The organism is Leifsonia sp. RAF41 (assembly GCF_052114085.1).
In the GTDB taxonomy this organism is placed as follows: domain Bacteria; phylum Actinomycetota; class Actinomycetes; order Actinomycetales; family Microbacteriaceae; genus Leifsonia.
Genome location: NZ_JBFREB010000001.1, coordinates 2,203,797 through 2,260,095, shown reverse-complemented (window position 1 = coordinate 2,260,095; position 56,299 = coordinate 2,203,797). Strand labels below are relative to the sequence as shown.

Here is a 56,299-nt window from a genome sequence, read left to right as displayed (position 1 = left end):
ACGAGTCTTGACTCCGGCCGACGTCTGTGATCCATGCGGCGCTGCGGAGATGCGGCCCGACTTGTGTATTGACGCACCCCGACCGCCGGGGCCACTCTGGACGAGTGCGGCGGGGGAGCCCCTCGCCTCGCGAAAGCAGGCGCCGAGCTCGGGCGCGGCGCGCCTAGGGAAGCTGCTGACATGGCAGAGCCGACGCGGCGATTGGCCGTGGTCGGGGGACTCGGAGTCTCTCCGGCTGTGCGTCTCTCGCTGCCGTCTCGGCGACTCCTCGCGTTCCTCGCGGTCCACGGCACCGAGGTGCCCCGGTCTCTGGTGGCCGGGCGACTGTGGGCCGACGTCCCGGAGGCGCAGGCGCGCGCGAACGTGCGGCGCGCGATCTGGCAGACGCCGGCAGGGTGGGTTGCGGCCGGCGGGGATGAGCTGCGGCTGGATGCCGAGGTCGACCTCCCGGCGCTCCACACGGCGGCGTGCGCGGCGATCGACGGTGCTGCTCTCACCCTGGACGAGATCGAGCGGCTGTCCGTCGACCTGCTTCCGGGGTGGAACGAGGAGTGGGTGCTCAGCCCGCAGGAGTCCTTCCACCTGTTGCGGGTGCAGGCGCTCGAGGCCGCCTGCATCACCATGACGGCGCGCGGGATGCACGCGCTGGCGACGCAGGCGGGGACGGCGGCCCTCGCCGCGGACCCTCTGCGCGAATCGGCGGCGTTCGCCCTGATCCGGGCACACCTTCAGGAGGGCAACCGGCACGCCGCGGCCGTCCGATTCCGGACGTTCGCGCGCACGCTCGACGAGGAGCTCGGAGTGGAGCCGGACCCCCGGCTGGCGCGCCTGGTGCACACCGCGGTCACGGCGCGCTCGGCCTGACCTGCTCGTCGGGTCGCCCTCCCGCGGTGAATGCGCCTGTTTGACACGTGTGCTGCTGCGCGCGCAGGCGCAGACGTTACGAATGGGAGCAGTAGCGGGATCGACGGATGGCGTCGGGCGCCGGAGGATGCGTCAGCCGTGCCCCATCGGACGCCACACCGACGCAGGCGCGACGCGTACGCGACGCGCAGCCGACGCGCACCCCCGCGCCTACCGGACGCGGCAGGCCGCATTCGGGACGCGCCGAGCAACGCGCCCCGCACATCCCGCAACCGCTGTGCGCCACGCCCCAGGACGGCCCGTCTGGTCCCCTGGGATGACCGGGACCAGCGGGTCCGGGAGGAGCGTGCGTGATGACGATCATCAGGGACCAGGAGCAGTTCACGCTGGAGAGCCAGCCGTTCGCCGAGGCGACGAGCGGGTTCGCCGGCGAGAGCGTCGGGGAGTCGACGGAATCGACTGAGGCGACCGGGTCGACCGAGGCGACGGCGGAGGCCGCGGCCGAGGCCGCCTCACCGTGGTCCGAGTCGTTCGCGCCATTCTCCGAGTCCGAATCGCCACTGTCCGAACAGGAGGCGTTGCTCGAGAACGCGTTCGAGGCGCTGCGCGACGAGGCCTTCGACGAGTCGCTCTCGGAACTGCTGGCCGAAACGGAGGACGCGATCGGGCAGCGGTTCTCGGACGAGTCTCCCGGATCGTCGGGGGAGCGCGAGCGGATCGCCGCGGCGCACCTGGCGCCGACGCAGTATGCGGCCGAGCAGTATCTGGAGCGACTGAGCGAGGCGCTCGCCGGCCAGGACCTCGAATCGCTCAGCGAGGAGCAGCTCGACGAGCTGATGGATCGGGTCGAGCCCGAGCTCTCCGAAGTGTCGCCCGCGGGGGAAGAGTTCATCGGCAGCCTCATCAAGAAGGCGCGCAGCGCGGTCGGTTTCGTCAAGAACGCGGTCAAGAAGGTGGCCGGAGCGGCGGGCGGCCTGCTCACGGCTGGGCTGAAGGGACTCCTCAAGCTGGTCCGTCCGCTGCTGAAGCGGGTTCTGAGTTTCGCGATCGGCAGGCTTCCCGCTCCGCTGCAGGCCCCGGCCCGGCTGCTCTCGACCAAGCTGTTCGGCGAAGCCGAGGCTCTGGCGGAGGCCGAGGCGTTCGAGGCGGAAAGCGAAGGAGAGGCGTTCGCGATCTCGCCGGCGGTGTCCCACGACACGGAGGCGCTCGCCGAGTCGTTCGATGCGGCGCTCGCCGAGGCGCTGGTGAGCGGGGATGCGGGTGAGCAGTCCGAGACGGCGTTCGCGGGAGAAGGAGAGGGCGAAGGAGAGAGGGAGGCGGCGCAGGGCAGCGCCGAGCTGGAGGCTCTCGCCGAAGCGCGCGGTCGGCTCATCGACTCCCTCGCCGGAGCTACGAGTACGGATGAGGTCGCGCCGGCGGTCGAGCAGTTCATCCCCGCCCTGCTGGGCGCTTTGCGCGTTGGCATCCACCTCGTCGGGCGCCCCCGTGTCGTCGGCTTCCTCGCCAAGTACCTCGGCAGGCTCATCGGCAAATGGGTCGGCCCGCAGCTGTCGGGGCCGCTCTCCAACGCGATCGTCGACACCGGGTTGCGCCTCATCTCGCTGGAGCAGCAGGAACCGGAGCTGGAGTCGGAGGCCGTTCCCGCGATGCTCGCCGGAACCATCGAGGACACCATCCGGCAACTCGCCGAGACCTCCGAGTACGAACTGGAGGACGAGTCGCTGATGAAGGCCGCGACGGCGCGGGCGTTCGATCGCGCGGTCGGCACGAACTTCCCGCCGACCCTGCTGCGGCCGACGGTGCAGCGCGGTGCGCAGCTCGGCGGACGGTTCGTCACCCGCAAGGCGCGTTCGCTGCGTCCGTACCGCCGGTACAGCCGGTCTCCGGAGGTCGAGGTGACGGCCGCTGTCGCGGACGCGATCGATACGTTCGGTGGCGTCACGCTCGGCGCGAGCCTGCGGGCGCTCGGCCTGTCGCTCCCGGTGAAGGCGCGCCTCCACGTGTACCAGGCGACCGTCGGCACGTCGTTGCGACGCATCGCTGCGATCGAGCGGACGCGCAACGGCGTCCGCCTCTCCAGCTCGCAACTGCATCCCTTGACACCGAAGGCAGCCGGGCTGCTGCTGAAGGATCCGGCGATGGGCGTCGCAGTGCCCGCCGAGTTCCTCCGCAGCCGGGCCCGCGTCGCGGCTGGACAGCGGTTCTACTGGGTCGAGCCGCTCGACCAGACGGCACTGCCGACGGTGGGCGCCCGAGCGGCGACCGGAGCGATCGGCGCTTTCGGCGCATCCGGCGCGACACGAGCGTACGGATTCGCCGGCCGCGGCGCCGGCGCGGCATCCCAGGGCTGGGTCGTCGTCGATACGCGTTCGTCGCAGATCCGGGTCGGGATGTTCTTCGCCGAGTCCGAGACTCAGACGATCGCCGCCGCGATCCGGGAGGGACGTGCCGAGGCCGTCCTCCTGCCCGCTCTGACGAGGGCGTACGACCACCTCGCGCGCCGCTTCGCGCAGCGGACGGGGCGACTGCGGATCCGCGCTGAGCTGGAGCAGTCCGAGCTCGCCACCCGAGTTCCCCGAGTGCTCGACCGCATCCCGCCCGCCGTCGTCTCGGCGCTCAGCGGCGCCCTGCGTCGCTGGCTGCTGCCGTCGTTCGCACGCTGGGCGCGGGAGGGCAGCGCGGAGTTCGCGCGCGCGTCCGCCGATCCGAGGAACGGGGTCACCGTCACCGCGACCATCCGCTCTGCGCCGGGGCTCGACCTGCTGCGGCAGGCGGCCGCAGGCTCGCTCAGCGCCGCATCCCTCGCTTCGATCGCATCGGGACGCGCCTTCCGCGGCACCCCGACCGTGACCATCACGGCCAAGCCGGGGCGGCGCCGGCCATGATCACCGACGCAGCGACTCGGGCGGTCGCCGCCGATCTGGAACGGCAGAGCGCCCGCTGGCTGGCGGCCGCGAGCACGTTCCTCGACGCGGAGGAATTCGCCTCCGAACCGGCCTGGCGCTCGGTCGAGCTGTACATCGGCATGCCGCTGCGCCGTCACCTCAAGCTCATCGTCGACGAACTCATCGACATCGCGCGGGCCACCGTCGCCCTGACGCGGGCCGCCCGCCGGGACGCGTTGGCCATCCCGGAGGCCATGCGGGCCGTGCAGAACCTGCGCCGCCGCTACAGCCAGGTGGAGACGACGCTCGACTTCTTCGGCGATGCCGTGTCGACGCGCACCAGCCCGCAGCTGCGGGCGACCCTCCAGTCGCTCGACGCGCTGGCCGCGGCCGGGATGGAGGCGGTGCTCGGGCAGGCGGGACACCCGCCCATCCCGGTGCTCACCTACATCGACAAGGGGATGGGCGCCTCCATCCTGCGCGCGGACATCCGCCTCTGGGCGCCGGGTAGCATCAACCCGGTCGCGGCGATCAAGGTCGTACGGTTCCACGCGTACCTGCCGACGTCCCTCTTCCACGAGGTGGGGCACCAGGTCGCCGCGGTGACGGGCTGGGTGCCGGCGCTGCAGGCGTCGCTCGGCCGCGTCCTCGCGCCCGATCCGGAGCTGCGGACGATGTGGCTGCCGTGGGCGTCGGAGATCGCGGCCGACGTGTTCGCCTTCTGCCACACCGGGTACGCCTCGGTGGCGGCACTGTACGACGTGGTGGGTGACGCCCGCACCATCCTGCGCTGGCCGATCGGCGACCCCCACCCGGTCGGCTGGCTGCGCACCCTGCTCGGCTGCGCGCTGTGCCGTGGCGTCTACGGGCGGGGCCCGTGGGACGACTTGGAGGCGGCGGTCGTGACCGCCTTCCCGCTCCGGCGAGCCGATCCGACCGTGCGCGCCCTGCTCGACCGCTCCCGGAGGCGCATGCCCGCAATTGCAGCGGCGTGCCTGGCGACGGCTGTGCCCGGACTGGCCGGACGGCCGATCACGACGGCCGTCGACCCGCGACGAGTCGCACCGGCCGCGCTCGCCGAACTGGAGCGCAGCGCCGGACCCGCACTGTGGACGTCGCCCCACTGGCGGCGGACCGAGGGCATCCGCATCGTGGCCCTGACCGGGCTGCGCGAGGCGGAACGGCCCGACGAAGCCTCCGCGTGGATCGCGCGGGCCCGGGACTGGATGACAGCGACGCCCATGGCGGCGTGACGACACGAAGACGACAGAGAGATCGGAGATCAGAATGGCCCAGTCAGCTCCCCCGGGAGGATCCTCGGGGCGCACCAACACCACGCAGCGGCTGGAGGCGATGGAGCAGCTGATCGCGATCGAGACCGCTCGGCTCGCCGAGGAGCGCGAGGCCCTGCGCGAGCAGTACGACAAGCTGCGCAGCGAGCAGTCCCAGCTGCGCCGTGACTACGAGGACCGCCAGCGCGACCTCTACCTGGTCAGCGGGCTGGATGCGATCAGCACCGTGCTGGAGAACGGCTTCGAGCAGGTGATCGGCCAGCTGCAACCGCTGACCGAATTCCGGCCGCCGAACGGCGACGTGCCGCTCCCCATCCCCACCGCCTACCGGTTCGTGAAGCTGCAGGCGACGCAGGAGCGGATCGGCGCGGATACGTACCAGGTTCCGCTCGGCGAGTACGACGTCGGATTCCTCAACGACCCGCGCGGCCAGGACGAGACCACCGGCAGCGCGGGAACGACCGGCGCCGCCGGCTATACGCAGGAGGGAATGCCATCATGATCCCGCAGCTCGCCAACCGACTGCTGTCACCACCCACCGGCCCCGGAACGGTTCTCCCGATCGCCAATGCCGCCGACGCCGCGTCCGCGGTCCTCAAGGCAGACCCGCTCGACCTGGTGCTCTACATGGAGCAAGCCTGGGACAGCGCCGACGTGTGGGCGCCGAACGGCGTGCGGGCAGGCCCCGCCCGCTCCGCGCTGTTCGCCACCGGCCTGTTCGCCGGCTATCTGCCGGTGCCCGGTCCCGCCTGGGACCACTTCCTCGCCTCCTACACCCTCGAGAACACCCGGATGGTTCAGATCTTCGCGCGGGTGGTGAAGGAGTACCGCACGGGCGAGAGCCTCGGCGTGCCCTCGGTCGCGACCCAGCGGTGGCTCGACACGACCGAGGCGCTGCTGCTCGGCGCGTGGAACCCCGTCCCGCTATGGCTGAGCACGAGCGCGGTGCGGCCCGATGCCGAGTCGGTTCGGCGCAACGCGTACTGGCGGATGTTCGGGATGGACCTCTCGTTCGGGATGGACGACAACCGTCCCGCGAGCTTCGCCCGCGCCACCGCGGCGAACACGACGTTCGTGCGGCTGTTCGAGGAGCTGCTGTACGAGGTCTGGCAGGCCATGGTGAACCTGCGCAACGTCGCCGGCGTCAACTCCGCCGACAACGACCGCATCTTCGCGATCACGCAGGAGCTGAAGTACATCCTCCGCTCGCGGCGGCAGAACGCGGTGCTGGCCCGGGAGGAACTGGCGGCGGCGACCGTCCTCGGCTGGCTCCGGCTCACCCTCGATTCCAACACCTCCGTCGTCACGGATCTGAAGGCGCAGGCCACCAGTGGCGGCGACCGGCTGCGGCTCGTCGGCGAGCGGGTGGGCCTGGCGGCGCACTCCAAGTCGACCTCCCTGATCACGATGGCGGAGGACCTGTCGATCTTGATGCGGACCATCGAGGCCGACATCGTGACCGGCCCTGACTACGCGTGGGTGCTGTACGACACCGTCGCGCCCGGGCCGTCCCCGGTGCAGCCGCTCGGCTCGTACACGCGCCGGGTCATCACCGAGTGGTCGTCGGCGGCCGGGCGCGACCTCAAGGCGCGCAAGTCGCCGGTCGACACCCAGCAGCGGCGCCCGGCGGCGCTCGCACGCTGAACGGGAGGTGGACTCATGTCGCTGACGTACGGCGAGCAGCCGGTGCCGGGAGGATTCGAGTCGCCGTTCGAGGTGGCGCCGGGCGAGGCGTTCACGCTCACGGAGGGGTTCGGTGAGGAGGCGTTCGCGGAAGCAGAGGCGTTCGCGGAAGCAGAGGCGTTCGCGGAGGGGGAGTCGTTCGGTCGGGGCGAGGCGTTCGGCCTCGGCGAGGGCTTCACGCTGGAGGGCCCGGCGATGGAGAGCGAGACGTTCCCATCCGGTCTCGTGCTGGCGGAGACCACCGGCGCGATCGGGCCCGGGCAGGAGCATTGGGACCCCAACAACGCAGGCCTCCCGCTGCTGTCGACGGGCGCGTCGGTGCGCGCGCAGAAGGTCTCCGCGAACTTCTCCGTCGGCGAGCTCGTGCGCAGCGGTGGAAAATACGCCGATCCCGCACGCATCTCCCCGAAACTCGTCGATCTGCTGCAGCGCATCCGCGACCGCGCCGGGAAAGGCGTCCGAATCACCTCCGGCTACCGCTCGTGGAAGCGGAACGGCCTGGTCTACAAGGGCTACGGCAAGCCGCCGACGCTCAGCAGGCACTGCTCCGGCCAGGCGGCCGACATCGAGATCGCGGGTTACACGGGCATGCAGATCGCCAAGCTGGCCATCGATGTCTGGGGACCGACGATCGGTGTAGGGATCGGCGGGAACTACGCGCACGTCGACGTCCGCCCGACGTGGGGGCGGTGGACCTACCTGAAGGGCGACGCCAACAGGCGCGCGATCGCCGAGATCGATGCCTACCGGAAGGCGAAGAAGGCGGGGGGGCCGGTGCCCGTGCCGCCGCAGCACAAGGCCACCCAGCCGCCGATCCAGATCCCCATCATCATGGGGACGACCGGGGGAGGCTCACTCGTCGTACAGCGTTCGCCGCTGCTCGCCTCGCACCGCGGGACGCATCCCGACCTCGTCGTCGGCTGGAACGCGATGAACTCACCGACCGCCGTCGACATCGTCGTGCACCTGCACGGCTACTCGGCCAGCGGCGCGGCCATGCGGCTCGACACCGAGAAGGCTCCGCTCAGCGGCCTCGACCTCGGCAGCCGCACGCGCCCGACGGTGACCGTGCTGCCGCGCGGCGACTTCTTCGGCGGCGCCACCGGACGCGGCTACGACTTCCCGGCGCTCACCGGACCCGGTCGGCTCGATGCGCTGATCGCGTCGGCCCTGGCAGCGTTCACGGCGAAGACGGGGATCAGCGCTCCGCGCGGGCGGCTCATCCTGACGGCGCACTCCGGCGGGGGCAAGGCGATGCTCGCCATCCTGGGCAGCAGCGACCCCGACGAGGTCTTCGTCTTCGACGCGCTGTACCAGCCGTCGACAATGCTGTCGGCGTGGATGGAGCGGCGCATCGCCCAGCACCTCGCCTCGCCGTCGTCGCCGGCTCCGGCGATGCGTGTGATCTACCGGGCGGACGGCAAGCGGTCGACCCAACCGTCGAGCGAGGCGCTGGCGCGGCGGCTGGCCGCGCTTCCTGCGGCGGCCGGGCTGCGCGACCGGTTCCGCGTGGAGCGGACCACCGAAGTCCACATGACGATCCCGAAGCGGTACGGCGGCGCACTGCTCGGGGATGCCGGTACGAGCCTGACCGGAACCACCGCGTCCGGCGTGACGCAGGGAGAGGCGGAGGCGTTCACGGTCGGAGAGTCGTTCACCCTGCCGGAAGCATTGGCGTGGGACTCGTACGAGGGCGAGCTGCCGTGGACGGAGAGCGAAGGCGAGGGGTACGGCGAAGGCGAGACCCTCGACGAGGGTGAGGCCTTCGGCGAGGCGCAAGGGTTCGACGAGGGCGAAGGGTTCGACGAGGGCGAGGGGCTCGACGAGGGCGAACGGTTCGACGAGGGCGAAGGATTCGACCAGGCCGAAGGGTTCGACGAGGCTGAAGGATTTGACGAGGCCGAGCGATACGACGAAGGCGAGACCCTGGACGAGAGCGAGGTGTTCGGCGAGGCGCAGGGTTTCGATGAGGGCGAGGGGTTCGACGAGGGCGAAGGGTATGGCGAACTGCCGGAAGCTGAGGGCTTCGAACCGGAGGCGCGGGACATGGAGTCTTTCGACACCAAGGGCTTCGACACCGAGGCCTTCGAACCCGAGTCCTTCGACCCCGAGGACTCTGCCCAGCGTTTCTCTCTCGAGTCGCTGGACACCGAGGTCGTCTCGCCCGCGCACCTGGTCGCGGAGGAGTTCGAGGACGAGGAGGGCGAGGTCGTCTCTGGCGTCACCTTTCCGTCGGGCCTGACCCTGTCACGGGCCCCCGCATCCATTGCGGCCGACCCCGGCTACGCCGACCCCAACGGGACCGGCGTGCCACTCGTCGCGACACCCGCATCCTCGCTCCGACTCAAGCTGGCGCCGAACTTCGTGGTGCGCGAGCTCGCTTCCTCGGGCGGCAGGTCGTCGCCGTATTCGCGCATCTCGCCCGAGCTCGTGCGGGTGCTGCAGGCGATCCGCTCGCGGCTGGGCCGGGCGGTGTACGTCGACTCCGGCTACCGGCGCTGGGCGCAGGCGATGGCGGTCGCGGAGGCTCGCGGCGGTCACCCGCGCAACACCCGTCACGCTTCCGGGCAGGCCGCGGACATCCGCGTCGTCGGGCTCACCGGGACGCAGCTCGCGCAGGTCGCCGTCGATGCGGTCGACGACGATCTTGGCATCGGCATCGGAAGCAACTACATCCACGTGGATGTGCGCGGCACCTGGAAGCTGTGGAGTTATGTCCCCGGCGCGGCCGGTGCCGCCGCGACCCAGCTCGTCCTGGCGTCGCATCTCGCCAAGAAGGGCAAGAAGAAGCCTGCACCGCAACCGAAGCCGCAACCGAAGCCCATCATCCCCACGACCGACGCCCGCTTCTCGGTGGTCAAGCCCGCCTTCCTCGCGGCGACCGACGCCCCCACACGCGCGGCGGTCCTGCAGCGCGGGCTCGCCTTCGCCGCGACCCACGTGCGGCAGGCGCGGAAGACCGTCGGCAGCCCCAGCAGCCAGACATCCCTCTCGCGCGCCCGGATCGCTCCCGAGACCGGTGTGGGCAGGAAGGGCAGCGACTTCCCGTTCCTCGACCCCAACCCGTTCGGCGGAAACGTCACCGACGACCGCTTCGACCAGGCGTACCGGGCGTGGGCCGAGAACCCGTCGAACTCGGTGGAGCCGTGGATGCTGATGGCGATCTGGGTGCGGGAGGGACTCACCACCACGCAGATCGGCCCGAGCATCGGCGGGACCACCGTCGCCGACGCTCGTTCGATCTGGAGGTCGACGTATTACTACGTCAACATGGGCATCGACCACTACGTCGCGAAGCTCCCGAAGAAGCCGGGCCAGGACAACCTGCTCGACGCGGCGCCGGGGTCGGGAGTGCGGCACGACAAAGTCTTCCGCGACGCGGTCGCGGCGCACGTGAAGGCGGGCCGACTCCCTCGGGACATCACGGGCGAGATCGACGCGGAACTCGCGATGACCGGGTCGGGGGGTGCCTTCGCCGCCGCGCCGACATCCCGCTTCTTCGTGCTGTCGCTCATGCTGATGGATGCGTTCTGGCGGGAGGTGCGTGCGGACAACGCCGCGGCCCCTGGCATCGCCGCGACTTCGCCGACCGCACTGGATCTGGACGGGCTCACCTACCTGAACTGGAACATGCCGCCCGAGTCGTTCCGCAAGTTCCGCACCCGCGACATGAGCCAGAACCCCGATCCGGACGGCACGATCCCGTCGCTTCCCGTCTGGGCGTTCCACCGCGAGGTGAAGAAGAGCCAGTTCGGGCAGACCCGCGCCAACGCCATCCGGCTGCAGCACACCATCCCCGTGTTCAAGGAGGTGTACGAAGGGTGACTGACGCGGTCAGCCGGTCACCCAGTGCGTCGTGACGGCCTGCACGTGAGCGCCGTCGAGGTCGCCGAGCTTGATGCCGGCGAACCGCCGTGCGGCGTCCGAGGTCTGCACGCGTGCAGGAGGGTTCTCCGCGGTCAGCACCTCGACGATCGCCTCGGCGACGCCCTCGGCGGTCTGCGCGTTGGCGGGGTCGAACGCGGCCGCCGTGCGCGCCAGGTACGCCCGCATCGCCCCCTCGTACGGTGTGCCGTATGCGGCCGGCGACTCCTCGATCCCGACGTTTGCGACGAACTCCGTCGACACCGCGCCGGGCTCGATGACAGTCGCGCGCACGCCCACGGTGGCGGCGACCGGGGTGAGTGACTCCATGAACCCTTCGACGGCGAACTTCGCCGCGCAGTACGCCTCGTTGAACGGCTGCCCGACAACGCCGCCCACGCTCGAGACGGCGAGGATGCGTCCGCGGCTCTCGCGCAGCAGCGGCATGGCCGCCTTGGTCACCGCGACAACCCCGAAGAAGTTGACTTCCATGACCGCGCGAACGTCGTCGACGGGCTCCAGCTCCACCGTGCCGAGGTGGCCGGCTCCGGCGTTGTTGAGCACAGCGTCCAACCGGCCGTAGGTCGAGCGGATGTGCGCCAGACAGCGCTCGATGGCGTCGGGGTCGGTCACGTCGAGAGGTTGCACGTCGAGGTCGACTCCGGCGCTCTGCGCTGCGGCGCGCAGGGCGTCCGATTTCGCGAGATCGCGCATGGTGGCGACCACGGTGAAGCCCGTGCGGGCGGCGGCGATCGCGGTCGCCAGGCCGATGCCCGTGGACGTTCCGGTCACGAGAAGAATGGATTCCGTCATGCGCTCATCCTCCCACCGCGACCGCGTTCACGGGCCCGCATCGCCCTCACCAGCTCCGGCGCACCTCCGCCTTCGGGCCGGCGACCAGGCTCTGCGGCGGTACGTCGTCGGCGACGATCGCGCCGGCGGCGATGACCGAGTCCCGGCCGATGGTCACGCCGGGCAGGATCGTCGCCCCAGCACCGATCCACACGTTCTCCTCGACGTCGATCGGGCCGCCGGTCAGCCAGAGCTTGCGGTCCTCGGTGTCCACCGGGTGGCCGACCGTGATGAAGGTGACGCGGGGCGCGACCATGACGCGCTCGGCCAGGCGGATGCCCGCGTAGTCCAGGAACGTGCAGTTCTGGTTGATGAAGACGCGCTCCGCTAGCTCCAGGTTGCGTCCGTGGTCGGTGAAGAACGGGGGATAGATGGTGACCCGGGGCGCCAGCGGGCGACCGAGGATTTGCGTGAACAGCTCGGCCTTGCCGGCGTCGTCGTCGAACGGCAGCGCGTTCAGGCGCGACGTGAGGGCCGTCACCTCCAGCACGCGCTCCGACATAGCCTGGAACTCGGGACTGTGGATGCGCATCAGCAGATCGGACACCCTCCGATCCTGGCACGGGCGCTCGCCGCGCTACGGTTGGTGCGAACCGCTCATCGGGAGGAACCATGCCGTACGTCGTCGACTTCGTGAACGTGTCCACTGAGGGACTGGAGTCGTCCCCTGTGGCCGACGCCCTCGCCGGCCTGCGCGCCAACGAGGCCCGGTACTTCCGCAACAAGTACGAGCACGTCTTCACGGTCGGGACCGCAGGAGAGGAAGTCGAGGCGGTCGAGCGGGTGGCCCGGGTGCTGAAGGAGGAGCGCGACATCGTCATCGTCTCCCCGGCCCTCGAAGCGACCCGGTTCGAGGTCGACGGGGTCGACTGGACGTACGTCTTCTACGAGTCGGGCCTGTCGATCAACCTGCTGTACACCGTCGCTGACAGCGGCAAGCGGGCGGTCGGCTTCAAGCTGTCGGACGGGATGGACGTGCCCGACGAGCTGTCCGCCTTCAAGTTCGCGCGCCAGAAGTCGCGGCTCGCGGGGACCATCCGCGGTTCCTACTTCGTCGTCAAGGGCGAGTACTGACCTTTCGCGCGAACTTCAGCCGCCGGCGGGCGCGCAGCTCAGGGGTTGCGGTAGACGCCGTGATCGCCCACGCGACGCCATCGGCAGTACAGCTCGCCGTCGATGGTGATGAGTTCGAACGTGGCGCGACCGTCCGGCGACGAGAACGACCACGTCATCTCGTAGATGCCGGGGGCGCCCCGCATGGATTTCACGCGCAGCGCTGCAGGCCATCCGCCGGTCGGGTTAGCGGCGAACGTGTCGCATGCGGGCGCGAACGCGATGCGGACGACGTCGCGGAAGGCGCGCTGGTGCTCGGACTTGAGGCGCTTGTAGTCGGTGTCGAACGCGGGCGTGGTCTGGAACTTCACCGTTCGGTGGAGGCCTGGTCGGCGAGCGCGTCCAGGGCAGAGAGGAAGTCGTCGGTGGACTGGTGACTGGTCATGTCACCCGCGGAGATGTGGGCATCCACCTCACGTTCACGCTGCTGCCACCGTTCGGTCCAGAACCATGCCTGGTCTGCGGGCACGGCAATGGTCGGACGAAGCTCGATCACGCCGTCTTCTCGCTCGGTGATCTCCATCTGAGTGCCGGCCGCGTCCAGGCCGAGCCTGCGGCGCAGTTCGGAGGGGAGGGCGACGAGCCCGCGCCCCTGGAGGGCGACGTAACCGTGATAACTCATATAGCTACTTTACCGTATCGCAGCATATCGGGAATGCAGAATCACTATTTTGCTGCCGCGACCTCGCGGACGAAGTCCGCGACGATCGTGATGATGAGTTCCCGCACGCCCGCAGCGCCCAGCGGTGAACCTTTGGCGACCTTCATGCCGTGATCCGCGCCGGGCACCTCGACCACGCGGATGCGGTCGTCTCCCGCAACCTCGCCGCGAACGTCAGCGGCGCTCCCGAACGCGTCCCTCCCGCCCTGGAGCACCAGCACGGGGACGGTCGGCTCCCGCAGCTCGCCCAGCCGTGACTTGTCGGGGCGGCCGGGCGGGTGCAGCGGGAAGGCCAGGCACACCACCGCGGCGGCCCCTGTGGTCGCAGCGGTGCGGCAGGCGACGCGGGCGCCGGCGCTGCGACCGCCGACGATCAGCGGCAGGTCGCCCGCCAGGGCGCGGACGCGGGGCGCGGTCTCCGTCCACGCCACGTCCAGCGTCTCGGGACGCGCGGCGACGCGCTTGCCCGCGACGCGCCACGGCTGCTCGTAGCGCACCACGGTGATCCCCGACTCCGGCAGCCGCCCGGCGAGCACGGCCAGATCGACCGCGTCGATGCCTCCACCGGCTCCGTGGCCGACCCACAGCACGGCGGTGGGATCCGCGGCCTCGGCGACCGTCAGCCTCCCAGGCCCGACCGAGGTGGGGACGTCCTCCAGCATGCGGTCCACGCTAGCGGCTCAGGGCGCGCGGCGACGAAGATCGGCTGGGCTCTTGCTTCGGTGGACGCCCGGGCGGACCATGGATAGGGGAGCGGGCGTCACAGGTCGGATGGGGATGATCGTATGGTCGCGAACGCACAGTTGTGCGCGGTGTGCGGAGCACCGATCTCCGCGGAGCGGAGACTGGCGCCGACGGCGAGCGGGGCGTGGGCGGTGGTCTCAGTGCCGGTGGGTTGCACGAATCCGCTGTGCCCGAACTCGTCCACACGGGACCGGACGGCCCCGCCCGGCGGAGCGACGCTGGTGGCCTGAGCGGGGCCCACCCAGCAGGACCCTCACTCCAATCGGCGGTCCGCGCGGACCGTGGTGACACCGTCCACCGCCGCCAGCTGGGCGATCAGACGCTGAGTGTCGGCCGCCCTCCCGCGCACATGGACGCGGAGCTGCATCCCCTCGGTCCCGTCCGTACCCGTGCCGTGCCGGATGTCGTCGATGCTCGTCCGCGCGCCGGTGTCGGCGCACACATCGAAAAGGCGGGCGAGCGTGTCACCGTTTCTCGTCGCCTCCACCGTGAGGGTGGTTCCGGTGGTGCGGCGGAGCACCCGCTCGGCGGTGGGGAGCGTGCCGACCGTCACCAGATGCAGGGCGGCACCGGCGAGCGCGAGCACGGGCAGTCCGGCGCCGCAGGCCATTCCGATGGCCGCCGTCACCCAGATGGATGCTGCCGTGGTGAGCCCGACGACGTTTCCGCGGTTCACGAAGATCACACCGGCACCGAGGAAGCCGATCCCCGTGACGACCTGGGCGGCGATCCGGGATGGGTCGGTCACCGGGAAGCCGAGCGCGGCGAAGCCGTACGCCGAGACGAGCGTGAACAGGGCCGAGCCGAGGCCGACGAGGATGTGCGTGCGCAGCCCGGCGCTCTTCAGCCGCCGCTCGCGTTCCACGCCGATGACCGCGCTGAGCGCGAAAGCGAGGAGCAGCAGCAGGAGCTGCGTCACCAGTTCCGTCCCGCCCAGCCACAGCGTCATGCTCGGAGTCTAGGATTCGCGAGGGTCGCCCCGCACCGCTGACTTTCGGCGGGCGACGCGCTAAGCCTCGGCCCGCGTCGTCTCGCGGCCGCCGCGCGGCCGCACGAAGACCAGTAGGGCCAGGTGCACGACCGCCAGCGCCGTCGCGACGCCGACGGCGGTCAGCCAGCTGCTCGCCGTCGTTCCTCCGGTGAACAGCAGCCCGAGCACGGTCGTCGCGACGATCGCGCCGACGTAGCGCGAGGTCTGGAAGATGCCAGCGGCGACGCCGCTGTCCTCCGGCCGGGCCGACGAGTAGAGCGCCTGATTCATCCCGATGCTGACCACGCAGTAGGGGATGCCGAGGGTGGCCGTCAGCAGGAGCACCGCCCACGGCGCCGTCGTCACGGCACCGAACGCCAGCAGCCCGGCACCGATGACCAGGGCCACGGCGCCGGTGATGAGCGTCGGGCGCAACCCGACGGACTCGATCGCCCGCGCCGCGAGCGGAGTCACGACGATCGTGACGGCCGCGAGCGGGAACATCAGCAACCCGGCGACGCCGGCCGAGTACCCGCCGTACGTCTGCAGGTACTGAGGGAGCCCGAAGAACGCCGAGTAGTAGACCACGTTGAAGATCGCGAAGGTGAGGTACACCAGCAGGAGCCGGCGGTTCGCCGCGAGCAGGCGCAGGTCGAGAAAGGGGTGCGATGTCCGCAGCTCGCGCCACACGAACAGTCCGGCGGCGACAACGCACACCGGCAGCAACCACCACAGCGGCCGGGGGTGCAGGTCGAGCAGGAACACCAGCAGCGACGTCAGCGTGGCGATGAAGAGCACGATGCCGGGGATGTCCGACTCGGCCAGGGTGCGGCCCAGCGGGGTCCGTTCCCGTTCGGCGTCGCGCGGCGCGTACAGCCAGACGCCGACGAACGTGAGGATCGCCAGGGGAACGTTGACCCAGAAGATCGACTGCCAGCCGAGGAACGTGACGAGCGCGCCGCCGAGCACCGGCCCGATCGCGGCGCCGGACGTGTTGGCGATCTGGATGCGCCCGAGGAGTCGCGGGGTGCCGACGCCCGAACTCGCCGCCAGCGGCCGCAGCATCGCGATGGCCGAAGGGAACGCCGTCGCCGTTCCGATCGCGAGGGCGACCCGGCCGATGCATACGCCCACAAACGAACTCGAGAGCGGAGTCAGCGCACAGGCCAGCGCGACCACCACCATCCCGAACAGGAAGAGCCGGCGTGGGCCGAACCGGTCGGCGAGCCGGCCCATGAGCGGCTGCCCTGCGGCGGAAGCCAGGTAGAAGGACGTGATCACCCAGGTGACCGTGGTCACATCCACATCGAAGTCGCGCTGCAGCGACACCAGGGCCACCGCGATCATCGACGAGTTGAGCGGGTTGAGGAGCGTGCCGAGGCTGAGGGCGGCGACGGCCGGACCCGTGCGGGCGCGGGCGGGGTCAGCGGGAGGCGTCACTCCGTCCACGCTACTCGCCGGCGTGCGGCGCACTCGGCGTCAGTCGGCGAGGTCCTGCGTCGTGACCGGGATGGTCGAACGGTAGGGGTAGGCCGGCATCGAGGAGTACTCCTCCTCGTCCGCCAGCTCGTACACGTCGTAGGCGAGAGCGCCGGCGAACGTGGTGGCGACGCGGATCTCACCCGGCGGGCATCCGCCGATCAGAGGCACGACCACGACGCTGTCGAGGGTCCGGCCGTCCTCGTAGAGGAGGGCCGCTTTGATGGTTCGCGTAAGAGCGTCCATGACCGGACTTTACGGCTGTTCGGGAGAACCGTCCTTGACGGCGCGCGGCTGTTTGGAGAAAGTGATGTCAGCGGAGGGAGCCGAGTGGGAACCTTGATCTACGACGGTTCGGACGGATTCACGTTCGACGACCGGGTGCTCGTCCACCTGCAGGCGGTCATCCAGACGAAGCTGCGGCGACGGGAGGGCTTCCTGCTGATCTGGACGGATCGTACCGCCGGCCCGGTCGGTGTCCTCCGGTCGATCTGGCTCGACCCCGCGATCTCCGTGCAGTTCGTGTTCGCCGGGCAGGAGCTGCCGGACCTGAACCGCGACTGGCTCACCATCCTGGCCGAACGCGCGAACGGGAACTCCGGGTTGATGCTCGAGGACGCGTTGCGAGCGGAGATCCGCGAAGAGGTGCCGCCGGGCAGCTACCGGGCGAGCAGGGCCAAGCCGGGAAAGCGTCGCGAGGAGGAGTGACGTGGGACGACTCATCTACGGGAACGCCCCCCAGGAGTACGAGTTCGACGACCGGACCCTGTCGCACGTCAAGATCGCGATCGTGACGAAGCTGCGACGGCACGAGAGTTTCCTGCTCAACTGGCAGATCCCGGCCGAGCATGGCGGCGGCCGCATCAGCCTCTGGATCAGTCGCGAGGTGCCGTTGGCCTTCGTGTTCGACGACAGCACGCCGCCGAAGCTCAACGAACGGTGGATGGAGGTGCTGCTGCAGTCGAGTCAGCGCACCGGCGGCATGGCCATCGTCTCCGAGGCGGAAGCCGAGACGTTTCTCACCAAGGGATAGCTCTTGCGCACCTAGGGCAGCAGGGCGAGTTTGCCGCCCGGGTGTCCCTCGGCCAGGAACGCCAATGCGTCCTGAGCCTCGGAGAGCGGGTAGGTGCGCGCGATGGGAACCTGCAGGCGTCCGCTCCCGGCGAGTTCGAGAAGCTGCGCACGGACCGAGTCGCGGAACGCCTGACTCTCCGGCTGCGCACCGAACACGGCGTGGAAGCCCTCCTTCTGCGCGCGTTGCGCGGCGACGATCGTGACGATGCGAGCCCGGTCGGGTACCAGCTCGAGCGACACGTCCACGGCTTCGTCCGTCCCGACGGTGTCGAGCGCGGCCGCGATCGGGCCCTGAGCCGCCTCGGCGACGCGTTCCGCGAGTCCGTCGCCGTACGCCACGGGCAGGCCGCCGAAGCGGCGCACCCGGGCGAAACTGCCCTCGCTCGCCGTGCCGATGACCCGGGCACCGAGCTCCGCGGCCTGCTGCAGGATGCTGACCCCGACCGCACCGGACGCGCCGTGGACCAGGATGGTGTCGCCCGCCCGCACATCCGTCACGGACAGCATCTGCGCGGCGGTCGTGCCGGCCAGGAGCAGGTTGGCGGCCTCCTCGTCGGAGAGTCGTGGAGGCTTGGCGAACACGTCCTTCGCCGGAACGGTGACCTCGGTCGCGTAGCCGCCCTGGATGCGGAAGGCGACGACGGGATCGCCGACGCGTCCGCCACCCGACGCGAGCTCGGTGTCCGGACCGATCGCCGCGATGACCCCGGCCACCTCGTACCCGATCGGCACAGGCAGTTCGAGACCCTCGCGCGGAGCGGACACATGCTTGTAATCGGCCGGATTGACGCCGGCGGCCGTGACCCGGATGGTGACCTCACCGTGCGCCGGTCGGGGAACATCCACCTCCGCGAACTCCCACGTCTCCGGTGATCCCCACTCCGTCGCCATCCACTGTCGTGCCATGAGCGCAGTCAACCCCCGTCGGCTGTGTGTGGGCTCAGTTCGCGGAGACGCCGTCGGTGGCGCGTCCGCTGTGCCGGACGCGGCGGGAGCGGGTGGGGGCGAGACGCAGCATCTGCGCGGTGGAGCTGTCGTCCAGTTCCACGAGGTCGCTGCGCGACTTGATGAAGTCGCTGAACGAGCGGAACCCGAGCGCCTTCTCACTGAACGACGGGTCCATACGCTTCATCTGGCCCTTGACGGTCGAGCTGTGCAGCCAGGTCGAGTCGTCCTTCTCGTGGCCGAGCTGCATGGCGCGGGCGAGCAGGCGCGTCGCGACGACCTGCGAGTCCTCCGGCTGCTCATCGGTGACATCGGAGTCGACGTCGGAGTCGGCCTCCGGCTCGGCAGGGGCCGCCCGCTTGCGTCCGCCGCGCCGCCTGGCGGGTTTCTCCGGCTCCGCAGCGGTCTCGCCTGCTGCGGGCTCGGTGTCGGCGGGCGCCGAGCTCTCGCCATCCGGGCTGTCGACCGTCGCGGCCGCCTGAGCGCCTGCGGCCGTCGCGGGCGACTCCGTCTCCTCCTCGTCGGCACCGTCCGCATCCGCGGCCTCGTCGCGGGCGATCCCCGGCAGGTCGTCGTAGCTCACGAACTCGTCGCAGGCCGCAGCCAGCGACTTCGCCGTCGAACCGGCCACGCCGATCCCGATGACGTAGCGGTTCAATCGCTTCACCCGCTGGGCCAGCGGGATGTAGTCCGAGTCGCCCGCGACGATCACCACATGGGTGAGCTCCGGGAGGCGGAACAGGTCTTCGACGGAGTCGACGGCGAGCCGGATGTCGGCGCCATTCTTGGCGTAGGCGGCTGCGGGGAAGAGCTGCACCAGGTCGACGGCGCGGCCGACCAGCTGACCGCGGTACTCCGCGTTCACCGCCAGCGACCAGTCGGCGTACGCGCGCGTCAGCACCAGCGTTCCGAACGACGAGGCGAAGTCGATCACGGCGCCCAGGTCGACCCGGGCCTCGGCCAGCTTCTCGGCGAAGGATGCTTTGGGCGCTGTCGAGTACGACTTGGGCCGGTCGCGCATGAAGGAGCCGCGACCGTGCACCTGGTCGTAGCGCGAGATGATGATGTTGTCGAAGTCGATGTAGACCGCGACACGGCCGTCCCCAGGTTCACTCATGCTGCCACGATATCCCGGGCCGGCCCCGCCTCGACCCAACACGGTCAGCCGCGCGTGTACCGATCCGCCACGTCGAGGGCCGCATCGATGGCCGCCAGCCCGCGCCGCAGCTCGTCTTCGGTGATCACCAGCGGCGGCGCGATGTGCACGCGGTTGAAGTGCGTGAACGGCCAGACCCCGGCCGCCTTGCACGCCGCGGCGACCTCCGCCATCGGCGCCGCATCCGGTACGGCGGCGTTGAACGGGACCAGCGGCTCGCGGGTCTCGCGGTCGCGCACCAGCTCCAGCGCCCAGAACAGCCCGCTCCCGCGGACCTCGCCGAGCGACGGGTGCCGATCGAGCCACGACCGCACCTCGGGCTCGACGACGCGCGCACCCAGGTCGCGCACGCGCTCCAGGATGCCGTCGCGCTCGAACACGTCGAAGGTCGCGACACCTGCGGCACAGGCGAGCGGGTGCCCGGAGTAGGTCAGGCCGCCCTGGAACGCGACGTCGTCGAAGAACGACGCGATCGCGTCGGAGATCACCACACCGCCGAGCGGAACGTAGCCCGAGTTCACACCCTTCGCGAAGGTGATGAGATCCGGGACGACATCGAACGCGTCCACCGCGAACCACTCGCCCACGCGGCCGAAGCCGACCATGACCTCGTCGGCGATGTAGACGATGCCGTACCTGTCGCACAGCGCGCGCACACCGGCGAGGTAGCCGGGCGGGGGGACGAGCACCCCGTTGGTGCCCACGATGGTCTCGGCGATGATGGCCGCCACCGTCGCCGCGCCCTCCAGCACGATCACGTTCTCGAGGTGCTCGAGTGCGCGCTGCGTCTCCTCCTCGGGAGTGGTCGAGTGAAAGGCAGAGCGGTAGGCGTACGGACCGAAGAAGTGAGCGACGGACGGATCGCTCGGCTCGTTCGCCCAGCGGCGCGGGTCGCCGGTCAACGCGATCGCGGTCGACGTGCCGCCGTGGTACGAACGGTACATCGAGAGCACCTTCTGACGGCCGGTCACCCGTCGCGCCAGGCGGACGGCGTACTCGTTCGCGTCAGCGCCGCCGTTCGTGAAGAAGACCTTGTTCAGTGTCCCGGGCGCGACCTCGGCGATGCGTCGCGCCAGCTCACCGCGGACGTCGTTCGCCATGGACGGTTGCACCGTGGTGAGGCGGCCCGCCTGCTGCTGGATCGCGGCGACCAGATCGGGGTGCTGGTGTCCGAGGTTGAGGTTGACGAGCTGCGAGCTGAAGTCGAGGTAGGCGTTGCCGTCGTAGTCCCAGAAGGTCGAGCCCTCTCCCGCGGCGATCGGCAGCGGGTCGATCTTCGCCTGCGCGCTCCAGGAGTGGAAGACGTGCGTGCGGTCGTCGCTGCGCACCTGGGTCTCTGCGGCCCTGTCGCCGAACGCATGCTCGACCCCGCGCCGGTCGACGTATCCGGTGCGCGAAGGGTGCTCCGCAGCCTGGGCAGCGGTGGGGATGGTGTCCGTCATGGTGTCCTCGCCTGATCAGGAGTTGCCGGGGAACGCGAGCTCGATGCGGGAGTGCACCGGGTCCGGCCAGCGCGTCGTGACGACCTTGCTGCGCGTGTAGAAGTGGAACGACTCCGGGCCGTAGATGTGGGCGTCGCCGAACAGCGAGTTCTTCCAGCCGCCGAAGGAGTAGGCGCCGACCGGGACGGGAATCGGCACGTTGATGCCGACCATTCCGACCTCGACCTCGAACTCGAAGCGCCTCGCCGCACCGCCGTCGCGCGTGAAGAGGGCGACGCCGTTGCCGTACTGATTGGCGTTGATCAGCTCCACCGCCTCCTCGTACGACTCGACGCGTACCACCGAGAGGACGGGCCCGAAGATCTCGTCGTCGTAGGCCTTCATCCCCGGCTTCACGTTGTCGAGCAGGCTGACGCCGACGAAGAAGCCGTCGCCGTCGAAGGAGCGCTGCGTGCCGTCCGCGACGACCGTCGCCCCCTCGGCTGCGGCGCCGGTGACGTACGAGGCGACCTTGTCGCGGTGCTCCCGGGTGATCAGCGGGCCCATCTCGCTGGCGTCGTCCGTGCCCGGTCCGATGCGCAGCGCGTCGAGGCGCGAATGGATGGCCGGCACCAGCAGGTCGCCCACGTCGCCGACCGCGACCACGACGCTGACCGCCATGCAGCGCTCGCCGGCGGATCCGTATGCTGCCGAGACCGCGGCGTCCGCGGCGGCGTCGATGTCCGCATCCTCCAGAACGACCATGTGGTTCTTCGCGCCGCCCAGGGCCTGCACGCGCTTGCCCGTGGCGGCCGCCCGCTGGTAGATCGAGCGTGCGATCGGAGTGGAGCCGACGAAGCTGACCGCGGCGACATCGGGGGAGTCGAGGATCGTGTCCACCGCCTCCTTGTCGCCGTGCACCACATTCAGCACGCCGTCGGGAAGCCCCGCCTCGCGGAACAGCTTCGCCAGGAAGACGGACGCGCTCGGGTCCTTCTCGCTCGGCTTCAGGACGACCGTGTTGCCGCACGCGATCGCGCTCGCGACCATCCACAACGGCACCATGACCGGGAAGTTGAACGGGGTGATGCAGCCGACCACGCCGACCGGCTGCTTGACGCTGTGGACGTCGATGCCGGTGGAGACCTGCTCGCTGTACTCGCCCTTCAGCTTGTCGATGAGTCCAGCGGCGAACTCGACGTTCTCAAGCCCGCGGCCGATCTCGCCGGCGGCGTCGGAGAGCACCTTGCCGTGCTCGCTGGTGACGATCGCGGCCAGCTCGTCGCGGCGCTCGGTGAGCAGGTGGCGGAGACGGAAGAACACGTCGGCACGCTTGGTCAGGCTGGTCGCCCGCCAGGCGGGGAAGGCGGCCTTCGCCGCAGCGATCGCCGCGCGCGTCTGGTCGGCATCGGCCAGCGCGACCTCGTGCTGGCGCTCGCCGGTGGCCGGGTTGAACACGGGACCGGTGCGGTCAGGGCGTGCGGCCGTCTCGGCGGGGGCGTCCGCGCCGGCGATGAAGTGTCGGATCAGGGCCACGGGGGTCCTCCAGATGGATCGTGCCGGACGTTCTGCCCGGTGGTGACAGTAGGCTTGTCTCCCCATGATCACAGAGCGGAGGCACGATCAGCGATGCCAGATCGTCGGGACCCGGCAACGGGCCGAACAGTTCGTCCGGCGGCCGCGGTCCCACCGCGCGAGCCGCTGAACGCCGTGCTGCCCGGGGTGCTGCCCACGGTCCGCGAAGTGTTGCGGATGGAGCCGGTCGCCAGCGCCCTGCCGGAGGTGCTGACGGGCCGCGAACGGCTGGATGCGCCGGTCCGGTGGGTCCACGTGGCCGAGACGGCGGAGGCCGCCCGGCTCGGCTCCGGGGGAGAGCTGCTGCTGGCCACAGGAGTCGGATGGCCGTCCGACGATGCAGCCCTGCACCGGCTCGGCCGGGTGCTCGTCGAGGCCGACGTCGCCGGGCTCGTGCTCGAGCTCGGGCCACCCATGCCGGTCGCGCCGGTCGCCCTGGTCGACGAGTTCCGCGCCGCCGGGCTCCCATTCGCCGTACTCCACCGGGAGGCGCGCTTCGTCGCCATCACGGAGGCCGTGCACTCCCGCATCATCGCCGAGCAGATGGCGGCATTGCGGGCGCGGGACGACATCCACGCGCTCTTCACCGACCTCAGCCTGCGCGGAAGTCCCGCCGATTTCATCGTCGAGCAGGCCGCGCGGGTGCTGGGCTCGCCGGTCGTGCTGGAGGACACCAGCCACCGCGTCGTCGCGGCCGCCGGGCTCGACGCCGGACACCGAGCGGGCCAAGAGGTGGAGCTCGCCGGGTGGGAGCAGCGCTCGCGGGCGGCGCACCGCTCTGCTGACGGCAGCTGGACGATCGTGCCGGTCGAGGCGCGCGGGATGCGGTGGGGGCACCTCGTCGCGCTGCCCGGAGAGCCGCATCCCGCCGGCCGCTCCAACGTGCTCGAGCAGGCGGCCGTCGCGCTCGCGCTCAGCCGGCTTTCGGACCGCGACGAGGACGAGTGGACGCGGCGCAGCCACGACGCGCTGCTGTCCGCCCTGCTCGGCCGCCGGTTCGCGGGGGAGGGCGGCGTCACTGCGCGATTCGAGGCGGCGGGGTTCCCCCTGTCCGGGCGGGATGTGGCGGGCGCGGCGATCCGGCTGCGGTCGGGCACGCTTCCGGTCTCGGCGGCGCCGCGGGTGGTGGAGGCGGCGCGCACGGCAGGCGCGGACGCCGTCGCGGGGCGGCATCCCGAGCAGCCGGGCACGCTGGTCGTCGCGCTCTCCGCACGGCCGGGGCGACGGTTCGGCGACCCGCTGTTCGAGGCGATCGCCGAGGCCGCCGGTGCGGCGCGGCTCGACGACCCGGCGGCGGTGGTGGCGGTCGGATCGGACGCGCGCGGCATCACCGGGCTGCTGTCGTCGCTGGAGGAGGCGGTCGAGCTGGCGGCCGGCTCCGGCGGCCAGGGCGACGCCCGGCTGGGGCGGCGCACGCTCATCCAGCGGGTGCGGCACCGTCCGCTGCTCCGGCTGGTGAACGCCTTCGGGAGCGATCCGCGGATGCTGGAGCACACCGAGCAGATGCTGCGCCCGCTGATCGAGTACGACCTCGCGGCGGGCGGCGACCTGGTGGAGGTGCTCCGCGCCTACCTCAGCCACCCCGGCAATCGCACGCGCGCGGCGGCCGCCAGCCACCTGTCGCGCTCGGTCTTCTACCAGCGGATCGCGCTCATCGAGGAGCTGCTCGGCATGGACCTGGACGATGGCGAGACCGTCGCGGCGCTCCACGCCGCCGTCCTGGCCCGCGGGCGCACCTCCGGCTGACGCGCATCCATGGGTCGTCCGTGGATGCGTCCCGCCTCAGGAGTCGAAGCCGAGGCCGACCGCGTCCAACGTGCGCAAGAAGGCGTTGCGCCGACCGGCGCGGTGGTCCGACTGGTCGAGCGACCAGCGCGTCAGGTTGATGCCGATGGATGCGGCGGGCTCCGGGGGGAACGGGATCGGCCGCGTCCGGACCATCTCGAGTTCGGTGCGCTCCGTCGTGCGGCCGGCCAGCAGATCCAGCATCACCTTCGCGCCGAAGTGCGTCGCCGCCACGCCGAGCCCGGTGTAGCCGGCCGCGTACGCGACCCGGCCCTGGCGCGCCGAGCCGAAGAACGCGCAGAACCGGCTGCAGGTGTCGATCGCGCCGGCCCAGCGGTTCGTGAAGGTGAGACCCTCCAGTTGCGGGAACGTCGTGAAGAAGTGACTCGCCAGGCGGCCGAACGTCTCCGGCCGGTCCTCGTACGCTGAGCGCACGCGCCCGCCGTAGTGGTAGATCGCGTCATAACCGCCGAACAGGATGCGGTCGTCCGCTGTCAGCCGGTAGTAGTGGAACTGGTTGGCCGAGTCGCCGATGCCCTGCCGTCCCTCCCACCCGATCGCCGCCCGCTGGGATGCGCTGAGCGGCTCGGACATGAGCACGTAGTCGTAGACGGGGACGGTCGCGAGCCGGTTGCGCCGCAGCAGGCTGGGGAACACGTTCGTCGCGAGGGCGGTGTGCTTCGACCGGAGGGTGCCGGTCGGTGTCTCCAGCACGGTGCCGTCGCCGATGCTCTGGACCGGGGTGCGCTCGAAGATCTCCACCCCCGCGTCGACGCAGGCCCGGGCCAAGGCCCTGGCGAGCTTCACCGGGTGCACCAGGGCCGAATCCCGCCGCCGGAGCAGCCCCGCCTCGTAGGTGGGCGAGTTCACGAGCGCGCGCACGGCGTCGCGGTCGAGCAGGGTCGCATCCGGACCCTCCGCTTCGCGCAGGCCCTCGACCTGGTACTCCTCGGTGGCGACATCCAGGGCGCCGTTGCGCTCGAACTCGGCGTCCAGCCCGAGCTCGGAGACGATCGCCTCGATCTCGTCGAGGTTGCTCATCCCGAGCCGCTCGAGCTCATCGAACTCGCCGGGCCAGCGGGTACGGCCGTTGTCCTCGCCGTGCGTGAGGCTCGCCTCGCAGAACCCGCCGTTGCGGCCGGAGGCCGCCCAGCCGACACGCCGGGCTTCCAGCAGGACGACACGCGCGGACGGATCCTCGCGCTTCGCCAGCAGCGCCGTCCACAGTCCGGTGTAGCCGCCGCCGACGACGGCCAGGTCGCAACTCACGTCGCCGCGGAGCCGCGGGTAGTGGTCGCCGGGCGCGTCCTCCGTCCAGAACACCGCCTGCCTGCTGGGCGCGAGGGCGTGCCGCACGACCGAGTCGGCTGGTCGCTGGCGCTCGAACACAGTGCTGGTCCGGGAGGGGCTCACGCCGCCATTCTGCCGGACCGACCGTCGAGGGTTCGTCGCAAAAACGCGGCGGAGCCGTGCAATCCGTCCGGCCCCACGAGGACTCCGGCGGCGAATCCTGTGGATGCGGAGGACAGACGAGGAAGTATCGTTGGCCGCGCAGCAGGAAGGGAGGCGGCCGTGAGCAACGGAGCGGGTCGCGTGACCATCGCAGGGCTGGCCGACCGGCTGGGGCTCTCGAAGGCGTCGGTGTCGTACGCGCTCAATGGACGGCCCGGGGTGAGCGACGAGACCCGGGAGCGGGTGCTCGCGCTGGCGGAGCAGCTGGGATGGCACCCCAGCTCGTCGGCGCGCGCCCTGTCGAGGGCGCGGTCCGACACGATCGGCATCGTGCTGCGCCGCGATCCTGGCCTGCTCGGGGCGGAGCCGTACTACATGAGTCTGCTGGCAGGGGTCGAGAGCGAGCTGTCGGAGACCGGGCAGTCGCTGCTACTGCGGATGGTCGGGGCGGACGCCGGCCAGGAGGTCGCCGCCTACCGGCGCTGGAGCGCGGAAGCCCGCGTCGACGGCGTCATGCTGTTCGACCTCACCTTCGACGACCCCCGGCCGGCGCTGCTCGACGAGCTCGGGCTGGCGTTCGTGCTGCACGGCAATCGCGAGTCCATCGCGCCCGGGAAGGTGCTGCTGTATGACGCGCGCGCGGATGCCGGTCTGCTGGTCGAGCACCTCGCATCCCTCGGTCACCGTCGGGCGCTGCACATCGCCGGTCCGGCCGAGTTCGAGCACGAGCAGGACCGGCGGAACGCGGTCGATCGGCACGGCCGGGAGCACGGAATGGAATTCGTGTTCGCCGTCTCGGACTACTCCATGGAAGCGGGGGAGCGGATCGCCGCGGAGCTGGTGGGCGACGACCCGTCGATCACGGCGGTGCTGACCTCGAACGACCTCCTGGCCCTGGGCGCGCAGACCGCCCTGACCCACGCCGGGCGGGACGATGTCGCGATCGTCAGCTGGGACGACTCGCTGCTGTGCCGCCTCGGCACGCGGCCGGTCACGGCACTCGACCGCTACCCCGAGGAGCAGGGACGGCGCTCCACCCGCCTGCTGCTCGACCAGCTCGCCGGGACGCCCGCCTTCGACCGGCGCGCCCGGCCGAGCCGTCTCGTTCCGCGTGCCACCAGCCTGCGCGTCCCCGAACCCGCCGCTCGCTGACCGCCCCACCCGGCTCGCCGGGAGAGATTTGCGCCAAGTCGCGGTTCTGAGACGCTCATAACCGCGATTTGCGCCAAATCGCGGCCCCCGGACCGAGTCCGAAGCGTGACCTGGAACGGTCAGAACCGGGGGACGAGTCGGTATACCCTCGGACGAGGCGAAGTCAAGGATTGACACCTGAACCGGTTAAGTTAGGCTTCCCCTGGCGCCCCGCCGCTCGGTCCTCGCACCGGGACCGGCAGCGCCCCCATCAAGAGACGAAGGAGTCACAATGAGGAAACGCGCCATTTCCGTCGCGGCGGTCGCCGCAGCGGTAGCGCTCGTGGTCACGGGCTGCAGCAGCTCGGGATCCGGATCGTCGTCGAGCGGATCGACGCTGACGTACTGGGCCAGCAACCAGGGAACCAGCCTCGACAACGACAAGCAGGTCCTCACCCCGGTGCTGGACGAGTTCACCAAGCAGACCGGCGTCAAGGTCAAGCTCGAGGTCATCGGCTGGAACGACCTGCAGACCCGCATCCAGACCGCGGTCACGTCGGGCCAGGGCCCTGACGTGCTCAACATCGGCAACACCTGGGCCGCCTCGCTGCAGGCGACCGGCGCGTTCCTGCCGTACGACGACGCCAACATGAAGGCGATCGGCGGAAGCGACAAGTTCGTCAAGACGGCCCTCGAGACCGGTGGTGCTCCGGGCAAGCCCGTCACGAGCGTCCCGCTCTACGGTCTCGCCTACGGCCTGTACTACAACAAGGCGATGTTCACCGCCGCCGGGCTGCAGCCGCCCGCGACGTGGGAGGACCTGGTCGCCGACGCGAAGAAGCTCACCAACGGCACCCAGTACGGCTTCTCGCTCGCAGCGGGCAGCTACACGGAGAACGTCCACTTCGCGTTCATCAACTCGGCGCAGAACGGCGGCGAGTGGTTCGACAGCAAGGGCAACCCGACGTTCGTCAGCCAGGCGAACATCGACGGCATCAAGCGCTACCTCGACCTGATGCAGTCCGACAAGGTCGTCGCCACCTCGAACGCGCAGTACGACAACGGTGTCCAGGCGGTGAACGACTTCGCTACCGGCAAGGTCGCGATGATCCTCAGCCAGAACAACGCCGACGCGTCGATCGTGTCCAACGGCATGAAGAACGACCAGTACGGCGTGGTGCCCTTCCCGGCTCCGGCCGATGGCAAGAAGATCGCCAGCTTCGTCGCCGGCATCAACCTGTCGATCTTCAAGAACACGAAGAACAAGGATGCAGCGCTCAAGTTCGTCAAGTACATGACGAGCGAGGACGTCCAGTCGAAGCTCGGCAAGCCGTACGCCAGCCTGCCGGTTCTGAACGGTGCGAAGCCGACCTTCACGGACAACGCCGAAGAGGCCGCGACGTTCCAGAAGATCTACAACGACATGACGAAGCCGCTTCCCCTGGTGGCGGCCGAGGACCAGTTCGAGAACACCGTCGGTAAGGCGATGAACGACATGTTCGCCAAGATCGCCACCGGTGGAACGGTCTCGGACTCCGACATCAAGACCGCCCTGACCAACGCTCAGGACCAGGTCAAGCAGTCGATGGGCGGCTGACCCAGCCTGACCCGCGCTGCCGGGCGGGGCGTCGGGGCCGCAGCGATGCGGCCCGGCGTCCCGCCCGGCGGACATAGCCACACCCTCAAGGAGACCCATGTCGACGACGACAGACGTCCGCGGCCCGTCACGCACCGTGCCGGTTGACGCCCCACCGCCCAAGCCGAAGAAGCGCCCCCGCCCCAAGGGTTGGTGGCTGCCGTTCATCCTCCTCGGCCCGGCCATCATCTTCGAGCTGCTCATCCACGTCGTGCCGATGCTCACCGGCATCTGGATCAGCTTCCTCCAGCTCACCAAGTTCTACATCGCCAACTGGGGCGAGGCGCCGTTCGTCGGGCTGAAGAACTACGCCGTCGCCCTCGACTTCAGCGGCTCGGTCGGCGCAGGCCTGCTCCGGTCGTTCTTCGTGACCGTCGGCTTCACCATCCTGGTCGTCGGGCTCTCCTGGGCGCTCGGGATGGCCGCCGCGGTCGCCCTGCAGGGCCGGTTCCATGGGCGCGCGTTCTTCCGCACCCTGTTCCTCGTGCCTTACGCGCTGCCGCTGTACGCAGGCATCATCACCTGGAAGTTCATGTTCCAGAAGGACACGGGAGCGATCAACCACTTCCTGTTCGACAACCTCGGCCTCCCCGGCGACAAGCCGTTCTGGCTGATCGGCGGCAACGCCTTCTGGTCGATCGTCATCGTCGCGATCTGGCGTCTCTGGCCATTCGCCTTCCTGATGCTGATGGCCGGGCTCCAGTCGATCCCCGCCGAGGTCTACGAGGCCTCCGCCGTCGACGGCGCCAAGCCTCTGCGGCAGTGGCGGGCGATCACCCTGCCGATGCTGCGTCCCGTGAACTCGGTCCTGCTCCTGGTCATGTTCCTGTGGACGTTCAACGACTTCAACACACCGTTCGTCCTGTTCGGGAGTACCGCCCAACCACCGGGCGGAGACCTGATCTCGTTCCACATCTACAACGCCTCGTTCCTGACCTGGAACTTCGGCTCGGGTGCCGCGATGAGCGTCCTCCTGCTGCTGTTCCTGCTGCTCGTGACCGGCGCCTACCTTCTCGTCGTGAACCGGAGGAACCGCGATGCGTGAAACACGCTCATCCCATGTTTTCCGTTGGGTCGTCATCGCCTTCCTGACCGTCTTCACGGTCGTACCGCTCTACGTGATGGTCACGTCGTCGGTGAAGCCGCTGTCCGAAGTCCAGGCCGCCTTCACCTGGTGGCCGCAGAACATCACCTTCCAGCCGTTCATCGACATGTGGACGACCGTGCCGCTGGCGTCGTACTTCGTGAACAGCCTCATCGTGTCGAGTGCGGCGACGCTGATCTCGCTGGTGATCGCCGTCTTCGCCGCCTATGCGGTGTCGCGCTACCGGTTCAAGGGCCGCAACGTCTTCACCACCACGGTCCTGTCGACGCAGATGTTCCCCGGCGTGCTGTTCCTCCTGCCGCTGTTCCTCATCTTCGTGAACATCAACCAGGCGACCGGCATCCAGCTGGTCGGCACGCGCTGGGGCCTCATCATCACGTACTTCACGTTCGTGCTGCCGTTCTCCATCTGGATGCTCGCCGGCTACTTCGACGGCATCCCGCGCGACCTCGACGAGGCGGCGAAGGTGGATGGATCGGGCCCGATGGGTGCGCTCTGGCACGTCGTCCTCCCCGCGGCCCGTCCGGGTCTGATCGCTGTGGCGATCTACTCGTTCATGACCAGTTGGGGCGAGGTGCTGTTCGCCTCCGTGATGACGACGGACGAGAACAGGACCCTCGCGGTCGGCTTGCAGCTCTACTCGACGCAGACGAACGTGTACTGGAACCAGATCATGGCGGCGTCGCTGGTCGTGTCGCTCCCGATCGTGGTGGCGTTCCTGCTGCTGCAGCGCAACTTCGTCGCCGGGCTGACGGCCGGCGCGGTCAAGTAACCCGCAGCTCCGCCACGTGGCCGCCCGTTCCGCGCGGCTGCGTCACCTCGTTCTGCGCACCATCCCCTGAAAGGCATCATGGATCGCCCCTCCCCGGTCTTGACGGTCGACGACGCCCCCGTGGTGTGGCTCGGCGCCAACTTCTGGTCGCGTACCGGCGGCCCGCTCATGTGGACCCGCTACGACCCCGTTGTCGTGCGGGAGGAGTTGCGCGTGCTCGCCGAGCACGGGCTCAACATGACGCGGTCCTTCTTCTACTGGCCCGACTTCCACCCGACACCGGACTCGCTCGATGAGCAGTGCGTGGCGAACTTCGCCGACTTCCTGGACGCGCACACCGAGGTCGGCATGACCACGGTGCCGACGTTCCTCGTGGGCCACATGTCGGGGGAGAACTGGGACCCGGTGTGGCGCGACGGCCGCGATCTGTACAGCGACGTGTGGTTCGTCGGGCGACAGGCCTGGTACGTCCGCGAGCTCACCTCGCGGTTCGCCGCGCATCCTGCCGTCGCCGGCTGGCTGCTCACCAACGAGGTGCCGATCTACGGCGGCGAGGCGCCGCGTCCCATCGTCGACGCGTGGGCGTCGCTGCTGGTGAACGCGGTGCGCGCGGGCGGCGGGACGCAGCCGGTCGCAGTCGGCGACGGCGCGTGGGGCATCGAGACGACCGGTCACGACAACGGTTTCTCGGTGCGTGACCTGGCGGAGTTCACCGACTTCATCGGGCCGCACGTGTACCGGATGGAGACCGACCAGATCCGCCAGCACCTCAAGGCCGCGTTCATCGCCGAGCTCTCCGCGACGCACGGCCTGCCGGTGATCATGGAGGAGTTCGGTCTGACCAGCGACTTCGTCTCGGACGAGGGCGCAGCCTCCTACTACCGTCAGCTGCTGTACTCGACTCTGCTGGCCGGGGCCACGGGCTGGATCGCGTGGAACAACACCGACTACGACGACCTCGCCGACCAGCGGCCGTACTCGCACCATCCGTTCGAGATGCACTTCGGCATCACCGACCGCCACGGTTCGCCGAAGCCGCCGCTGGTCGAGCTGGCGCGGTTCGCGTCGGATCTGGCCGCAATCGACCTCCCGTCGGTCCGGCGGGCCGCGGTGGATGCGGCGCTCGTCGTGCCGTCGCACCTCGCCGAGGACTACCCGTTCACCAACGAGGACGAGCGGGCCCACATCGTGGCGACGGGGGAGCAGGCGTACGTCGCGGCGCACGAAGCGCACATCCCCGTCGCGGTGGTGCGTGAAAAGGAGGACGGCGGTCTGCCGACCGGGTACGGCCTGTACCTTCTGCCGTCGGTCAAGCAGCTGTGCGCGACCTCCTGGCAACGGCTCGTTCAGCTCGCGCAGGAGGGTGCGACCGTCTATGCGTCGTACTCGCACGGCCCGAGCGGCGTGCAGCGCGGCCCGTGGTGGGCGCACACCGAGGAGCTGTTCGGGGTGCGGATGGACAGCGCGTACGGTCTCGCCGAGCAGGTGACGGACGAGACGGTCGTGCTGCGGTTCACCTCCGATTTCGGGTCGATCCCTGCCGGCACGGAGCTGTCGTTCGTCGCGGCGGGCAACGAGAACGGACGGACATACCTCCCGATTCGCGCGACATCGGGGCGCGTCGTCGCGGTGGACGCGCACGGTCGGCCCGCGATCGTGGTGCAGGAGCACGGTGCAGGACGCGCGGTGCTGTCGACGTATCCGCTCGAGTACTTCGCGTCGGCCCAGGGCCGGGTGAACCCGGAGCAGACCTGGCGTCTGTACGACGCGCTCGCCGACGTGGCCGACGTGGAGCGGGACGTGCGCCTCGATGACCCGCTCGTCTTCACGGACGCGCTCGTCCACGCGGACGGCCGCCGCTTCGTGTTCTTCGTCTCGCAGCACGAGACGTCGGTCACCGTCACCCCGTCCGTCGCCGGTGGCGACCTCACCACCCTCGATGGCGCCCCATCCTCGTCGGTCGACCTCGCCCCCTACGGCGTGGCCGTCCGCCTCCTCACCCAAGACTGACCCCGCCCCGGCCCGGCCCGGCGCGCTAGCGCCGGCTGGGGTCAGAGGTGGGCGGATAGGTACTCGACCAGGATTTTGGCGTGGTTGAGTTCGGGGTCGCGGGCGCCGACGAGGAGAGTCAGGCGAGAGTGTTCGTGGGTCAGGGCGCGGAGCTCGGTGAGAGCGGGGTTCGTGTCCAGTTCGCGCTCGTAGCGGGCGCGGAACTCGTCGAAGACCTCGCCCTCGATCGCCGGGTCCTCGTGGAACCAGCGGCGCAGCTCGGTGGACGGGGCCACCTCCTTCAGCCACAGGTCGATGTCGGCGCGGGCTTTGCTCACGCCGCGCGGCCACAGTCGGTCGACCAGCACGCGGAAGCCGTCGTCCGGTGCGGGCGGGTCGTAGATGCGTTTGACGCTGATCACGGGAAGCTCCTCTGCCGTGGCTTAGGTGATGGTGCCGGGGCCGGTCAGCCGGCCGCCAGCAGGGCGTCGGTCTCGGCGCGGGTCGGCGCGGTGGCCGGGCCCGGGCGCGTGACCGCGATGGCGGCGGCGGCGTTCGCACGACGCGCCGCCGCGAGCGGATCCGCGCCGCGGGTGAGGGCGGAGGCGAGCACGCCGCCGAAGGCGTCGCCGGCGCCGGTGGTGTCGACCGCTGTCACCGGGAACGCCGGCAGGTGCGCCGGCGCCGGGTCGCCGGTCGCCACCCAGCAACCGGACGCGCCGTCTCGCACGACGGCGACGGCTCCCGTGTCGCTGCTTTCGCGCAGCATCCCCCGCAGGGCGCCGGCGGCGGGGGCGGGATGCGCATGGGCGCGCAGGATGCGGGCCTCGCGAGCGTTGGCGCTGAGCACGTCGGTGCGACGGAGGACGGCTTCAAGCAGGTCCTGATCGAGCGACCCCACCAGGGGCGACGGATCGAACACCACCCGGGTCTCCGGGCGCAGCTCGGTCAGCCAGCCTGCGACGGCGGGGCCGGCCACCGGGTGCGCGAGGCTGTAGCCGGACGCGTAGACGACGTCACCCGGTCGCGGCTGAACGGCGTCGAGGTCGGCGCGCGTCAGCATCCCCTCGGCGCCGGGGGCCGTCACGAAGGTCCGCTCGGCCTCGCCGTCGACCAGCACGACGCAGTAGCCGTTGTCCGCCGTCTCGAGTGGTGGGTTGGCTACGGAGATGCCCTCGCGCCACAGTGCTTCGGCGACGACTTCGCCGAAGGGCCCGCTGCCCGAGCGTCCGGCGAAGACGACCTCCGTGCCGTCCCGGGCTGCCGCGGCCATCACGTTGAAACCGCCGCCCGCGGCCATGCCGGCCGCGGAGGCCAGGACGTCCCCGCCGCGCTCGGGGAGGGCGTCCACGCGCAGGAGCAGGTCGACCACGACCGTCCCGGTGAAGATGAGCCTGCCCTCAGCCATGTCGTCTCCGCACGCGCAGCAGCCCGTCGACGAGAGGTTCCAGGTCGAGCGCGTTGACCCGGCGAACCGTGTCTAGTGCGGTCCGCGGCCACTGTGCGGCACCCGTCGCACCGAGGACCGCGCCGGTCATCGCCGCGATGGTGTCCGTGTCGCCGCCGAGTCCGGCCGCGCGGCATAACGTGTCCCACGCGGCGTCCGGTTCGGGATGGACGGGATCGCCTCCCGCGACCGTCACAGCGACGAGAGCGAGCGCGGTGACCACCGACTCCTGTGCGGCGACCGAGGTGCCGACCACCCGAGCGAGGAAGTCGTCCTGCTCGCGCGGCGCGAACTCCACGAGCGCAGGGATGGCCCACTCCAGCCGTGCGGCGATGTCGCCCCCCGCGACCCAGTGTCCGCGGCGCGCGCCCTCGCGAGCGGCGGCGACCGCCACATCCAGCGCTTCCGGCGTTTCCGCCCCGTCGATGCCCGCGCTGACGGCGGCCCCGACGGCGGCGGCGCTCGCGATGCCCAGGCCGGTGTTGTGGGTCAGTGCGCTCACGGAGACGACGGCGTCGACGAATGCGCCGAGGGGTTCGACGGGCACGGCGATGCCGACCGGAGCGATCCGCATCGCTGCCCCGTTGGTGGCGCCGAAGCGGCCCGCCTCTTCCGGCGGCATGCCGTCTTGGAGGCGTTGCAGGGCTGCCCGCGTGCTGGGTCCGAGCAGGTCGAGCGAACCTCGCGCCTCCATCGTGTGCTCCCAGGCGAGCAGTGCCGCGGCGAACGCGCCGGGTTGGACGACGCCGTCGCCGTCGATGATCAGCCGCGCGAGCATTACCGCCTGCTCGGTGTCGTCGGTGACGGAGCCGGCCGGCATTCCCGCCGCGATCTGCTGGTGCGGCCCTGCACCGACGAGGCTACGGATCCGTCCGTGGTCTGCTGCGATGCGCTCGCGCGACAGGGATTGCGTCGGCATTCCGAGAGCGTCGCCGAGGGCCAGTCCCTGCAACGCGGCGAGGGCCCGGGCGCGCGTGCTGTCTCTCACAGCGGCGCCAGAAGGGCGGCGCGCAATCGGTCGCTGAGGTCCGGCGGGACTTCGGTGCGGACGCCTAACGCCTGGATGGCCCTGCTGTAGAAATTGCGTGCGGCGGCCGCGAGGGTGATGTCGACGATCTCGCGGTCCGTGAAGCCGTGGGCGCGCAGCCGCGCGGCGTCGTCCTCGGTCATGGCGGCGGAGTCGGTGCTCAGCCGCTCCGCGTACTCCATCATCGCGACCTCCGCGTCGCTGAGGGGCGCGTCGTGGTAGTCCCGGGCGATCCGCTCCAGGTCGTCCTCGTCGAAGTAGTGGAGAGATTTCCGGCCGTGGGCGAGCCGGCAGTGCTCGGAGCCCAGCGCCTGCGCGGCGGCGAGCGTGACCAGTTCGTAGCGGCGCTTGCCGAGCACCGGGACGACCGACCGCACGAGATCTTCGAAGGCTCGGTATGCCTCCGGATTCACACTCATCACGCGTGTGTATTCGGGCACATAGCCCAGGTCGTCGAGGTCTTCCGCGTACATCGCGGCGGCCTCGCCTGTCGCCTCGGACGGTTCGGGGGTGCGGATGATGGACACGGCTGCCTCCTCGCGTGCGGTCGGTCCCATTCTCACGCGCGCACGGTGCGGGGGCTAGGTGCGCCCTCAGTGGGCGAAGGCCGCCTCTACCGGCGCGTCAGCGGGCTTCCTCATGAAGAACGACCCGGCGACCGCGAACAGGGAGATGATCGCTCCGGCTACGAACGCGGCGCGGATGCCTCCGGCCTGCGCGGCGTCCGCCGAGGCTCCGCCCGAGGCGAGCGCCGTGGATTGGAGCGTCAGCACCGCGATCAGGAGCGCAGTGCCCGCGGCCCCTCCGACCTGTTGGATCGTGCCCAGGATCGCGCTGCCATGCGAGTACAGGTGCGGCGGCACCGCCCCGAGACCCGCCGTGAACAGCGGCGTGAACATCATCGCGAGGCCCAGGCTCATCACCACGTACGCCCCGACGATGAGGCCGACCGGAGTGTGCTCCGTCACCATCGTGAGCGACCAGAGCACGAGGCTGACCAGGATCGACCCCGGCACGACCAGCACCCGCGGGTCGTAACGGTCGTAGAGCCGCCCGACGAACGGTGCCGCGAGTCCCATGATCAGCCCGCCCGGAAGCAGGATCAGACCCGTGGCGAGAGTGTCGAGGTGCAGCACGTGCTGGAGGTACAGCGGCATGACGATGATCACGCCGAACATGGACGCCGTCGTGATCGCCATCAGCACGATCGACACGGTGAAGATGGGGTATCGGAACGTCCGGAGATCGAGGAGCGCCCTGTCTTTCCGCTGCAGGATGAGCTGGCGCGTGATGAAGGCCGAGAGCCCCAGGACGCCGACGATGAGCGACCCCCACAACATCAGTGGACTCGCCGAGGCGGCCCCCGATTCGCCGGAGAGCGTCAGGCCGTAGACCAGACCGCCGAAGCCGAAAGCGGACAGAATGACGGACAGGACGTCGATCCGCACCTTCTTGGTTTCGGTGACGTTCTCGACGAAGCGCATCCCGATCAGCAGCATGATGAGCGCGATCGGCAGGACGATGAGGAAGATCCACCGCCAGGACAGGAAGTTGAGGATGAGCCCGGAGATCGTCGGCCCGATCGCCGGTGCGACCGAGATGACGATCGAGACGTTGCCCATCGTGCGGCCGCGCAACGCGGGCGGCACCAGCGTCATCAGCGTGGTCATCAGCAGCGGGATCATGATCGCCGTACCGGACGCCTGCACCACGCGTGCCGCGACCAGCACCATGAAGCCGGGCGCGAGCGCTGCGGTCAGTGTGCCGAGGGAGAACAACGACATCGCGGCGATGAACATCTGCCGCGTCGTGTAGCGCTGCAGCAGGATGCCGGTGATCGGGATGACCACCGCCATCGTCAGCATGAAGGCGGTCGACAGCCACTGGGCCGCCAGCGCATCGATGTGCAGGTCGTCCATCAGCTTGGGGATGGCGACGGTCATGATCGTCTCGTTGAGGATCACGACGAATGTGGCCGCGAGCAGCAGCCAGATGACGCGCTGATCGCGCGGCGCGATACGTGCGCCGGCACTCGCGGGCGCGCTCGGTCGGTCGAGCCGGCCGGCGTCGACGGAAGGCGCTGGTGAGGTCTTCTCAGTCACCGGTCCAACCTACCGACCGCCACCGACATGCGGGGTGTCGCGATCGTGAACTGTGGAGAAGTTCGCTCTCCGCAGAACGGGGGAATAAACCGAGGCGAATCCCCGGTGCATGCGGTCGCATCTCCAGGACTCGCCGGGATCACTGGCCGAGGGAAGCGATCGCTCGCACGGCATCCCCGACCGCAGGCGCGACGGCCGCCAGCTGGGCGGGTGTCACCTCCGGTCCCCACGAGAACCGTACGGCCGTTCGGGCCAGGTCCTCCGGGTAGCCGAGGGCGAGCAGCACGTGGGAGGCGTCCTCGCTCCCGGCCGCGCAGGCCGAGCCGCTCGACGAGACGACGCCGCGACGCTCCAGTTCCAGCAGCACCGACTCCCCGTTCGTCCCCGGGAAGACGAAGGATGCGGTGCCCGGAAGGCGCGAGGTGGCGTGTCCGGTGAGCGAGGCGTCGGGCACCTCCTGCAGCACGGCCGCGACGAACGTGTCGCGAGCGGCCGTGGCCGCCTCCACTCGCTCCGGCAGACCCTCCGCCGCCAACCGTGCGGCAGCGGCCAGCGCCACGGCGCCGGCCACGTTCTCCGTGCCGGATCGTCGCCCGCGCTCCTGCCCGCCGCCGTGGATGAGCGGCTCGACCGGGATGCGCCCCCGCATGTACAGCGCACCGACGCCCTTGGGCGCGCCGATCTTGTGTCCCGACACGCTGAGCGCATCCACCCCCAGTGTGTGCACGTCGAGCGGCAACCAGCCCGCCGCTTGCACCGCATCCGTATGAAGAGGGATGCCGTGCTCGTGCGCGAGTGCCGCCAACTCCGCGATGGGCTGGACGGTCCCGACCTCGTTGTTCGCGAGCATCACCGAGGCGAGCGTGGTGTCCGGCCGCAGGGCCGCGGCGAAGTCGGAGGCCGCGATCAGCCCGTCCCGGCCGACCGGCACGAACGTGACCGAGAACCCGTGCATCCGCACCAGATAGTCGACCGACTCCAGGACCGCCTCATGCTCGATCGGCGTCGTGACGATGTGCCGGCCGCGCGGGTTCGCGAGCGCGATGCCCTTGATGGCGAGGTTGTCCGCCTCCGTCCCACCCGAGGTGAACGTGATCTCGGAGGCCCGGCAGCCGAGCCAGGATGCCACCCCCGCGCGCGCGTCCGCGAGCGCGCGTGCGGCCGATTCGCCGACCGCATGGTGGCTCGACGGGTTGCCGAACTCGCCGGTCAGGTACGGCCACATCGCCTCCAGCACCTCCCGGCGGACCGGCGAGGTGGCGGCGGCGTCGAGGTAGATCACTCGACCACCACGTCCAGTCCCAGGTCGAGCGAGCGGACGCTGTGGGTGAGCGCACCCGACGAGATCACGTCGACGCCGGTCTCGGCGATGTCGCGGACGGTCGCCAGGCTGACGTTGCCGCTCGCCTCCACGAGGGCACGGCCTCCGACGAGGGCGACGCCTTCGCGGAGCTGGTCGAGGGTGAAGTTGTCGAGCATGATCGTGTCGACGCCGGCGGCGAGCACGGGCTCGATCTGGTCGAGCCGGTCGACCTCCACCTCCAGGTGCGTGGTGTGCGAGAGCTGTTCCCGCACGCGCACCAGGGCGTCGGTCACCGAGAGACCCGTCTGAGCCGTGAGCACCGCGAGGTGGTTGTCCTTGGCCATGACCGCGTCCGACAGCGAGTACCGGTGGTTGTGGCCGCCGCCCGCGCGGACGGCGTGCCGTTCGAACGCGCGGAGCCCCGGCGTGGTCTTGCGTGTGTCCACGATGCGGGCGGAAGTGTGGGCGACTTCCGCGACGAAGGCGGCCGTCAGGGTGGCGATGCCGCTCATCCGCTGCGTGAAGTTCAGGGCGACGCGCTCGCCTTGCAGCACCGAGCGCGCCGCGCCAGAGACGGTCGCCAGTGCGTCACCGGCCTCGAACGTCGCACCGTCGGCGACGTGCAGAGTGACCTCGACGTCCGGATCGGTGAGGGTCATCGCCGCAGCGAACACCTCGCCGCCGGCGAACGTGCCGGCCTCTCGCGCGACGAGTCGTGCCGTGGCGGTGGCCGCCTCCGGGATGAGCAGTTGGCTGGTCACATCCCCCCAGGGCGCGTCTTCGACGAGGGCCGCCTGGACGACGGTGTGGATGATCTGGCGGGTCAGCATGCTGTAGAAACCTCGAGTCGCGTCGACAGAGTGTGAACGAGGGTGCGGGGGAGCGTGGCAGTGTGAACCGGGTGGCCGTCGCCCGCGAGCGGGAAGTCCGACCGGAAGTGCGCACCCCGCGACTCCTGGCGGGAGAGTGCCGCCGCGACGACGAGACGGCCGAGCGTGAGCAGGTTCGCATCCTCTCCCGGTGCCGGGTCCGCGGCCGCTGCGAGCTCTGCCGCCGCCGCCGTCAGGCGCGCGCCGTCGCGGTGCACGCCGGCCGCCTCCCACAGCAGCGCTCCGAGCCGCGCACGGTCGAACGGTTGCGATGCGGGATGCGCGGACACCTCGGCCTGCGCCGTCGCCACCGCCGCGTCCTGCACCCAGGCCGGTACGTCCATCCACGGCTCGTCGATCGCGTCCGCCGCGCGGTGCGCGAAGACCAGCCCCTCCAGCAGCGAGTTCGATGCCAGCCGGTTGCCGCCGTGCGCGCCGGTGCAGGCGACCTCGCCGACGGCGAAGAGACCGGGCACGCTGGTCCGCCCCGCGGTGTCGGTCGCGACCCCGCCCATGGCATAGTGAGCGGCCGGCGTCACCGGGATGGGGTGGCGTCCCCAGTCGTAGCCGGCGGCGCGCGTGGCGGCGTCGATGGTCGGGAAGCGCCGCGCGAGGAATTCCGCACCCAGCGCCGTCGCGTCGAGCAGCACCGGACGCCCGCCCTGCGCCGCCATCTCGACTGCGATCCCTCGGGCCACCACGTCGCGCGGGGCGAGCTCGGCGTCCGGGTGCACGTCCGTCATGAAGCGCTCGCCGGCGGCGTTCCGCAAGACGGCGCCCTCTCCGCGTACGGCCTCGGAGATGAGGAAGGCGCCCGCGCCGGACGGCGCACCTCGGTGCGCGGAGTACAGCGCCGTCGGGTGGAACTGGGTGAACTCGAGGTCCGCGAGCACGGCCCCGGCACGCCAGGCGGCGGCCACGCCGTCGCCGGTGGCGACCGCCGGGTTGGTGGTGTGCGCATACAGCCGTCCCCATCCACCGGTCGCCAGCACGACGGTGTCGGCGTCGAGGACGATCGGGCTGCCGCCCACCTCCAGAGCGACGCCCCCGGCCCGGCCGTCGCGGACGATCACGTCGCGCAGGAAGGCCCCCTCGACCACCGGAATGCCTGCGGTCGTCAGAGCCGCCACCAACGCCCGCTCCAGCTCCGCGCCGGTCGCATCGCCCCCGGCATGCAGGACGCGCGCAGCGGAGTGCGCCGCCTCCAGCCCCCGGGCGAGAACCTCGCCGTCGCGGTCGAACGCGGCGCCCAGCGCGATCAGCTCGCGCACGCGGTCCGGCCCGTCGGCGCACAGCGCATCCACCGCCTCCCGGACGTTCAGCCCGGCACCGGCCCGCAGAGTGTCGGCGATGTGCGCCGCCACGCTGTCGTCGGGGAACAGCGCAGCCGCGATCCCGCCCTGCGCGTACCGGGTGCTGCCGTCGCTGAGGGACCCCTTGGTCACGACCGTGACGGTGTGCCCGAGCGCGCGGGCGCGGAGCGCGGCGGTGAGCCCCGCGATCCCGCTCCCGACGACGACGACCCGGCTCATGTCACGCCGCCATCGTGGTGTCGGGTCGCGCAGCGAGCATGCGCTCGAGCGCCACGCGCGCGGGAGCGGCGACCGACTCGGACACCGTCACCTGATTGAGCACCTCGCCGCGGACCAGGCCCTCCAGCACCCAGGCGAGGTAGCCGGGATGGATGCGGTACATCGTCGAGCACGGGCAGACGACCGCGTCGAGGCAGAAGATGGTGTGCTGCGGGAACTGCGCCGCCAGTCGCTGCACCAGGTTGATCTCGGTGCCGATCGCGAACGTGGAGCCCGCAGGCGCCGCCTGGATGGCCTTCACGATGTAGTCGGTCGAGCCGTACTCGTCGGCCGCGTCCACCACATCCATCGGGCACTCGGGGTGGACGATGACCCGGACGCCCGGGAACTCGGCGCGCGCGTGCTCGATCTGCCCGACCGTGAAGCGCTTGTGCACCGAGCAGAAGCCGTGCCAGAGGATCACCTGGGCGTCCTCGAGGGTTTGGGCGTCCGTCCCGCCCCACGGCTTGCGCGGGTTCCAGAGCGGCATCTGCTCGAGCGGCACGCCCATCGCCTTCGCCGTGTTGCGGCCGAGGTGCTGGTCCGGGAAGAAGAGGACACGCTGTCCGCGCTCGAACGCCCACTGCAGCACCGTGGAGGCATTGGACGAGGTGCAGACGATGCCGCCGTGCTCGCCGCAGAACGCCTTCAGCGCCGCGGACGAGTTCATGTAGGTGACCGGGATGACCGGCACCCGGCCGTCGGCGTCCGGCTCGGTGCCGTACAGCTCCTCCAGCTGCTCCCAGCACTCCTGCACGGAGTCGAGGTCGGCCATGTCGGCCATCGAGCAGCCCGCGGCCAGGTTCGGCAGGATGACGCGCTGATCGGGCCGGGACACGATGTCCGCCGTCTCGGCCATGAAGTGCACGCCGCAGAACACGATCGCCTCGGCCGCAGGTCTAGCCTTCGCCGCGTTCGCGAGCTGGAACGAGTCGCCCACGAAGTCGGCGTACTGCACCACCTCGTCACGCTGATAGAAGTGGCCCATCACCGCGACGCGGTCCCCGAGGGTCTCCTTGGCGGCGCGGATGCGGTCGCCGAGCTCCACGGCCGACGCGGTGCGGTACTCCTCGGGCAGCTCGCCCTGCCGCGGCGCGTTCGCGGGGATCGGGTCGCCCAGCGAGGCGCCGGGCCCGTAGGAGGGGAGCAGGGAGTCGAACTCCCACGGCGCCTCCACGAGGTCGGGCGTGCAGGTCTCGCCGTCGACCTGGCCCGACGCGATGAGCCGGATGGTGGTGTCGACCGAGGCGATGGGTACAGCGGCGGTAGTCACGATGCGCTTCTTCCTTCGAAGGGATGCTGTTGGCGGGGGAGCGGCCCCGCGTCGGCGAGGTCGATCTGGTCGTTGTAGCGGTACAGCCGCGGCGGCCGGTGCGGGGTGCCGGTGAGGTATTCGTCGGTCGCGACGACGGCTCCGGAGGCCTCGATCGTGCGGCGGAAGTTGGCCGGGTCGAGGGCGCGGCCGAGCACGGCTTCGTGCACGCCGCGCAGCTGGGCCAGCGTGAAGCGCTCGCCGAGGAAGGCGTGGGCGATGCGCGAATACTCCATCTTCGTGCGGAGCCGCCAGAGGGCGTACTCGACGATCACGTTGTGGTCGAACGCCAGCTCGGGCAGGTCGTCGGCGGGGAACCAGCGGACGTTCTCGCCCACGCTCGCGCGCTCGGCCTCCTCGCTGCGCACCAGGGCCCAGTAGACGACCGAGACGACGCGGTCGGCGCCGGGGGAGCGGTCGACGTCGCCGAACGCGTAGAGCTGTTCGAGGTAGCTCGGGGTCAGGCCGGTGGTGTCGTTCAGTGAGCGGGCGGCGGCGTAGGCGAGGTCTTCGCCGACGCGCAGCGGGCCGCCGGGGAGCGCCCAGCGCCCCTCGAACGGCTCCCGGATGCGGCGCACCAGCGGCAGCCACACCTGCGGCACGCCCCCGGTCTCGTCGTCGCTGCGCAGGGCGAAGATGACCGTCGACACGGCGAGGATCGCGCTCGCCCGCTCATGTCGTTCCGTCATGCTCTGCTCCCGGATCGGGTAAGAGTCACACTGACTCTAACGTTCCTATCATCTTAGTGTCATCTCGACCAGAACCACAAACGCACGTCCGCCCGCAGAGATTTGCGCCAAATGTCGGTTATGGCGCGCTCATAACCGCGACTTGGCGCAAATCTCCGCGTACGCAGGAAGGCGCGGGAGCGGATATGCTGGCCGGACATCCAACTGAATACTGGGCCAACGAGGTCGATGCGGGAGAGTCGCGTGCGTGCGCGCGGCACCGAAGGAGCAATCCTCCCCGACAATCTCTCAGGTACGCGTACCGCATCGAACTGGCCACTCTGAAAAGCAGGACGGCGCCCGCCGCCCTCGCCCACGGTGAAAGCCGCATCCTGCACGGACGCGGTGAAACTCTCAGGCCGGATGACAGAGGGGGAGTTCTTCCCGGAAGCGGCGACGCTTCCGCAGCCCCCGGCCGACGGCCGGCGAATCGGAGAACTCATGACCTCGCAGCAGAGCCCGTCCACGGACGACGAGCGCACCTCCCCGCTCCACGACGCGCATGCCGCGGCCGGCGCATCCTTCACCGACTTCGCCGGATGGCAGATGCCCGTCCGCTACTCGTCAGACTTGGCGGAGCACCACGCCGTCCGCACCGCCGCTGGTCTCTTCGACCTCTCCCACATGGCCGAGATCGTGCTGATCGGGCCGGAGGCGGGGCAGTCGCTCGACTACGCGCTCGCCGGCAAGCTCTCGGCGCTCAACATCGACCAGGCCAAGTACAGCCTCCTGCTGTCCCGCTCCGGCGGCATCATCGACGACCTGGTGGTGTACCGCACCGGCGACGACCGCTACATGATCGTCGCGAACGCGTCGAACCGGGATGCGGTGGCGCAGGAGCTGCGCGACCGCACATCCCCGTTCGATGTGGAGGTCTTCGACGAGTCCGACGACATCGCCCTGATCGCCGTGCAGGGTCCGGCCGCGCTCTCCATCCTGCTAGCGACGCCGGGTCTGGCAGCCGACGCCGGCGCGCTCGACGGTGAAGACTTCGGCGAGCGTCTCTCTGGGCTGAAGTACTACTGGTCGCTCCCGGCCGCCTTCGAGACGCATCCCGTGCTCATCGCCCGCACCGGCTACACCGGCGAGGACGGCTTCGAGCTCTACTTGGCGCCCGACAACGCGCGAGCACTGTGGGATGCGCTCACCGAAGCCGGCACCGAGCAGGGCCTGGTGCCCGCCGGTCTCGCCAGCCGCGACACGCTCCGCCTGGAGGCCGGGATGCCGCTGTACGGCCACGAGCTCGGCCGCGACACGCTGCCCGCGCAGGCCGGCCTCGGCCGTGTCGTCAACCTCGCGAAGGACACCGACTTCATCGGCCGCGCCGCGAGCGAAGAGGGCCCCCACCCGGACGCCCGCGTGCTCGTCGGCCTGACCGGCGAGGGCAAGCGCGCCGCGCGGGCCGGCTACCCGGTGTTCGCGAAAGACGTCGCCGATGGCGAGGACGCCGAGATCGGTGTCGTCACCTCCGGTGCGCTCTCGCCGACACTCGGGGTGCCGATCGCCATGGCCTACGTCGCGCCGCAGTTCGCTCGAGAGAACACCGTGCTCCACGTGGATGTGCGCGGCACCCGCCTCCCGTTCACCGTCACCGCCCTCCCCTTCTACAGCAGAAAGAAGCGCTAGCCATGGCCGCAGAACGAGACCTGAAGTACACGCCGGAGCACGAGTGGCTCCTGATCGAGGGCGACGTCGCGACCGTGGGCATCACCTCCTACGCCGCTGAGAAGCTGGGCGACGTGGTGTTCGTCGAGCTGCCCGAGGAGGGCAGCGACGTCACCTCCGGTCGAGTGGTGGGCGAGATCGAGTCGACGAAGTCGGTCGGCGAGCTGTTCGCTCCGGTCGACGGCACCGTGGCCGAGGCGAACTCCGCCGTGGTCGACGCGCCCGAACTGGTCAATTCCGACCCGTTCGGCCAGGGCTGGCTGGTGAAGGTCCGCTTCACCGAGCTGCCCGACAACCTCCTCAGCTACGACGAGTACGCCGCCCTCACCGGCGAGTAAGGTTCTTCACTCTTCATGACCGACCTCTTCCCTGCGCGTCACATCGGCACTGACGACGACGCGCAGCGCACCATGCTGTCCGCGATCGGCGCCGCTGCCTCCCGCGAGTGGGCCTCCGTCCAGGAGCTCGTCTCCGCCGCCGTCCCCGACTCCATCAGGGTGGACGGCGCGCGCACATCCGTCCTGCCCGCGCCGCTCGGCGAACGTGCCGCGCTGCGCGAGCTGCGTGCGCTGGCCGCCCGCAACACCGTGAACCGCAGCCTCATCGGCCTCGGCTACTACGGAACCATCACCCCGGCGGTCATCAAACGGAACGTGCTCGAGAACCCGGGCTGGTACACCGCCTACACGCCGTACCAGCCGGAGATCTCGCAGGGCCGGCTGGAGGCGCTGATCAACTTCCAGACCATGGTCTCCGACCTGACCGGGCTCGACACGGCCAACGCGTCCATGCTCGACGAGGCGACGGCCGTCGTCGAGGGGATGCTGCTGGCGCGCCGTGCCTCCAAGGCGAAGTCGGCTCGGTTCGTGGTCGACGCCGACACGTTCCCGCAGACGATCGCACTGCTCCGCAACCGCGCCGAGGCGGTCGGTGTCGAGCTGGTCGTGCTCGACCTGGCGAGCCTGGCGGCGGATGCGCCCGAGCTGTCGGACGCGTTCGGCCTCTTCGTGCAGTACCCCGGGGCCTCTGGGCGGGTCTGGGATCCGTCCGGCGCCATCCGTACCGCCAAGGAGGCCGGCGCCGTCGTCGTCGCCGCAGCCGACCTGCTCGCACTGACGCAGCTGCGCGCTCCCGGCGAGCTCGGAGCCGACGTCGCCGTCGGCACGAGCCAGCGCTTCGGCGTGCCCATGGGCTTCGGCGGTCCGCACGCCGGCTACATGGCCGTCCGCGCGGGCCTCGAGCGTCAGCTCCCCGGCCGTCTCGTCGGCGTCTCGCAGGATGCCGTGGGCAAGCCTGCCTACCGGCTCACGCTGCAGACGCGCGAGCAGCACATCCGCCGCGAGAAGGCCACCTCCAACATCTGCACCGCTCAGGTGCTGCTCGCCGTCATGGCCGCGATGTACGCGGTCTACCACGGCCCGTCCGGACTGCGCGCGATCGGTCGTCAGGTGCACCTGACGACGGCCGCCGTCGCCGAGGCGCTGCGGGCGTCGGGCGTCGAGGTCGTGTCGCGGTCGTTCTTCGACACGCTCCAGGTCGAGGTCGATGACGCCGCGACGGTCGTCGCGCGCGCCCACGACCACGGGATGCTGCTGCACGCGACGGATGCAGGCCTGGTCTCGCTGAGCCTGGACGAGGAGTCGGCCGCCGACCTGCGCGATGGCGACTTCCCCCTGGCCGACCTCATCCGCGTGCTCGGGGGCACCGTCGACGGTGACGACGTTGCGCTCGATCTGCCGTCGGAGTCCTCCTTCGACGCCGGACTCGCGCGCGAGTCGGCGTACCTGACGCACCCGGTCTTCAACACGCACCACTCCGAGACGGCGATGATGCGCTACCTGCGCCTGCTGCAGGACCGCGACTACGCCCTCGACCGCGGGATGATCCCGCTCGGCTCCTGCACGATGAAGCTGAACGCGGCGACCGAGATGGAGGCCGTCACCTGGCCCGAGTTCGCGGCCCTGCATCCCTTCGCCCCGGCCTCCGATGTCGCCGGCTCGCTCGAACTGATCGACCAGCTGGAGCAGTGGCTGGCCGACGTCACGGGCTACGACACCGTGTCCCTGCAGCCGAACGCGGGCAGCCAGGGCGAGCTCGCCGGACTGCTCGCGATCCGCGGCTACCACCGCTCGCGCGGCGATCTGGCGCGGACGGTGTGCCTCATCCCGCAGTCGGCCCACGGCACCAACGCCGCCTCGGCCGTGCTGGCCGGGATGAGCGTCGTCGTCGTTGCGACCGATGAGCTCGGCAACGTCGACCTCGACGACCTGCGCGCGAAGATCGCGCAGCACTCCGAGACTCTGGCCGCGCTCATGATCACCTACCCGTCGACCCACGGCGTCTACGAGCACGAGGTCGTCGCGATCACCCAGGCGGTCCACGACGCGGGCGGCCAGGTATACGTCGACGGTGCCAACCTCAACGCTCTGCTCGGGTACGCCCGGTTCGGCGACTTCGGGGGCGACGTCAGCCACCTCAACCTGCACAAGACGTTCTGCATCCCGCACGGCGGGGGAGGCCCCGGTGTCGGCCCGGTCGCTGCGAAGGCGCACCTGGCTCCGTTCCTGCCCGGGCATCCGCTGGCTCAGGATGCGACGCATCCGCTCGCGGGCGGCGGACGGGTGGAGCACGGCGGCGCGCCGGTCTCGGCAGCGCCGTACGGCAGCCCGAGCATCTTGCCGATCAGCTGGGCGTACGTCCGGATGATGGGCGCCGAGGGGCTGAAGGATGCGACGGGCGCGGCCGTGCTCGCCGCGAACTACGTCGCCGCACGGCTGCGCGAGCACTTCCCGGTGCTCTACGCGGGTGAGGACGGCCTGGTCGCGCACGAGTGCATCCTCGACGTCCGCCCGCTCACTGAGCGCACCGGCGTGACGGTCGACGATGTCGCCAAACGGCTCATCGACTTCGGCTTCCATGCGCCGACGATGTCGTTCCCGGTCGCCGGCACCCTCATGGTGGAGCCCACCGAGAGCGAGGACCTCGCCGAACTCGACCGTTTCGTGGCCGCGATGATCGCGATCCGCGAGGAGGCCGACGCCGTGGCGGCGGGGGACTGGCCGTCGGACGACAACCCGTTGCGCAACGCGCCACACACCGCCGAGTCGGTCGTCTCCTCCGACTGGAGCCACCCGTACTCGCGCGAGCAGGCGGTTTACCCCGTCCCGGCCCTCGTCCGCGACAAGTACTGGCCTCCCGTCCGCCGCATCGACCAGGCCTACGGCGACCGCAATCTCTTCTGCGCCTGCCCGCCCCCCGAGGCCTTCGCCTAACCGCTCTTCCCCCTCCCCACCGTCGAGTCCGCGAAGACTGCACAGAATCCCGCCGGATTCGTACAGTCTTCGCGGACTCGACGGTGGGAGTCAGGCGAAGATGGAGGGCCACCAGGCGACGGCGAGGGGGTAGCCGACGAACGAGACGATGTCGATGATCGTGTGGGCGACGACGAGCGGCATCACGCGGCCCCAGCGGGTGTAGCACCAGCCGAAGACGACGCCCATGATCGCGTTGCCGACGAAGGGGCCGAAGCCCTGGTAGAGGTGGTAGCTGCCGCGCAGCAGGGCCGCCGCGATGATGATCGTCCACTTTCCCCAGCCCAGTTGCCGCAGCCGGGTGAACAGATAGCCGACCACGATCACCTCCTCCTGCAGCGCGGCGCGCAGGGCGGCGAGGATGAGGACGGGCACCGTCCACCAGTGCGCGTCCAGCGGCGAAGCCTGCACCGCGACGGTGATGCCGAGGAGGCGCGTGACGGCGTAGAAGAGGATGCCGGGCACGCCGATGACGAGGAAGAGCAGCGCCCCGCCGCCGAGGTCTCGCGCCGGCCGGGTGAGGTCGAAACCGATGCGGCGGAAGCCGCTCCGCTGCGGCTGCCAGAGCAGGTAGATCACCAGCGCCACCGCGAAGAGGGGGAACAGGTTGCCCAGCACCTGATAGAGAAAGTCGAAGACTTCGCGGCTGGACTGGCTCGGATTGACCTGCGCCGTCTGGTCGGAAAGCGGCGTGCTCTGCGTGGATCGGTCGACGATCGTGACGATGGAGTAGACAGCCGATTGCCCGAGCGACAGCCCCAGGACGATGGCGATCTCCCACCACAGCCGGGCCCGGCCGTCCCGCGCGACGGGGGTCTCGCCGCTCCAGGTCCGCGTCTCACTCATAGGTGCATCCTGCCAGGCCCGAGCCAGGGATACGGACAGGGAGATCGTTGCATTACGCGAACGATTTCATCGTTTTTGTGCGCTTCGTGCAGGAATCCGTCGACTGAGTTACCACTATGTAACGTTTTGCCCGGCTATTTTGCAATCGCTCCCGGCGATACCTAGGGTCATTCTTATCCCGCGCGGGACAGGCACTCTCGCACGCCTGCACCGTCGCACACTTCGCACAGGAGGAACATTGCACATCAACGGAAGAAAGGGCAGGTTGGCGGTCGGCGCGATCGCCATCGCCGGCGTCACCGCGCTCGCGCTGTCGGCCTGCACCACGTCCGGTAGCACCAGCACCTCGTCCGCTGCCAAAGGCGGCACCGTGACGGTTGCTGTCGTCAACGACCTGACATCGCTGAACTCTCAGACGCCTCAGGGCAACCTGGACACCAACGGCCAGGTCGGCTACCTCGACGGCTCGTACGGTTCTGGTTTCCAGTACATCGACAACAACTACAAGATCGTCCACGACGACACCTTCGGAAAGTTCGAGAAGACCTCGGACGACCCGCTGACGGTCAAGTACACCCTTCCCTCCAATGCGAAGTGGTCCGACGGCGAGCCCGTCACCGCCGACGACATGATCCTGGGATGGGCCATGCAGTCCGGCTACTACGACTCGGCGACGCTCAACCCGGACAGCGGCGAGGTCACCACGGGCACGCAGTACTTCACGCCCGCCGCGGGCACCGCCGGTATCGACCAGACGGCGTACCCGACCGTGAGCGACGACAACCGGACGATCACGCTCAAGTACGCGAAGCCGTTCGTGGACTGGGAGCTCTTCAACCCGATCGCACAGCCCGCGCACATCGTGGCCAAGAAGGCGGGCCTCTCCTCGGCCGCCGACCTGACCAAGCTGCTGAAGGGTCTCCCCAAGGGAGACAAGTCGAACCCGCAGCCTGCTGACCCGACCCTGAAGAAGGCGGCGGACTTCGTCAACACCGGCTACGACATCACGGCGTTCCCGACCGACAAGGACCTCCTCGTCTCGTCCGGCCCGTTCGTCGTCTCGGCGTGGACCCCCGGCCAGTCGGTCACGATGACGAAGAACAAGTACTACTGGGGCGGCAACAAGCCCAACGTAGACAAGATCGTCTTCCGCATCATCCCGGACGCCAACGCTCAGGTCACCGCTCTTCAGAACGGTGAGGTCGACATCATCAACCCGCAGGCTTCTGCGGACACCCTGACCGCCCTGAAGCAGACCAGCGCCAAGGTGCTGACCGGCGACCAGGCGTCGTACGACCACCTCGACCTGAACTTCGGCTCGCCGACGTTCAGCGACCCGAAGGTCCGTGAGGCGTTCCTGAAGACGATCCCGCGTCAGCAGATCCTCGACTCGATCGTGACGCCGGTGAACCCGAAGGCCAAGGTCCTCGACTCCCAGATCTGGCTGCCGAACCAGGACGACTACGCGAACGCCGTCAAGAACAACGGTTCCGACGCGTACGCGAAGGTCGACATCGACGGCGCCAAGTCGCTGCTCGCCGGTGCCACCCCGACGGTCCGCATCCTGTACAACACGAACAACCCGAACCGTGTCGACGAGTTCCAGGCCATCCAGGCCTCGGCCTCCAAGGCCGGCTTCAAGGTCGTCGACGCCGGCTCGCCCGACTGGAGCAAGCTGCTCCCGGGTGGCGACTACGACGCATCGCTCTTCGGCTGGATCAGCCCGGGTGCCGGTACGTCGCAGATCCCCCAGCTGTTCACCACCGGTGGCGGCGGTAACTACAACCGCTACAACGCTCAGAACGACACCGCGGTTCAGACCCAGACCACCCTGGACAAGGACGAGCTGACCAAGCTCGAGCTGAAGATCGACACGGCCACCTTCAAGGATGGCTATGGTCTGCCGCTGTTCCAGCTCCCCGGTGTCTTCGGTGCCACGTCTCGCGTCGACGGCGTGAAGTACATGGGCAACCAGACCGGTCCGTTCTGGAACTTCTGGGAGTGGTCGGTCAAGTCCTCCTCCTCGAAGTAACATCTCCGACAGCGAGAGTGCCCGGGTGAACCCCGGGCACTCTCCTGCGGCGGGGCGCCGGTTTCCACCGGCGCCCCGTATCATGTAGTCGGCGGTCGCGACCCGGCCTCCTCCTTCGAAGCAACGCGCTCGGCGACCCCCTCGTCGACACCCCGTTCAGCGCGTCCTGTCAGTAAAGGTTCCGAACCCTATGGCGAGTTTCATCCTGAGGCGCCTTCTCGTCTCAGTGCTCATCATCATCGCCGCATCATTCCTGATGTACATGCTGGTGGCCTACAGTGCCGACCCGCTCCAGGATCTGCGGTCGAGCAATTCCCCGAACAAGACCCAGCTCATCAGCGCGCGGGTCCAGTTGCTCCAGCTCGATGTCGCCCCGCCGCTGCGCTGGCTTCTCTGGCTGGGAGGCGCAGCGAAGTGCCTCATCCCGTTCGCCAACGCCTGTGACCTGGGCTCGACCATCTCGAACGCGAAGGTCGTCGACATCCTGCCGACGGCGCTGACCTCGACGGTCCAGCTGGTCACCGTCGCCCTCATCCTGGCGATCCTGCTCGGTGTCACCATCGGCATCGTCACCGCCCTTCGGCAGTACAGCGGACTCGACAACGTCGTCACGTTCCTCAGCTTCTTCCTGTACTCCCTGCCGGCGTTCCTCGTCGCGGTGCTCCTCAAGGAGTTCGTCGCGATCGGCTTCAACGACTTCCTGGTGCATCCGACCATCCCCTGGTGGCTGGCAGTGATCATCGGCGTGGTGGCCGGCCTCATCTGGCAGTCGCTCATCGGCGGTGACCGCAGGCGCCGCCTGCTGACGTTCGTGATTTCGGGCGTCGCCACCGCCGGCGTGCTGCTGCTGATGTCGGCGACGAACTGGTTCCTCGTGCCCGGCCTCGGTCCGATCGTGATGACCCTTCTCATCGCGGCCGCGGTCATTGGCGCGACCGCGCTGATCGCCGGACTGCAAAACCGCCGCGCGCTCATCTCGGCGGCCATCACCGGTGCTGTGTCGCTCGTCTGCTACTTCGCCCTGCAGCCGCTGTTCGACGTGTCGACGGTCGCCACGATCGTGATCCTCGCCATCGTGTCGATCATCGTGAGTCTGGCGATCGGCTGGTTCGTCGGCGGCTACGACCGCGGCCAGAACATGCGCGTCTCCGTCATCGTGGCCATCGTGTCGGGCTTCTTCATCGTTGTCGACCGGTTCATGCAGGCGTGGCCGACGTACTTCCAGGACACCAACGGTCGCCCGATCGCGACCGTGGGCTCCTCGACCCCCGGTCTCGAGGGAGACATGTGGGTGACGGGGCTGGACACGTTCACGCACCTCCTGCTGCCCACCGTCGCCCTCCTGCTGATCTCGTTCGCCTCGTACACCCGGTACTCCCGGGCCGGGATGCTGGAGGTCCTGAACCAGGACTTCATCCGGACCGCCCGCGCGAAGGGCCTCCCCGAGCGCACGGTGGTCGTACGGCATGCGTTCCGCAACATGCTCATCCCGATCACGACGCTCGTCGCCTTCGACGTCGGCGCGCTCCTCGGAGGAGCGATCATCACCGAGAAGGTCTTCGCAATCCCCGGCATGGGCTCGCTCTTCTACGCGGGCCTCTTCCGAGGTGACCTCAATCCGGTCATGGCGTACTTCGTGATCATCGCGGCCATGGCCATCCTGTTCAACTTCCTGGCCGACTTGAGCTACGCCGCGCTCGACCCAAGAGTGAGGGTCCGTTGATGTCTACTACTGAACCGCTTATCGCCGACGAGCTGCAGGAGCCGAGCGCCCCGCCCGTCAGCCAGGGCAAACTGATCTGGAAGCGCTTCCTCTCGAACAAGCTGGCCGTCGCCAGCGTCATCCTGTTCGTCCTGATCGTGGCGTTCTCCATCTCGGCGATCGGCATCGGACCGATCCCGGGCTGGTGGAAGTACAACTTCACCGAGCTCAATGCCCAGGTCAAGCAGGGATCGCCGACCTGGGAGCACCCCTTCGGCCAGGACCGCATCGGCAAGGACTACTTCGCCCTCACGATGCGTGGCATCCAGAACTCGGTGCTGGTCATGGTCGTGCTCGGCGTGATCGCGAGTGTCGTGGGAGTTGTCGTCGGTGCCATCGCCGGGTACTTCCGCGGCGTCGTGGATGCGATCCTGATGCGTATCACCGACGTGTTCATCGTGATCCCGGCCCTTGTCATCGGCTCGGTGGTCGGTCACACCTTCGGCGGTCTCGGCGCGTTCTTCCTGGCACTCATGCTCGGCTTCTTCTCGTGGATGGGCATCGCCCGTCTGGTCCGCGGAGAGTTCCTGTCGCTGCGTGAGCGGGAGTTCGTCGAAGCCGCCCGGGTTGCGGGTGCCTCGGATGCGCGCATCATCTTCAAGCACATCCTCCCGAACGCCATCGGCGTGGTCATCGTCGCCTCGACCCTGATCATGGCCTCCGCGATCCTGCTCGAGACGGCGTTGTCGTTCCTCGGATTCGGCATCCGCCCGCCGGATGTGTCGCTGGGTCTGCTGATCAGCTCGAACGAGTCGGCGTTCCAGACCCGCCCGTGGTTGTTCTGGTGGCCCGGTGCGTTCATCGTGACGCTCGCGCTCCTCGTCAACTTCGTCGGCGACGGCCTGCGCGACGCGTTCGATCCCCGCCACCGCCGGTTCAACCTCCGCAAGATGCGGGAGCAGGAGCCGGAGGACGGCGAGGGCGACGACGGTGGTCGACGGACCGGTGCGGCACTCGCGGAGGACGTGCTGTGACCACCGCGCCCGTCGCGCTGCTGCCGGCCTCCTCAGGCCAGGAGCAGGGCGGCGACGGCGCCGGCCGCGAGTATCGTCATTCCGACCAGCGATGCGACGTGCCAGCGCACGATCACGGGCGTGGCGTCCGCGGTGCCCGGTTCGATCACGCCGGCCTGCTGAAGTTCGGCCCAGCGCCGGCGCACGACCTCGGCGGCGGCGCCCGATTCGGTGGAGAGCAGGTCGCCCGGGCGGCGAACGGTGTCCTCGACGCTCGGACGGCCGATGCGACCCTTCGTCTCGTCCCGGGTGGCGCGCAGCGTGCGCGCCGTGCCCGGAGCGGGAGCCGCCCACACCGGGTACTTGTGCCCGGGTGTGTACAGGGTCAGCGCGTACTTGGTGTCGACATGGATGAGCGCCTCCCACGGGATGTGTACCGTCCGGGTGACGTTGACGGCGGTGAGACCATCGTCCGCGACCGTGAAACTCGGACGCCACAGCATCGCCCAGGCGATCAGAGCGATCAGGGCGCCCGGGACGATGTACAGCAGCCGCGCGTCGTGCACGCTGACCAGCAGGCCGACTGTGAGAGCGGCCGCGGCCGCCCAGATCAGGGCGGCAAGGACCCGGTTGAACCGGGACACGAAAACCTCGCGTTCTGCGGCGGAGACGTAGGGCATGGCTCCATGTTCTCATCCCGCCCGAACGCCCCCGAAAGGAACCACGAATCATGACCGAGACCACCACGGCTCCGGTCGGCGCCGCGACCGGCGGCCCCGTCCTCGAGGTCACCGGCCTCTCCGTCGACTTCGGTGTGGACGGCGAGTGGGTGCCGGCCGCCAACAAGCTCAACTACGAGATCCGCGCTGGCGAGGTGCTCGCCATCGTCGGTGAGTCCGGCTCCGGTAAGAGCGCGAGCTCGATGGCGATCCTCGACCTCCTGCCGAAGAACTCCCGCGTCCGCGGCTCGATCAAGCTGGACGGCCGCGAGCTGACCGGCCTCAGCCAGCCGCAGATGCGCCGCGTGCGCGGACGTCAGGTCGCTGTGATCTTCCAGGAGCCGATGACCGCCCTGAACCCGGTTTACACGGTGGGCTCGCAGATCATCGAGACGCTGCGCATCCACTTCGGCATGTCGCCGCACGAGGCGAAGGAGCGGGCGCTCGAGCTGCTCGCGATGGTCGAGCTCCCCGACCCGAAGAAGGCGTTCAACTCGTACCCGCACCAGCTCTCCGGCGGCCAGCGGCAGCGCGCGATGATCGCGCAGTCGATCTCGTGCGACCCGAAGCTGCTGATCGCGGACGAGCCGACCACCGCGCTCGACGTCACGGTCCAGGCTGAGATCCTGGAGCTGCTGCGCAGCCTCCGCGACCGGCTCGACAGCGCCATCCTGCTGATCACGCACGACATGGGCGTCGTCGCCGACCTGGCCGACAACATCGTCGTCATGCGCAAGGGCGACATCGTGGAGGCCGGGACGGTCAAGGACGTCTTCGCGAATCCGCAGCACCCGTACACGATCGCCCTCCTCGACGCCGTCCCGCACCTGGGCCAGCGCGAGGACGAGGAGATCGACACGACGGCTGCCCTCGCCGCCGGCACCGCTCACCCGGACGCCGAGTTCACCGAGAGGATCCGGGCCAACGAGCGCGCCGCGCAGGCGGAGCACGAGAAGGCCGAGATGGACAAGCGGGAGGTCGTCGTCGACTTCCAGAACGTGGCGATCGAGTATCCGAAGCATGGGCGCGTCCCCGCATTCCGCGCTGCGAGCGACATCGACCTGAAGATCCACGAGGGCGAGGTCGTCGGCCTGGTGGGCGAGTCGGGCTCGGGCAAGACCACGCTCGGCCGCGCCGCGATCGGACTGCTGCCCATCCACTCCGGGAAGCTGGTCGTCGCAGGCCAGGACATCAGCTCCGCGGGCCGGGATGAGATCCGCAAGCTGCACCGCAACGTCGGCATCGTCTTCCAGGACCCGTCGTCGTCGCTGAACCCGCGCCTGCAGATCTCCGACTCGATCGGCGAGCCGCTTCGGCTGGCCAAGGGTCTGAAGGGTGCTGACCTCTCCCGCGAGGTCGACCGGCTGCTCGACAGCGTCGAGCTGCCGCGTGCGTACCGCAGCCGCTTCCCGCACGAGCTCTCGGGCGGCCAGAAGCAGCGCGTCGGCATCGCCCGCGCGTTGTCGCTGAAGCCGCAGGTGCTCATCGCGGACGAGCCGACGAGCGCGCTCGACGTCTCGGTCCAGGCGCGGGTGCTGGAGCTGATGCAGATGCTCCAGAAGGAGATGAACTTCGCCTGCCTGTTCATCACGCACGACCTGGCGGTCATCGACGTGCTCGCCGACCGCATCGCGGTGATGCACCACGGTCATCTGGTCGAGGTCGGCACGCGCGACGAGATCCTCCGCTACCCGAAGGAGGCGTACACGCAGCGCCTCCTGGCCGCGGTGCCGCTGCCCGACCCGGACCAGCAGCGCGCCCGCCGCGCCCTGCGGCTCGAGCTGCTGGCCGCGGGTTCCGACGATGTCGCCACGGGACCCGTCGTTCCGGCGGAGCCGCAGCAGCCGGAGCCGCCGGTCGCGCAGGGGCTGTAAGACGCGCTCGGCGAGCCGGAGGCGCTCGCTGACAGCGGACACAGGAGAAGGGGAGCGGATCCGCGATAGGATGGACCGTTCCCCTCCTTCCTTCTGACGAGAGTCGAGTCTTCACGCATGTCCGAGAACGCCGTCGCCCACCGCGACGATCTGCGCAATGTCGCGATCGTCGCCCACGTCGACCACGGCAAGACCACGCTGGTCGACGCCATGCTCCGACAGACCAACTCGTTCGGTGACCACGAGCACGTCGAGGAGCGGGCCATGGACTCCAACGAGCTGGAGCGTGAGAAGGGCATCACGATCCTCGCCAAGAACACGGCGATCTCG

At 69.9% G+C, this 56,299-nt stretch carries 48 protein-coding genes and 2 riboswitches (1 of these 50 running past the window's edge); of the genes, 23 read left to right on the top strand and 25 right to left on the bottom strand.

What is annotated here, in order from left to right; all coding sequences use genetic code 11:
- The first annotated feature begins 180 nt into the window (after nucleotides 1–180).
- From AB4Y74_RS10850 to AB4Y74_RS10825, 6 genes are all read left to right on the top strand, one after another.
- Entirely contained in the window at nucleotides 181–864 is a 684-nt protein-coding gene (locus tag AB4Y74_RS10850) for an AfsR/SARP family transcriptional regulator (RefSeq protein WP_441799094.1), read from the top strand.
- 353 nt (nucleotides 865–1,217) lie between these two features.
- Nucleotides 1,218–3,749 (top strand): hypothetical protein, encoded by a 2,532-nt coding sequence (locus AB4Y74_RS10845; protein ID WP_441799093.1) that lies wholly within the window; start codon nucleotides 1,218–1,220, stop codon nucleotides 3,747–3,749.
- Complete coding sequence (locus tag AB4Y74_RS10840) at nucleotides 3,746–5,002, top strand: hypothetical protein (RefSeq protein ID WP_441799092.1); 1,257 nt, start codon at nucleotides 3,746–3,748, stop codon at nucleotides 5,000–5,002. Before AB4Y74_RS10845 ends, AB4Y74_RS10840 begins: the two co-directional genes overlap by 4 nt.
- Before the next feature lie 34 nt (nucleotides 5,003–5,036).
- A complete protein-coding gene (locus AB4Y74_RS10835) occupies nucleotides 5,037–5,543 on the top strand; it encodes a hypothetical protein (protein ID WP_441799091.1) in 507 nt (168 codons plus the stop codon).
- Entirely contained in the window at nucleotides 5,540–6,685 is a 1,146-nt protein-coding gene (locus AB4Y74_RS10830; protein WP_441799090.1) for a hypothetical protein, read from the top strand. The genes AB4Y74_RS10835 and AB4Y74_RS10830 overlap by 4 nt, the downstream gene beginning before the upstream one ends.
- Before the next feature lie 15 nt (nucleotides 6,686–6,700).
- Nucleotides 6,701–10,549: a YcbK family protein gene (locus AB4Y74_RS10825; protein WP_441799089.1), complete on the top strand. Its 3,849-nt coding sequence runs from the start codon at nucleotides 6,701–6,703 to the stop codon at nucleotides 10,547–10,549.
- 9 nt (nucleotides 10,550–10,558) lie between these two features.
- Here the strand turns inward: AB4Y74_RS10825 and AB4Y74_RS10820 are convergent, their stop codons facing one another.
- Both AB4Y74_RS10820 and AB4Y74_RS10815 read right to left on the bottom strand, forming a co-directional pair.
- Nucleotides 10,559–11,401 carry an SDR family oxidoreductase gene (locus AB4Y74_RS10820; protein WP_441799088.1) on the bottom strand — a complete coding sequence of 281 codons (843 nt, stop codon included), beginning with the start codon at nucleotides 11,399–11,401 and terminating at the stop codon, nucleotides 10,559–10,561.
- A 46-nt stretch (nucleotides 11,402–11,447) separates the two neighbouring features.
- The gene (locus AB4Y74_RS10815; protein ID WP_441799087.1) at nucleotides 11,448–11,987 is read right to left on the bottom strand and encodes a sugar O-acetyltransferase; all 540 of its coding nucleotides are present in this window, start codon (nucleotides 11,985–11,987) and stop codon (nucleotides 11,448–11,450) included.
- Nucleotides 11,988–12,052: 65 nt separating this feature from the next.
- Here AB4Y74_RS10815 and AB4Y74_RS10810 point away from each other — a divergent pair, with 65 nt between their 5' ends.
- Nucleotides 12,053–12,514, top strand: coding sequence for a phage tail protein (locus tag AB4Y74_RS10810; protein ID WP_441799086.1), 462 nt, complete (start codon nucleotides 12,053–12,055; stop codon nucleotides 12,512–12,514).
- Between the two features lie 38 nt (nucleotides 12,515–12,552).
- On the opposite strand, the gene AB4Y74_RS10805 is transcribed toward AB4Y74_RS10810, so the two are convergent.
- The 6 genes from AB4Y74_RS10805 to AB4Y74_RS10780 form a co-directional block, all read right to left on the bottom strand.
- Entirely contained in the window at nucleotides 12,553–12,864 is a 312-nt protein-coding gene (locus tag AB4Y74_RS10805) for a hypothetical protein (protein ID WP_441799085.1), read from the bottom strand.
- A complete protein-coding gene (locus AB4Y74_RS10800) occupies nucleotides 12,861–13,175 on the bottom strand; it encodes an AbrB/MazE/SpoVT family DNA-binding domain-containing protein (protein WP_441799084.1) in 315 nt (104 codons plus the stop codon). Before AB4Y74_RS10800 ends, AB4Y74_RS10805 begins: the two co-directional genes overlap by 4 nt.
- 44 nt (nucleotides 13,176–13,219) lie before the next feature.
- A complete protein-coding gene (locus tag AB4Y74_RS10795) occupies nucleotides 13,220–13,876 on the bottom strand; it encodes an alpha/beta hydrolase family protein (protein ID WP_441799083.1) in 657 nt (218 codons plus the stop codon).
- Nucleotides 13,877–14,211: 335 nt separating this feature from the next.
- The gene (locus AB4Y74_RS10790) at nucleotides 14,212–14,907 is read right to left on the bottom strand and encodes an MgtC/SapB family protein (protein WP_441799082.1); all 696 of its coding nucleotides are present in this window, start codon (nucleotides 14,905–14,907) and stop codon (nucleotides 14,212–14,214) included.
- Between the two features lie 60 nt (nucleotides 14,908–14,967).
- A complete protein-coding gene (locus AB4Y74_RS10785; protein ID WP_441799081.1) occupies nucleotides 14,968–16,368 on the bottom strand; it encodes an MFS transporter in 1,401 nt (466 codons plus the stop codon).
- Between the two features lie 39 nt (nucleotides 16,369–16,407).
- Nucleotides 16,408–16,653, bottom strand: coding sequence for a hypothetical protein (locus AB4Y74_RS10780; protein WP_441799080.1), 246 nt, complete (start codon nucleotides 16,651–16,653; stop codon nucleotides 16,408–16,410).
- Between the two features lie 84 nt (nucleotides 16,654–16,737).
- On the opposite strand from AB4Y74_RS10780, the gene AB4Y74_RS10775 reads away from it, so the two are divergent.
- Both AB4Y74_RS10775 and AB4Y74_RS10770 read left to right on the top strand, forming a co-directional pair.
- The gene (locus AB4Y74_RS10775) at nucleotides 16,738–17,115 is read left to right on the top strand and encodes a DUF7882 family protein (RefSeq protein WP_441799079.1); all 378 of its coding nucleotides are present in this window, start codon (nucleotides 16,738–16,740) and stop codon (nucleotides 17,113–17,115) included.
- Nucleotide 17,116: 1 nt separating this feature from the next.
- A complete protein-coding gene (locus AB4Y74_RS10770) occupies nucleotides 17,117–17,440 on the top strand; it encodes a DUF7882 family protein (RefSeq protein WP_441799078.1) in 324 nt (107 codons plus the stop codon).
- 11 nt (nucleotides 17,441–17,451) lie between these two features.
- On the opposite strand, the gene AB4Y74_RS10765 is transcribed toward AB4Y74_RS10770, so the two are convergent.
- Genes AB4Y74_RS10765 through AB4Y74_RS10750 form a run of 4 tightly spaced genes read right to left on the bottom strand, consistent with a single transcriptional unit; the run spans nucleotide 17,452 to nucleotide 22,539 of the window.
- Complete coding sequence (locus AB4Y74_RS10765) at nucleotides 17,452–18,387, bottom strand: NADP-dependent oxidoreductase (RefSeq protein WP_441799077.1); 936 nt, start codon at nucleotides 18,385–18,387, stop codon at nucleotides 17,452–17,454.
- 34 nt (nucleotides 18,388–18,421) lie between these two features.
- The gene (locus AB4Y74_RS10760; protein ID WP_441799076.1) at nucleotides 18,422–19,543 is read right to left on the bottom strand and encodes an NYN domain-containing protein; all 1,122 of its coding nucleotides are present in this window, start codon (nucleotides 19,541–19,543) and stop codon (nucleotides 18,422–18,424) included.
- 44 nt (nucleotides 19,544–19,587) lie between these two features.
- Entirely contained in the window at nucleotides 19,588–21,024 is a 1,437-nt protein-coding gene (locus AB4Y74_RS10755) for an aspartate aminotransferase family protein (protein ID WP_441799075.1), read from the bottom strand.
- Between the two features lie 15 nt (nucleotides 21,025–21,039).
- On the bottom strand, nucleotides 21,040–22,539 hold the full coding sequence (locus AB4Y74_RS10750; protein ID WP_441799074.1) for a CoA-acylating methylmalonate-semialdehyde dehydrogenase: 1,500 nt from the start codon (nucleotides 22,537–22,539) through the stop codon (nucleotides 21,040–21,042).
- A 93-nt stretch (nucleotides 22,540–22,632) separates the two neighbouring features.
- On the opposite strand from AB4Y74_RS10750, the gene AB4Y74_RS10745 reads away from it, so the two are divergent.
- Complete coding sequence (locus AB4Y74_RS10745; protein WP_441799073.1) at nucleotides 22,633–24,324, top strand: PucR family transcriptional regulator; 1,692 nt, start codon at nucleotides 22,633–22,635, stop codon at nucleotides 24,322–24,324.
- A 36-nt stretch (nucleotides 24,325–24,360) separates the two neighbouring features.
- Here AB4Y74_RS10745 and AB4Y74_RS10740 read toward each other — a convergent pair whose 3' ends face one another.
- Nucleotides 24,361–25,776 carry an NAD(P)/FAD-dependent oxidoreductase gene (locus AB4Y74_RS10740; RefSeq protein WP_441799072.1) on the bottom strand — a complete coding sequence of 472 codons (1,416 nt, stop codon included), beginning with the start codon at nucleotides 25,774–25,776 and terminating at the stop codon, nucleotides 24,361–24,363.
- Nucleotides 25,777–25,935: 159 nt separating this feature from the next.
- On the opposite strand from AB4Y74_RS10740, the gene AB4Y74_RS10735 reads away from it, so the two are divergent.
- The 5 genes from AB4Y74_RS10735 to AB4Y74_RS10715 all read left to right on the top strand — a co-directional run bounded on the left by AB4Y74_RS10735 (nucleotide 25,936) and on the right by AB4Y74_RS10715 (nucleotide 32,469).
- Nucleotides 25,936–26,967 carry a LacI family DNA-binding transcriptional regulator gene (locus tag AB4Y74_RS10735; RefSeq protein WP_441799071.1) on the top strand — a complete coding sequence of 344 codons (1,032 nt, stop codon included), beginning with the start codon at nucleotides 25,936–25,938 and terminating at the stop codon, nucleotides 26,965–26,967.
- A gap of 271 nt (nucleotides 26,968–27,238) precedes the next feature.
- Complete coding sequence (locus AB4Y74_RS10730; RefSeq protein WP_441799070.1) at nucleotides 27,239–28,543, top strand: ABC transporter substrate-binding protein; 1,305 nt, start codon at nucleotides 27,239–27,241, stop codon at nucleotides 28,541–28,543.
- A gap of 97 nt (nucleotides 28,544–28,640) precedes the next feature.
- On the top strand, nucleotides 28,641–29,627 hold the full coding sequence (locus tag AB4Y74_RS10725) for a carbohydrate ABC transporter permease (protein WP_441799069.1): 987 nt from the start codon (nucleotides 28,641–28,643) through the stop codon (nucleotides 29,625–29,627).
- On the top strand, nucleotides 29,620–30,459 hold the full coding sequence (locus tag AB4Y74_RS10720; RefSeq protein WP_441799068.1) for a carbohydrate ABC transporter permease: 840 nt from the start codon (nucleotides 29,620–29,622) through the stop codon (nucleotides 30,457–30,459). Before AB4Y74_RS10725 ends, AB4Y74_RS10720 begins: the two co-directional genes overlap by 8 nt.
- A 78-nt stretch (nucleotides 30,460–30,537) precedes the next feature.
- Nucleotides 30,538–32,469, top strand: a complete 1,932-nt coding sequence (locus AB4Y74_RS10715; RefSeq protein WP_441799067.1) for a glycoside hydrolase 5 family protein — start codon at nucleotides 30,538–30,540, stop codon at nucleotides 32,467–32,469.
- A 41-nt stretch (nucleotides 32,470–32,510) separates the two neighbouring features.
- Here the strand turns inward: AB4Y74_RS10715 and AB4Y74_RS10710 are convergent, their stop codons facing one another.
- The 10 genes from AB4Y74_RS10710 to AB4Y74_RS10665 form a co-directional block, all read right to left on the bottom strand.
- Entirely contained in the window at nucleotides 32,511–32,870 is a 360-nt protein-coding gene (locus AB4Y74_RS10710) for a DUF488 domain-containing protein (protein ID WP_441799066.1), read from the bottom strand.
- A 44-nt stretch (nucleotides 32,871–32,914) separates the two neighbouring features.
- Entirely contained in the window at nucleotides 32,915–33,856 is a 942-nt protein-coding gene (locus tag AB4Y74_RS10705; protein WP_441799065.1) for a PfkB family carbohydrate kinase, read from the bottom strand.
- A complete protein-coding gene (locus AB4Y74_RS10700; RefSeq protein WP_441799064.1) occupies nucleotides 33,849–34,883 on the bottom strand; it encodes an ADP-ribosylglycohydrolase family protein in 1,035 nt (344 codons plus the stop codon). Before AB4Y74_RS10700 ends, AB4Y74_RS10705 begins: the two co-directional genes overlap by 8 nt.
- Nucleotides 34,880–35,449: a carboxymuconolactone decarboxylase family protein gene (locus AB4Y74_RS10695; protein WP_441799063.1), complete on the bottom strand. Its 570-nt coding sequence runs from the start codon at nucleotides 35,447–35,449 to the stop codon at nucleotides 34,880–34,882. Before AB4Y74_RS10695 ends, AB4Y74_RS10700 begins: the two co-directional genes overlap by 4 nt.
- Nucleotides 35,450–35,515: 66 nt before the next feature.
- Nucleotides 35,516–37,024: an MDR family MFS transporter gene (locus tag AB4Y74_RS10690; protein ID WP_441799062.1), complete on the bottom strand. Its 1,509-nt coding sequence runs from the start codon at nucleotides 37,022–37,024 to the stop codon at nucleotides 35,516–35,518.
- A 139-nt stretch (nucleotides 37,025–37,163) separates the two neighbouring features.
- Nucleotides 37,164–38,306, bottom strand: a complete 1,143-nt coding sequence (locus tag AB4Y74_RS10685; RefSeq protein ID WP_441799061.1) for a cysteine desulfurase family protein — start codon at nucleotides 38,304–38,306, stop codon at nucleotides 37,164–37,166.
- Nucleotides 38,303–39,157, bottom strand: a complete 855-nt coding sequence (gene nadC / locus AB4Y74_RS10680) for a carboxylating nicotinate-nucleotide diphosphorylase (protein WP_441799060.1) — start codon at nucleotides 39,155–39,157, stop codon at nucleotides 38,303–38,305. The genes AB4Y74_RS10685 and nadC overlap by 4 nt, the downstream gene beginning before the upstream one ends.
- Nucleotides 39,151–40,728 (bottom strand): L-aspartate oxidase, encoded by a 1,578-nt coding sequence (gene nadB / locus AB4Y74_RS10675; RefSeq protein WP_441799059.1) that lies wholly within the window; start codon nucleotides 40,726–40,728, stop codon nucleotides 39,151–39,153. The genes nadC and nadB overlap by 7 nt, the downstream gene beginning before the upstream one ends.
- Nucleotide 40,729: 1 nt before the next feature.
- The gene (gene nadA, locus AB4Y74_RS10670) at nucleotides 40,730–42,019 is read right to left on the bottom strand and encodes a quinolinate synthase NadA (RefSeq protein ID WP_441800438.1); all 1,290 of its coding nucleotides are present in this window, start codon (nucleotides 42,017–42,019) and stop codon (nucleotides 40,730–40,732) included.
- 17 nt (nucleotides 42,020–42,036) lie between these two features.
- Nucleotides 42,037–42,768: an NUDIX hydrolase gene (locus AB4Y74_RS10665; RefSeq protein ID WP_441799058.1), complete on the bottom strand. Its 732-nt coding sequence runs from the start codon at nucleotides 42,766–42,768 to the stop codon at nucleotides 42,037–42,039.
- Between the two features lie 221 nt (nucleotides 42,769–42,989).
- Nucleotides 42,990–43,082, top strand: a riboswitch (glycine riboswitch).
- Nucleotide 43,083: 1 nt separating this feature from the next.
- A riboswitch (glycine riboswitch) is annotated at nucleotides 43,084–43,184 on the top strand.
- Between the two features lie 64 nt (nucleotides 43,185–43,248).
- On the opposite strand from AB4Y74_RS10665, the gene gcvT reads away from it, so the two are divergent.
- Genes gcvT through gcvP form a run of 3 tightly spaced genes read left to right on the top strand, consistent with a single transcriptional unit; the run spans nucleotide 43,249 to nucleotide 47,744 of the window.
- Entirely contained in the window at nucleotides 43,249–44,433 is a 1,185-nt protein-coding gene (gene gcvT, locus AB4Y74_RS10660) for a glycine cleavage system aminomethyltransferase GcvT (RefSeq protein ID WP_441799057.1), read from the top strand.
- A gap of 2 nt (nucleotides 44,434–44,435) precedes the next feature.
- On the top strand, nucleotides 44,436–44,810 hold the full coding sequence (gene gcvH / locus AB4Y74_RS10655; protein WP_441799056.1) for a glycine cleavage system protein GcvH: 375 nt from the start codon (nucleotides 44,436–44,438) through the stop codon (nucleotides 44,808–44,810).
- Nucleotides 44,811–44,825: 15 nt separating this feature from the next.
- On the top strand, nucleotides 44,826–47,744 hold the full coding sequence (gene gcvP, locus AB4Y74_RS10650) for an aminomethyl-transferring glycine dehydrogenase (RefSeq protein WP_441799055.1): 2,919 nt from the start codon (nucleotides 44,826–44,828) through the stop codon (nucleotides 47,742–47,744).
- A gap of 90 nt (nucleotides 47,745–47,834) precedes the next feature.
- Here gcvP and AB4Y74_RS10645 read toward each other — a convergent pair whose 3' ends face one another.
- On the bottom strand, nucleotides 47,835–48,629 hold the full coding sequence (locus AB4Y74_RS10645; protein WP_441799054.1) for a CPBP family intramembrane glutamic endopeptidase: 795 nt from the start codon (nucleotides 48,627–48,629) through the stop codon (nucleotides 47,835–47,837).
- 238 nt (nucleotides 48,630–48,867) lie between these two features.
- Here AB4Y74_RS10645 and AB4Y74_RS10640 point away from each other — a divergent pair, with 238 nt between their 5' ends.
- From AB4Y74_RS10640 to AB4Y74_RS10630, 3 genes are all read left to right on the top strand, one after another.
- A complete protein-coding gene (locus tag AB4Y74_RS10640; protein ID WP_441799053.1) occupies nucleotides 48,868–50,661 on the top strand; it encodes an ABC transporter family substrate-binding protein in 1,794 nt (597 codons plus the stop codon).
- A gap of 190 nt (nucleotides 50,662–50,851) precedes the next feature.
- Nucleotides 50,852–52,384 carry an ABC transporter permease gene (locus tag AB4Y74_RS10635; protein WP_441799052.1) on the top strand — a complete coding sequence of 511 codons (1,533 nt, stop codon included), beginning with the start codon at nucleotides 50,852–50,854 and terminating at the stop codon, nucleotides 52,382–52,384.
- On the top strand, nucleotides 52,384–53,397 hold the full coding sequence (locus AB4Y74_RS10630) for an ABC transporter permease (RefSeq protein WP_441799051.1): 1,014 nt from the start codon (nucleotides 52,384–52,386) through the stop codon (nucleotides 53,395–53,397). Before AB4Y74_RS10635 ends, AB4Y74_RS10630 begins: the two co-directional genes overlap by 1 nt.
- A gap of 32 nt (nucleotides 53,398–53,429) precedes the next feature.
- On the opposite strand, the gene AB4Y74_RS10625 is transcribed toward AB4Y74_RS10630, so the two are convergent.
- Nucleotides 53,430–54,056 carry a PH domain-containing protein gene (locus AB4Y74_RS10625; protein ID WP_441799050.1) on the bottom strand — a complete coding sequence of 209 codons (627 nt, stop codon included), beginning with the start codon at nucleotides 54,054–54,056 and terminating at the stop codon, nucleotides 53,430–53,432.
- Between the two features lie 50 nt (nucleotides 54,057–54,106).
- Here AB4Y74_RS10625 and AB4Y74_RS10620 point away from each other — a divergent pair, with 50 nt between their 5' ends.
- Entirely contained in the window at nucleotides 54,107–55,969 is a 1,863-nt protein-coding gene (locus tag AB4Y74_RS10620) for an ABC transporter ATP-binding protein (RefSeq protein ID WP_441799049.1), read from the top strand.
- A gap of 117 nt (nucleotides 55,970–56,086) precedes the next feature.
- Nucleotides 56,087–56,299, top strand: the start of a protein-coding gene (gene typA / locus AB4Y74_RS10615) for a translational GTPase TypA (protein WP_441799048.1). 1,710 nt of this gene lie beyond the right edge of the window; only the first 213 of its 1,923 coding nucleotides appear in the window; it begins with the start codon at nucleotides 56,087–56,089; its stop codon lies off the right edge, out of view.

What these genes read in the sequence shown, in the direction of transcription:
- AB4Y74_RS10850 (WP_441799094.1), top strand. Translation starts at nt 181, where the DNA reads ATGGCAGAGCCGACGCGGCGATTGGCCGTGGTCGGGGGACTCGGAGTC.
- AB4Y74_RS10845 (WP_441799093.1), top strand. Translation starts at nt 1,218, where the DNA reads ATGACGATCATCAGGGACCAGGAGCAGTTCACGCTGGAGAGCCAGCCG.
- AB4Y74_RS10840 (WP_441799092.1), top strand. Translation starts at nt 3,746, where the DNA reads ATGATCACCGACGCAGCGACTCGGGCGGTCGCCGCCGATCTGGAACGG.
- AB4Y74_RS10835 (WP_441799091.1), top strand. Translation starts at nt 5,037, where the DNA reads ATGGCCCAGTCAGCTCCCCCGGGAGGATCCTCGGGGCGCACCAACACC.
- AB4Y74_RS10830 (WP_441799090.1), top strand. Translation starts at nt 5,540, where the DNA reads ATGATCCCGCAGCTCGCCAACCGACTGCTGTCACCACCCACCGGCCCC.
- AB4Y74_RS10825 (WP_441799089.1), top strand. Translation starts at nt 6,701, where the DNA reads ATGTCGCTGACGTACGGCGAGCAGCCGGTGCCGGGAGGATTCGAGTCG.
- AB4Y74_RS10820 (WP_441799088.1), bottom strand. Translation starts at nt 11,401, where the DNA reads ATGACGGAATCCATTCTTCTCGTGACCGGAACGTCCACGGGCATCGGC.
- AB4Y74_RS10810 (WP_441799086.1), top strand. Translation starts at nt 12,053, where the DNA reads ATGCCGTACGTCGTCGACTTCGTGAACGTGTCCACTGAGGGACTGGAG.
- AB4Y74_RS10800 (WP_441799084.1), bottom strand. Translation starts at nt 13,175, where the DNA reads ATGAGTTATCACGGTTACGTCGCCCTCCAGGGGCGCGGGCTCGTCGCC.
- AB4Y74_RS10795 (WP_441799083.1), bottom strand. Translation starts at nt 13,876, where the DNA reads ATGCTGGAGGACGTCCCCACCTCGGTCGGGCCTGGGAGGCTGACGGTC.
- AB4Y74_RS10790 (WP_441799082.1), bottom strand. Translation starts at nt 14,907, where the DNA reads ATGACGCTGTGGCTGGGCGGGACGGAACTGGTGACGCAGCTCCTGCTG.
- AB4Y74_RS10780 (WP_441799080.1), bottom strand. Translation starts at nt 16,653, where the DNA reads ATGGACGCTCTTACGCGAACCATCAAAGCGGCCCTCCTCTACGAGGAC.
- AB4Y74_RS10765 (WP_441799077.1), bottom strand. Translation starts at nt 18,387, where the DNA reads ATGGCACGACAGTGGATGGCGACGGAGTGGGGATCACCGGAGACGTGG.
- AB4Y74_RS10760 (WP_441799076.1), bottom strand. Translation starts at nt 19,543, where the DNA reads ATGAGTGAACCTGGGGACGGCCGTGTCGCGGTCTACATCGACTTCGAC.
- AB4Y74_RS10755 (WP_441799075.1), bottom strand. Translation starts at nt 21,024, where the DNA reads ATGACGGACACCATCCCCACCGCTGCCCAGGCTGCGGAGCACCCTTCG.
- AB4Y74_RS10745 (WP_441799073.1), top strand. Translation starts at nt 22,633, where the DNA reads ATGCCAGATCGTCGGGACCCGGCAACGGGCCGAACAGTTCGTCCGGCG.
- AB4Y74_RS10730 (WP_441799070.1), top strand. Translation starts at nt 27,239, where the DNA reads ATGAGGAAACGCGCCATTTCCGTCGCGGCGGTCGCCGCAGCGGTAGCG.
- AB4Y74_RS10725 (WP_441799069.1), top strand. Translation starts at nt 28,641, where the DNA reads ATGTCGACGACGACAGACGTCCGCGGCCCGTCACGCACCGTGCCGGTT.
- AB4Y74_RS10720 (WP_441799068.1), top strand. Translation starts at nt 29,620, where the DNA reads ATGCGTGAAACACGCTCATCCCATGTTTTCCGTTGGGTCGTCATCGCC.
- AB4Y74_RS10715 (WP_441799067.1), top strand. Translation starts at nt 30,538, where the DNA reads ATGGATCGCCCCTCCCCGGTCTTGACGGTCGACGACGCCCCCGTGGTG.
- AB4Y74_RS10705 (WP_441799065.1), bottom strand. Translation starts at nt 33,856, where the DNA reads ATGGCTGAGGGCAGGCTCATCTTCACCGGGACGGTCGTGGTCGACCTG.
- nadC (WP_441799060.1), bottom strand. Translation starts at nt 39,157, where the DNA reads ATGCTGACCCGCCAGATCATCCACACCGTCGTCCAGGCGGCCCTCGTC.
- nadB (WP_441799059.1), bottom strand. Translation starts at nt 40,728, where the DNA reads ATGAGCCGGGTCGTCGTCGTCGGGAGCGGGATCGCGGGGCTCACCGCC.
- AB4Y74_RS10665 (WP_441799058.1), bottom strand. Translation starts at nt 42,768, where the DNA reads ATGACGGAACGACATGAGCGGGCGAGCGCGATCCTCGCCGTGTCGACG.
- gcvT (WP_441799057.1), top strand. Translation starts at nt 43,249, where the DNA reads ATGACCTCGCAGCAGAGCCCGTCCACGGACGACGAGCGCACCTCCCCG.
- gcvH (WP_441799056.1), top strand. Translation starts at nt 44,436, where the DNA reads ATGGCCGCAGAACGAGACCTGAAGTACACGCCGGAGCACGAGTGGCTC.
- gcvP (WP_441799055.1), top strand. Translation starts at nt 44,826, where the DNA reads ATGACCGACCTCTTCCCTGCGCGTCACATCGGCACTGACGACGACGCG.
- AB4Y74_RS10645 (WP_441799054.1), bottom strand. Translation starts at nt 48,629, where the DNA reads ATGAGTGAGACGCGGACCTGGAGCGGCGAGACCCCCGTCGCGCGGGAC.
- AB4Y74_RS10635 (WP_441799052.1), top strand. Translation starts at nt 50,852, where the DNA reads ATGGCGAGTTTCATCCTGAGGCGCCTTCTCGTCTCAGTGCTCATCATC.
- AB4Y74_RS10630 (WP_441799051.1), top strand. Translation starts at nt 52,384, where the DNA reads ATGTCTACTACTGAACCGCTTATCGCCGACGAGCTGCAGGAGCCGAGC.
- AB4Y74_RS10625 (WP_441799050.1), bottom strand. Translation starts at nt 54,056, where the DNA reads ATGCCCTACGTCTCCGCCGCAGAACGCGAGGTTTTCGTGTCCCGGTTC.
- AB4Y74_RS10620 (WP_441799049.1), top strand. Translation starts at nt 54,107, where the DNA reads ATGACCGAGACCACCACGGCTCCGGTCGGCGCCGCGACCGGCGGCCCC.